This is a genomic window from Nocardia bhagyanarayanae (assembly GCF_006716565.1).
In the GTDB taxonomy this organism is placed as follows: domain Bacteria; phylum Actinomycetota; class Actinomycetes; order Mycobacteriales; family Mycobacteriaceae; genus Nocardia; species Nocardia bhagyanarayanae.
Genome location: NZ_VFPG01000001.1, coordinates 2,237,993 through 2,293,781, shown reverse-complemented (window position 1 = coordinate 2,293,781; position 55,789 = coordinate 2,237,993). Strand labels below are relative to the sequence as shown.

The window sequence follows — 55,789 nt, the reverse complement described above, 5'->3', positions numbered from 1 at the left end:
TCGGGTTGTCCAGCGCGGTGAACACCCGGCGCAGCCGGGCGAGCGCGGTGGCCAGCGTGACGATGCCGCCGAGCAGGCCCCACTTCGACATCGTCCCGAACAGCACCGCGGCGAGCACCGTCCAGGACGGCACCGACAGCGGCGAGACCATGCCGTTGCCGTGCCGCTCGCCGAGCGGAGCCGCGCCGGTGCCGTAGAACATCTTTCGCCCGAACCAGGACGGGAACGAGACGCGGTGATCGTGCGCCACATGCGCGGCGGGCTCGTAGCGCAGCCGCCAGCCCGCTCGCTCCAGCCGCCAGCACAGGTCCACGTCCTCGGCGACCCGCATGGTCTCGTCGAAGCCGCCCTCGGCGAGCAGCGCCTGCCGCCGCACCAGCAGCGCGGCGCTCGGCACGTACGAGACCAGGCCGCGGGATTGCACGGCGGCCTCCCGCCTGCCCAGGTCGAGCGAGGAGCGGGTGTGCTCGTAGCGGGCCAGCGCGTTGGACTCCGAATCCAGCGCAACGATGCGCGGCGCGACGAGCGCGACCTCGGGATCGCTGAGGTGCCCGAGCATCACCTCGAGCCAACCGCTGCGCGGCACCACGTCGGAGTCCAGGAAGGCGACGAATTCGGTTGTCGCCGCCCGCAGCCCGGCGTTGCGGGCCGCCGAGGGGCCCTGCCGTCGATCGTGGCGCAGCACGGTGACCCGGCAGCGGGTGCCCCGGGATTCGGGAATCCGCACCGGTTGGTCGGAGCCGTCGTCCACGACGATCACGTTGTGGCCGCGCAGCGCCGCCAACAGCCGGGCGAGGCCCTCGGCGTTGTTGTGCAGCGGCACGATGACGGTCACGTCGTCGGGCGAAGGCAGCAGTCGCGGCCGCGGGTTGGCGACTCCGGAATCGAGCAGCCGTCTGGCAACAACCGCCGACTTGGGGTCGGTGACCTCGAGGTACCCGTCGCCGATCATCTCGGCGGCCTCCGGGGCAAGTCGTAGCAACCTGGCGGGTGAGCCCCCGATCAGGATGCGTCCCCCGGAGTATGCGCGTACCCGTGGATCGATCCGTACCCCGAAGCCGTCGGGCAGTCGATCATGGCGCATTCCTGGCATGCTAGGCGGAGATTCGCGCGCGGGCATCATCGGTCCCGAAAAAAGGATCGAATTCCGCGCGAATAGGCCCGTGACCGTGTGCCCGCCGCGCCGCGGCGTGTTGCGGTGGAGTTGCGGACAATTCGGTCACACCACCCAGCAACGCATCGGCTATTCATCGACGGACCCCCGATCCGCTGCGCTCGCCGGCTGGCAGCGCACGGCTGGCAACCGGCGGGTGATCATGCCAGCGGACTCTCGTCGCAGGCGCGCGACGGACGCCGGACCGAGAGGGTGAGCGGAATCGGCCCTGCCTTGCGTGCCGATCCTCGGCGCGGCGCCGCCCGGCGCGAGTGGTCCACCGTGGAGCGGGGAATGGTCCGTCCGGTGTCGGCCAGCGCGGCCTCGCCGTAGCCCTGCACGCACTCCGGGTCCGGCCCGTCGGCGGGCAGTCCGGTGAAGAACTTCGCCGCCATGCAGCCGCCACGACAGGCGTCGTAGTGCGCGCACCCGGAACAGGCGCCGCCGCCGCTCGGCGCGCGCAGCTCGGAGAACAGCTCCGAGGTCTGCCACACATTACGGAAACCGCCGTCGGACACCACGTTTCCGGCCAGGAAGCGGTCGTGGATGGCGAACGGGCAGGCGTACACGTCGCCCACCGGATCGACGAGGCAGACCACGCGGCCCGCGCCGCACATGTTCAGACCGGGCAGCGCCTGCCCGAAGGCCGAGAGATGGAAGAACGAGTCGCCGGTCAGAACGCCCTCGCCGTTGCGCAACAGCCAGTCGTAGAGCACCCGCTGCTGGTCCGGGGTGGGGTGCAGCTCGTCCCACACGTCGGCGCCGCGACCGGAGGGCCGCAGGCGGGTGAGACGCAGTGTGGCGCCGTACTTCTCGGCGATGGCGCGGAACTCGTCGAGCTGGCCGATGTTGTGCCTGGTCGCCACGACGGAGAGCTTCGCGTCACGGAAACCGGCGGCCGACAGGTTCTCCAGCGCCCGGATCGCCATGTCGTAGGAGCCGGGTCCGCGCACCGCGTCGTTGACCGCCGCGTCCGCGCCGTCCAGCGAGATCTGCACGTCCACATAGTCGCTCGCGGCCAGCCGGGCCGCGACGTCCGGCGTTATGCGAACGCCGTTGGTGGAGAACTTGACTCCCACGTGGTGCGCGGTCGCGTAGTCGACCAGTTCCCAGAAGTCCGGGCGCACAGTCGGTTCGCCGCCGCCGATGTTCACGTAGAACACCTGCATGCGCTCGAACTCGTCGATCAGCGCCTTGCACTGCTCGGTGCTCAGTTCCCGCGGATCGCGCCGACCCGACGACGAAAGACAGTGCACGCAAGACAGATTGCAGGCGTAGGTGAGTTCCCAGGTAAGGCAGATCGGCGCGGCGAGGCCGCTCTCGAAACGATCGACGAGCCGCACCGCCCGATCGGCTTGCGACGCAGCGCCGCCCGACCGCGGGACCACCCCCGCATCCGGCCGGACGGCCTGCGCCAGCGCGGGCTTGGCTCCCGCGGCGCCGGCCGAATGCACCGGCGCGCCGATGATCATGTCACCTTCGGCGAGTTGCGCGAGCGCCCGCACGTACGGCGCGGCGCCTTCGTCGGCGACGCCGGCGGCGCGCAGGGCCGAACGCGCCGACGCGTGCTCCGGCAGCGACCGCACGATCTCGACGACGCGCGGACTCTTCAGGAACGAGAGCTTGCGCGTGCCGAAGTGGTAGAGCAGCGCACCGAAGGGCTCGGGCCGCAGCGCCACCCTCGGATGGAGTTGCCATCGGGCATCGAGATCGAGCATGCCGGTCGCCCCGTCAGTAGACGCCGCACATGCCGTCGATGGACACCTCTTCGATGAGGCTCTCCTCGACGAGCTCCGCTGCGTCGGTATCGCTCGGTGCGATGAACTGATGCGGCATGAGAACCTCCGAGTTGACGACGGAACGCGACCACCTGTGTAGTCCCTGTCACACCATAGCGACAAGCCCCGCAAAAGTGAAACACGTTCCAATCGATGAGACCCCGCCTTCCCCCGTCGCGCGGCCCGGCCGCACCGGCACGCCGCCCTCGCGGGTCGCGCGCGCACCTGCCGCACCCCCACCGGTCGATACGCAGGCACTCTAGACTTCGGGTGTAGCGCAGCTGAACAGAACGTGACGGGCGGCACATGCCCGCGGCAGTAGAGGTGGCATGGGAGTCGGTCGAATGCAGGCGAGCGGGGGCGGAAACACACTGTCGGAGTCCGAGATCGTGGAGGCCGCGCTGCGCGTGGTTCGCGCGGATGGCGTGGAAAAGCTGTCCATGCGGCGACTTTCCCGCGAACTTGGTGTCTCCCCCATGGCGCCGTACTACTACGTGGCCGACAAGCGCGAGCTGCTCGACCTCGTCGCCAGCGCCGCGCTCACCGGAGTGCGCAAGCCACCGCCGGAATCCGGGCCCTGGCAGGCGCGCCTGCGCGAACTCATCGATCAGATCGATGAGAAACTGCGCAAGCACCCCGGGCTCGGCGATGTGCTCATCGAGCAGATGCTGGGCAAACAGCTCGACCTGATCGCCGCAATCATGGAGATCCTGTTCGAGGCGGGGTTCTCCGACCGCAACGTGCTCGCCGCCTACGCGACGATCCACACCTACCTGTTCGGCCGCAGCCGGGTGAACCCCCGCGACCGCGCCCCGCTGTCGGAAGTCGCGCTGCCCGAGTCGGTGGAGCGGGCCACGAAGTACATATCCGACCTGCGCGGCAAGTACGCCTACGACTTCGGCATGGAGGTGCTGATCGCGGGTCTCGAGGCCCAGCTTGTCCACCAGCCGGACCGCGACGTACGATGAAACTGAAACACGTTCTAGTTTTGTCGGTGGCCGCTGGACCCGCGGTCGCCGGCGGTGCCGGATTCGAGAGGACGTCATGACAACCGTCGAAGTTCCCCACGGCTCGCGCTCGGTCGTGCTGCGGGTTGCCGCGGTCATCGCCGAGACGGCCGACACCAACTCGCTGGTCTTCGACGTCCCCGACGAGCTGCGCGAGAAGTTCGAGTACAAGCCGGGCCAGTTCCTCACGCTGCGCATCCCCAGCGACCTGACCGGCTCGGTGGCCCGCTGCTACTCGCTGGCCAGCTCGCCGCACACCGACGACCAGCCCAAGGTCACCGTGAAGCGCACCGAGGGCGGCTACGGCTCGAACTGGGTGTGCGACAACGTCAAAGCGGGCGATCAGCTCGAGGTGCTGCCGCCCTCCGGCGTCTTCACACCGAAGAACCTCGACGAGGACCTGCTGCTGTTCGGCGCGGGCAGCGGCATCACGCCGGTGATGTCCATCCTGAAGTCCGCGCTGGCCCGCGGCACCGGCAAGATCGTGCTCGTCTACGCCAACCGCGACGCGGACACCGTGATCTTCGCGCGCGAACTGCGCGAGCTCGTCGACAAGCACCCGCAGCGGCTCACCGTCATCCACTGGCTGGAGCCGCTGCTCGGCCTGCCGACCGCCGACACGCTCGCCACCCTCGTCGCGCCCTACACCGGCTACGAGGCGTTCATGTGCGGGCCGAAGCCGTTCATGGACCGGGTGCACGACGCGCTCGGCCGGCTCGGCGTTCCGCGGTCGCGCACGCACGCCGAGGTGTTCAATTCCCTTGCCGGAGACCCGTTCGCCGACCAGGCGCCGGTCGAGGTGAGCGACGAGGAGGCCGCCGACGCGGCGACCGTCGAGGTGGAACTCGACGGTGAGGTGCACGAGCTGAGCTGGCCGCGCAAGCAGACGCTGGTCGACATCATGCTCGCCAAGGGTCTCGACGTGCCCTACTCCTGCCAGGAGGGCGAATGCGGGTCCTGCGCCTGCACGGTGCTGGAGGGCAAGGTCGAGATGGCGAACGCCGAGATCCTCGATCCCGAGGACATCGAGAATGGCTACATCCTCGGCTGCCAGGCGCGGCCGGTCACGGATCGGTTGCGCATCCAGTTCTGAGGGCCGCTCAGCGCGCCGCGCGGTAGGCGGCTCGGTCGGCGGCCTCGAGGTGTTCGGTGGCGTAGCCGAGCGCGGTGCGGCCCATCCGTGGCGCGTGCTCGTCCAGGAAGCCGGTCAGCAGCGCCCGGTCGATGCGCTTGCCGACCTCGCGCAGCATCCAGCCGACCGCTTTCTGGATGAGGTCGCGGCGGTCGGTCAGCAGTTGTTCGCAGAGTTGGAAGGTCGTGCTCGGATCGCCCGCCTTGATGAAGGCGAAGGTGGTCAGCAGGGCGACGCGGCGCTGCCACAGCGAATCCGCGGCGGCCAGCTCGAAGAGCAGATCCCGCGGCCGGTCCAGCAACCACGGGCCGAGGACGTTCTCGGCGGACACGTCGACGAGGTCCCAGTTGTTCACCCGGCCGCGGCGCACGGCGTCCAGATACAGGTGCACCATCTTCTCCTGCCCCGCCACGTCGAGCGTGCGCGGCTTGGCCGCCTTGGCGAAGCGGGCGTTCAGGATGACGAGACCGGCCAGGCGCTCCTCGTGCACGGCGCTGCCGAGCAGGTCGTCGATCTCGGTGAGGTCGAGTGCGGCAAAGCGTTTGGCGACCGCGCGGGTCGTCGGGACACGCACACCGATGAACACGTCGCCCTCGCCGTACTCGCCGGGACCGGTCTTGAAGAAGCGCTGGAGATGGATCGCGTCGGCAGGGTCGGCGACCTCCGCGAGTGCTGACCGCACATCCGCGGCGGTCGGCGCTGTTTCGATCATCGACGGCTCCCATCCCTCGGCGCGGCGCGGGACGGGTCTCCCGCACCCGATCGATTCAACACCGCCGATCGGGTGGAACAGGCCAGCCGGACGCTTTACTCGGGCACAGCGCCGAGAATGCGTCCGGATTCGAACGCCGCGGCGCTGGCGGGCAGCGCGCCGGGTCGTCCGCTGTTCAGTACCCGAACGACACCGTTGCCGGTGGTCGGCCTGCCGAGCGCGTCCATCCGCCGAATGGTCTGCGCGGCAACGGCTTGCGCGCTGTCGAACAGGCGGACACCGACCGGCAGCGCCGCCACGATGGCGTCGATGACCAGCGGGTAGTGCGTGCAGCCGAGAACGACGCCCTCCACGTCGTCGGGCGTCTGCTCGGCGGCCCGGGTGATGGAATCGCGGGCCGCCACCAGATCGCCGCGATCGATGGCGTCGGCGAGGCCGTGACAGGCCACTCCCACCACCTTGGCGTCGCCGCCGAACTCCGCGATGAGGTCGGCCTGGTACTTGCTCGCGGTGGTCGCCGCGGTGGCCCACACCGCGACCGAGCGGCAGGCCGCGGCCGCCGGCTTGATGGCGGGCACGGTGCCGATCACCGGGACGCCGGGGCCGACGTCGGCGCGCACGTGTTCCAACGCGGTGACGCTGGCGGTATTGCAGGGCAGCACGATCACTTCGGCGCCCGACTCGACCGACGTGCGGGCCGCGCTCACCACGCGATCGACGGTCCACCGCTCCGGCTTGGGGCCCCACGGAGCGCCGTCCGGATCGAGTTGCAGCAGCAGGTCCACGTCCGGCCGTAGCTTGCGCAGCCAAGCGGCCGTGGGCAGCAAACCCAGCCCCGAGTCGATGAGCGCGACGATCACATCGACCACCGTATTACAGGCGCACCCCCCGGCCGAACCGTCTCAGGTGGACGCGAGCAGGTCGGCGACCGGCGCCGCCGCGGCGATCTTCGCGCGGGCCTTCATGACCTGGCCCGTCATCCCCGCCCCTACGACGCCGGTGAGGACGCCGTTCCTGGCGTAGTAGGCGAGGAACTTGCGGCCGTCGTCGGTGACGACGGTGACCTCGTCGGCGGCGCTCGGGGTGCCGAGGGCCTGGATCTTCACGTCGTACTGGTCGCTCCAGAAGTACGGCACCCGCGCCGCGGTGGGCGGCTCGGCGCCCAGCAGCGCGCAGGCCAGCAGTTTGGCTTGTTCGCCCGCATTGGTCCAGTGCTCGACCCGCTTGCGTTCGCCGGTCTCGTGCCGCCACGCGGCGACATCGCCGACGGCCCACACCCGGTCCGCGGAGGTCCGGCCGACCTCGTCGGCCAGCACGCCGCCACCCTCGGCGGGTTCGGCGAGCGCGATCCCGGAGTCGGTCAGCCATTCGGTCACCGGACGCGAGCCGACGCCGATCACGACCAAGTCCGCGAGCAGCTCGGTGCCGTCGGACAACAACGCGCCACGCACCCGGCCCGCGTCGTCGGCGAGGAAGGTGTCCAGTCCGGTGCGGCAGCGCAGGTCGACGCCCTCGGCGCGGTGCATGCGCGCGACCAGCTCGCCGACCCGCTCGCCGAGCACGGAGGCCAGCGGCGTCGGTTGCGGTTCGATCAGCGTCACCTCGACGCCGCCCGCGCGGAAGCTGGCCGCGAGCTCGCAGCCGATGAAGCCCGCGCCGACCACGAGAGCCCTTGTGGCGCCGCGCAATTCGTCGCGGAGCGCGGCCGCGTCCGCGTGCCCGCGCAGCACGTGCACGCCCGACAGCTCGGGCAGGCCGGGCAGGCGGCGCGGACGCAGGCCCGTCGCGATGACGAGCTGGTCGTAGTCGACGGCGCTGCCGTCGGCCAGGGTGACCCGCCGCGCCGCGGTGTCCACGGCGGTCGCCGTCACGTTCAGGCGCAACTCGATCCGCTTCTCCTCGAAGAATTCCGCGGGGCGCAGCGTGGTGTCGTCGGTCTCGCCACGGACGAATTGCTTGGACAGCGGTGGGCGGTCGTAGGGCAACCGCGGCTCGTCGCCGATCAGGACCAGCTCGCCGGTGTATCCGGCGCGGCGCAGTTCCTCGGCGGTGCGCAGCCCGGCGAGTCCGGCCCCCACGATCACGATCGGCGCGGTCATGCGGCAATCCCTTCATCCGTCGGCACGATCCTCACCCTAGCGTCTGCTTGGTCAAGTTCGGATGTGTCGGCGGTCACTCCCGTGGGGTCGGCTATCGCCGCGCAATCGTGTCCGTACCGATATTGATCGGGCGGTCAATCAGGACTATACCGAGGTCAGGACATATTTCCAGCCCTAGGAGGCACACCATGTTCACCGAGAGTCGCGCGCAGGACCTGCTTGCCGTCATACTCGGCGCCTTCACCGCGTTGTCCCCCATCTGGGTGGACACGAACGACAGGGCCATGTGGACGATGATCGTCCTCGGCGTGCTGATCGCCCTCACCGGCTTGGCGCAGATGGCCCGGCCCGCCATGGCGATGGCCGACTACGCGATGGCGCTGTTCGGCGCACTGCTGTTCCTCGCCCCATGGGTGATGGACTACACCGAGTACCGCGGTGCGTCCTGGACCTCGTGGATCGTCGGCGTGGTCACCGTAGTCGTCGCGGTCGCGGCGCTGCCCGCGGTCACGGCGCGCATGCACCGGACGACGAGCGGAGGAATGGCCCCGCACCTCTGATGCGTGACGTGCGAATCCTGAACCGTGCACCCGTCTTCGGCCGGACGGCAGCGAGGACGCACCACTGATGCAGATGCCCAAACCCGGTCGCCACATGGTCCGGCGACCGGACGACCCCACCCGGACCGGGCGCCGCCGCAGCGCGAAGATCGACGGCGACGCCCGCCAGCTCATCCTGGACGCCGCCGAAAGGCTCTTCGCCGCACAGGGATTCGACGCCACCGCGACGGCGGCCATCGCCGCGGGAGCGGGCGTGCCCAAAGGCCTCGTCTTCTACTACTTTCCGACCAAGGACTCGATCCTGTCCGCGCTCATGGCCGAGCGCATGCCCACGCAGCCGATCGACGACATCGGCGCCGTCGTCGCCCCCGGCGACCCGGCCGCCAGCCTGGTCAACCTCGACGCCGCGCTGAACCTGCGCGACCACCATTCCTCGGTGCTGCGGGTGATCATGTGGCGCGAGGCCGACACCCATCCCGACGTGCGCCGCCAACTCCGCCACCTGCGCGACCAGCTCCTCGACGTAACCGTCCGAGTCCTCCAGGCCAGCGCGACCGCGCCCGTCCGCCCCGGCACCTTGCGCGCCTGCGCCGCCGCCTGGGTCTCGGCCATGTTCGCCATCGCCAGCACCGACCGCCTGCACGCCCTCGACGGCATCACCCTGCCCACCACCGACGAAATCCTCAACGTCGCCCAGGTCGTCGCCGCGGGCATGACCCAACTCGGCTGACGCCGGTCGGCGCGCGGTGGCTGCCGTAGCATGGAATCGTGACCGCCGCGCGCGACTATTCCGAACTCCACGCGCTCATCGACCAGCTGAATCCCAGCCAGGCCGACGAGGTGCGCCGCCACGTGCTGCGACTGGTCCACCCCCGTTCCGAGCGGTTCTCGGTCCTACGAACATTCGACGGTCCGTCCACAGACCTTGGTGCGCGCGCCAAGGATGTACTGCGCGACGAGATCGGCGAATCAGATGCTGATCGTTGACACCGGGCCACTTGTCGCATATCTCAACCGCCACGACACCGACCACGAACGCTGCGCCGAGCTCTTCACCGGACGAACGGACGAGTTGCTGCTGACGCCGTATGTCGTCACCGAGGCCTGCTACCTGGTCTGCAAGTACGTCGGCGCGGCGGCCGAGATCAATCTCGTCGAAGCGGTTGCGGCGGGCGACCTGACGCAGGTCGACATCACCGAGGCCGACCTGCGCCGGATGGCCGAATTGATGACGCAGTACCGGGGGTTTCCGCTCGGCGTGGCGGACGCCTCGGTCATCGCCGTCGCCGAGCGCCTCGAAGCGGTCGAGGTCGCCACGTTGGACCACCGCCACTTTCACGCCGTGACACCGAGGCATACTCCGGGCTTCAAGCTCCTGCCCTGAGGTAAGCGCGGAATCGACGTTGCCCGGTTCGGCTGAATCGCGCTAATCCTCGTGTTCCGTCAGGAATTCGATCACGTCGGGGGCGAAGCGCGGGTGTTTGACGGTGCCCATGTGGGAGGCCCCGGGGTAGATGTGGAGGCGGGAGTCGGGGATGCCGTCGGCGGTGCGGCGGAAGGTGGCGGTGGAGTAGAACTCGTCGCGTTCGCCGCCGATGACGAGGGTCGGGGCGGTGATGTCGCCGAGGCGGTCGGAGACGTCGAAGGCGTCCTCGGCGCGGACGAAGGCGAGGGTGTCGGACGGGTTCGCCGGGCGCATGAACGGATCGAGCAGCCACATGGCGCCCTTGGTGAGGCGGTCGGTGAAGGTGGTGGGCGCAGGCATCATGTGGTGCAGCGCCCTGCGGCCCTCGGCGGCCGCTTCGGCATAGTTCAGCTGCGCGGTGCGCGCCGCGTCCTCCAGGCGATAGCCCGAGGCGCCGATGACGAGCCTCCGGACGACCTCGGGATGGTCGGCGGCCAGCTGGAGCGCGAGCGACCCACCGGAGGAAATACCGAGAACGTCCACGGGCGTATCGAATTCGGCGCGCAGCGCGTCGGCGTGCTGGGCGGCGATCTCGGACATCGTGGTCCCTTCGGCCATGCCGGGCGCCCGGTTCACCGCGTACACGCGAAAGTGCCTCGCCAGCGGCGCGAGGGTCTTGATCTCGGACTCGCGCATCCATCCGGTCGGGTTGGCGTGGTTGGGAGTGAACCACCGCAGGAACACCAGCGGACGGCCGGAACCCAAGGCGAGGTAGGGCATTCCGTGCTCGAGCGCACCCTCGACGATATCGAGATCGGTGTGTGCGGACCTGCTCATGCTTCCCTCCGTTGGCGGCGACGGCTCGACGTGTCGACCGTATCGGCAGCCTCCGACAGATCCGCGCAGGTGCGGCTTCGCGTCGCCGGGTTCCGAGCGGGTCAGGACGACCGCGGCATCGCGTGGCGCGCTCGCCCGAAGAGCAGATACAGCTCGCGCAGCGCCCCTTCCGGATCGCTCCACATGTGCGCACAGGACGGGCAGACCCAGTTCGGGTCGTCGTCGGTGACCACGCAGCCGCCGAGCCGGAGCAGCCCGGCGGCCGCGAGAACGCGCGCGTGCGTCGCGGGTAGGCCGTAGAGGATGGGGATCCCGTGACGTCCACACTCGGTGCATCGGCCGTTGCTCATCGGTTACCGCGTCCTCTCCTTCGCCCGTACCGGGTCGGCAGTCGATGCATCGCGCGAACCGAATACTTCGTTGCGACACGCCCTTACGACACGCAAACGGCGCCGTCCCGTACGGAACGGCGCCGTCCACAGATCACCGGCCCGCGATGATCGCGTTCGCGAGCGCGGCGGGCACCTCGGCGTAGGAATCCAGCACCATGGCGTAATTCGCCCGGCCCTGAGTCCGCGACCGCAGGTCACCGATGTAGCCGAACATCTCCGTCAGCGGAGTCAGCGCCCGCACCACCCGTGCGCCCCGGCGCTGCGCGACGCCCTGGACCCGGCCGCGTCGCGCGTTCAGATCACCGATGACCTCGCCGAGATACTCCTCCGGGGTGACGACCTCGACCGCCATGACCGGCTCGAGCAGCGCGGGCCTGGCACGCGCCAGCGCCTCCCGCACCGCCTGCGCGGCCGCGGTGCGGAACGCCATCTCGGACGAATCCTGCACGTGCGCGGCGCCGTCGAGCAGCACCACACGCACGCCGAACACCGGATACCCGGCCAGCACACCGCTGCGCAGCGCGTCCTGCGCACCGGCGTCCACCGCGGGCAGGTACTCCTTCGGCACCCGGCCGCCGGTCACCCGGCTCTCGAATTCGTAGCTCGCGCCGTCGTCGGCCGCGAAGGGTTCCACCGCGAGTACCACCTTCGCGAACTGGCCGCGTCCACCCACCTGTTTGCGATGGGTGTACTCGAACCGGTCCACCGCGACGGTGACGGTCTCGCGGTAGGCCACCCGCGGCGCGCCGATGTTCGCCGCGACCCCGAATTCGCGCCGCATGCGGTCGAGCAGGATTTCCAGGTGCAGCTCGCCCATGCCGCCGATGACGGTCTGCCCGGTCTCGGCATCGACGCGCACCGAGAACGTCGGATCCTCGTCAGCCAAGCGCTGGATCGCCTCGCTCAGCTTCTCCTGATCGGACCTCGTCCGCGGCTCGATCGAGACCTGGAGCACCGGGTCGGGGAACGTCATCGACTCCAGCACGATCTGGTCGTGCGGGTCGCACAGGGTGTCGCCGGTCGCGGTGTCCTTCAGCCCGATCACCGCGCAGATGTCACCGGCCGACGCCGCCGCGATCGGACGCTCGATGTTCGAGTGCATCTGGAACAGCTTGCCCAGCCGCTCCTTTCCTCCCTTCGTCGAATTCAGCACGGCGGCACCGGTTTCGACGCGGCCCGAGTACACCCGCAGGTAGGTGAGCTTGCCGAAGTACGGGTGCGCCGCGACCTTGAACGCCAGCGCCGCGAACGGCGCGTCCACCCGAGGCTCGCGGTGCACGAGCGCGTCCTCGTCGCCCGGCAGGTGACCGTCGACGCCGCCGCCGTCCAGGGGCGAGGGCAGGTAGTCGACGATCGCGTCGAGCATCGGCTGCACTCCCTTGTTCTCGAGCGCCGACCCGCACAGCACCGGATAAAGCGTCGAGCCGACCGTGCACCGCCGGATGGCGGCCTTGATCTGCGCGTTGGTCGGCACGCCCGCGAGATACTGTTCGAGCAGTTCCTCGTCGGCGTCGGCGAGGGTTTCGAGCAGTCGCTCGCGCTCGTGCTCGGCGCGCTCGCGCAGCTCGGCCGGGATGCCGGTGACGGTGTAGCGCGCACCGAGATCCGTATCCTCCTGCCACACGACGGCTTTCCACTCGACCAAGTCGACCACGCCCGTGAAGGCGTCCTCCGCGCCGATCGGCAGCTGCACGACGAGCGGCTTCGCGCCGAGACGCTCCGCGATGGTGCGCACGGTGAAATCGAAATCCGCACCGAGCTTGTCCATCTTGTTCACGAAGCAGATCCGCGGCACGTCGTACTTGTCGGCCTGCCGCCACACCTGCTCGGACTGCGGCTCGACACCCTCTTTGGCGTCGAAAACCGCTACGGCGCCGTCGAGTACGCGCAGCGAACGCTCCACCTCGACGGTGAAGTCGACGTGGCCGGGCGTGTCGAGGATGTTGATGCGGTGCTGTTTCCAGAAACAGGTCGTGGCCGCCGCGGCGATCGTGATGCCGTGCTCCTGCTCCTGCACCATGCGGTCCATCGCCGCGTTGCCGTCGTGCACCTCACCGATCTTGTGAGTCACGCCGGTATAGAACAGGATTCGTTCGGTAGTGGTGGTCTTGCCGGCATCGATGTGCGCCATGATGCCGATATTGCGTACCCGGCCGAGGTCGGCCTGCGTCCCGCGAGTCATGGGATCCCCCAACTGGTTCCGTCGAAAATGTCGACGCTCGCCTAGTTGGTGCGCTCCGGTGAACGGCACGAGCATCGTGTCGCGCGACGCCGACCGGCGCCGAAGACACGCCGCCGATCTACCCCCGCGCTCGCGGACCCGAAGTAACCATGCCCCATATCTACCGCCCCACCCACCCCACCGTCCACCGAATTACTCCCCAGGCAGGCGATCAGTCGATCAGCGGACCTCGATTACCTTCTCACCCGCCTCGATCATCTGCTCCCAACCGGAGCAGGATTCGCTTGTCCCGAGCCGGATTTCGTATTCGACGCCGACGGCAGGTGGTGCGGCACGGTCGCCGCGCTTGGGGCTCACAGGTCGGGCTCGCCGGGCTCGGGCGGTTCGACCGGGCCGAAATCGCCCTCTGGTTCGGCGCTGACCAACGCCAGCAGGGCCGGGTCGGCGTAGACCTCGGCGGTGTGCCGCCATTGGGCAAGAAGGGTTGCCAAGGGCGCGAGGTTTTCGAGCGCGGCCGCACCCTGCGCGACGGCGACGAGTTCGACGAGGAACTGGTCGACGTCGTCAGCTGGTAGGAACGTCACCCACGGCACCGCGTCGGGCAGGACGTCGCGCAGCGCATCGGCACCGAGACGTCTGGTCAGCCCAGCCAGCAAACGTGCGGTGAAATCGACGACCGTGCCCTCGGCATCGAGCTGTGCGACGCGCATGAGCGCCAGATCGTCGGCGTCTCGTCGCCGAAGTCGAAGCGCGCGAACCTGATCCAACAGCCCGGCGGTGACCGCGGGCTTGTGTAGCAGATCGCTGAAGGGGACCACATCGTAGGCGGCGCTCATGACATCCACATCACCTCGGATGTCATCTGGAACCGAGAATTACTCCCCCGGAAAACGCCGAACGGCGCCGCTCCTTGCGGAGCGGCGCCGTTGGGAGATCGGTGATTCAGGGAATCACTTGATGATCTTGGTGACGCGGCCGGCGCCGACGGTGCGGCCACCCTCGCGGATCGCGAAGCGCAGGCCCTCTTCCATGGCGACCGGCTGGATGAGCTTGACGCTCATCTCGGTGTTGTCGCCCGGCATGACCATCTCGGTGCCCTCGGGGAGGGTCACGACGCCGGTCACGTCGGTGGTGCGGAAGTAGAACTGCGGGCGGTAGTTGTTGAAGAACGGGGTGTGGCGGCCGCCCTCGTCCTTCGACAGGATGTACGCCTGGCCCTCGAAATCGGTGTGCGGGGTGGTGGTGCCCGGCTTCACGATGACCTGGCCGCGCTCGACATCCTCGCGCTTGATACCACGAACCAGCAGACCGACGTTGTCGCCGGCCTGGCCCTGGTCGAGCAGCTTGCGGAACATCTCGATACCGGTGACCGTGGTCTTGGTCTTCTCCGGACGGATGCCGACGATCTCGACTTCCTCGTTCACGTTGATCACGCCACGCTCGACGCGACCGGTGACGACGGTGCCACGACCGGTGATGGTGAACACGTCCTCGACCGGCATCAGGAACGGCTTGTCGGTCTCACGGACCGGGTCCGGGATCGACTCGTCGACGGCGGCCATCAGGTCCAGCACGGACTGGGTCCACTTCGGGTCGCCCTCGAGCGCCTTCAGACCGGAGACACGCACGACCGGCGCGTCCTCGTCGAACTCCTGGGCGGCCAGCAGCTCGCGGACCTCCATCTCGACGAGCTCGAGGATCTCCTCGTCGTCGACCATGTCCGACTTGTTCAGCGCGACCAGGATGTAGGGCACGCCGACCTGACGGGCGAGCAGCACGTGCTCACGGGTCTGCGGCATCGGGCCGTCGGTGGCGGCGACCACGAGGATGGCGCCGTCCATCTGGGCCGCACCGGTGATCATGTTCTTGATGTAGTCGGCGTGACCCGGGGCGTCGACGTGAGCGTAGTGGCGCTTCTCGGTCTGGTACTCGACGTGCGAGATGTTGATCGTGATGCCACGCGCCTTCTCTTCCGGCGCCTTGTCGATCTGGTCGAACGCGAAGGCCGCGTTCAGATCGGGGTACTTGTCAGCCAGCACCTTGGTGATCGCCGCGGTCAGCGTGGTCTTGCCGTGGTCGACGTGACCGATGGTGCCGATGTTGACGTGGGGCTTCGTCCGCTCGAACTTCGCCTTCGCCACTTTGGGTCCTCCTGGACTGTGTTGGTTCCTGCAGTTGCAGCAGTGCGGGGGTCATCCCCGCGAGTGCGGGAATTCGGGGTCTTGCTGACTCCCGGTGAGTTCCGGGGCAAGTGTGCCACTTGCCCCGGAGGGGACTACTCGCCGGTCGCCTTGGCGATGATCTCCTTCGACACGTTGGCCGGAACCTCCGCGTACGAATCGAACACCATGGAGTAGTTCGCCCGGCCCTGGGTCTTCGACCGCAGGTCACCGATGTAACCGAACATCTCCGAGAGCGGAACCAGCGCCTTGACGACACGGGCACCACTGCGTTCCTCCATGGCCTGGATCTGGCCACGGCGGGAGTTCAGGTCGCCGATCACGTCGCCCATGTAATCCTCGGGCGTGGTGACCTCGACAGCCATCATCGGCTCGAGGATCACCGGACCGGCCTTACGGGCCGCTTCCTTCAGGGCCTGCGCGCCAGCGATCTTGAATGCCATTTCCGACGAGTCGACGTCGTGGTAGGCACCGTCGAGCAGGGTGACCTTCAGGTTGACCAGCGGGTAGCCAGCGAGCACACCGTACTGCATGGCGTCCTGGGCACCGGCGTCGACCGACGGGATGTACTCCCTCGGCACGCGGCCACCGGTGACCTTGTTCTCGAACTCGTAGTGCGCGCCGTCCTCGCCGACGAACGGCTCGAGGGCGATGATCACCTTCGCGAACTGACCGGAACCACCGGTCTGCTTCTTGTGGGTGAATTCGAGCTTCTCGACCGTCTTGGTGATGGTCTCGCGGTAGGCCACCTGCGGCTTACCGACGTTCGCCTCGACCTTGAACTCGCGCTTCATGCGGTCCACCAGGATGTCGAGGTGGAGCTCGCCCATACCGCCGATGACGGTCTGGCCGGTCTCGGCGTCCAGCTTGACCGAGAAGGTCGGGTCCTCTTCCGAGAGACGCTGGATCGCGGTGCCCAGCTTCTCCTGGTCGGACTTGGTCTTCGGCTCGATGGAGACCTCGATGACCGGGTCCGGGAAGGTCATGGACTCCAGCACGATCTGGTTCTGCGGATCGCACAGGGTGTCACCGGTGGTGGTGTCCTTGAGGCCGATGACCGCGTAGATGTGACCAGCGGAGGCCGCGCCGACCGGGTTCTCCTTGTTGGAGTGCATCTGGAAGAGCTTGCCCAGACGCTCCTTCTTGCCCTTGGTCGAGTTGATGACCTGGGCGCCGGAGTCGACCTTGCCGGAGTACACGCGGACGTAGGTCAGCTTGCCGAAGAAGGGGTGCACCGCGATCTTGAACGCGAGGGCCGCGAACGGCTCGTCGGCGCTCGGCTTGCGGGTCAGCAGCTCCTCTTCCTTGCCGGGCACGTGGCCGGTGGTGGCCTCCACGTCCAGCGGCGAGGGCAGGTAGTCGATGACCGCGTCGAGCATGGGCTGCACGCCCTTGTTCTTGAACGCGGAACCACAGAGCACCGGGTAGAGCTCGGAGTTCACCGTCAGCTTGCGGATGGCGCCCTTGATCTCCTCGACCGTGAGCTCCTCGCCGCCGAAGAACTTCTCCAGCAGCGCCTCGTCCGACTCGGCGACGGTCTCGAGCAGCTCCTGGCGGTACTGCTCGGCCTGCTCCTTCAGCTCGGCCGGGATCTCGGTGACCTCGTACTGCTCGCCGAGCTTGGTCTCACCGCGCCACACCTTGGCGTTGTTCTCGACCAGGTCGACGATGCCCTCGAAGGTGTCCTCCGCGCCGATCGGCAGCTGGATGACCAGGGGCTTGGCGCCGAGGCGCTCCTTGATGGTGCGCACGGTGAAGTAGAAGTCCGCACCGAGCTTGTCCATCTTGTTGACGAAGCAGATCCGCGGCACGTCGTACTTGTCGGCCTGACGCCACACCTGCTCGGACTGCGGCTCGACGCCTTCCTTGCCGTCGAACACCGCGACGGCGCCGTCGAGCACGCGCAGCGAACGCTCCACCTCGACGGTGAAGTCGACGTGCCCGGGGGTGTCGATGATGTTGATCTGGTTGTCTTTCCAGAAACACGTGGTAGCCGCGGAGGTGATGGTGATACCACGCTCCTGCTCCTGCTCCATCCAGTCCATGGTGGCCGCGCCATCGTGGACCTCACCGATCTTGTAGGTGATGCCGGTGTAGAAGAGGATGCGTTCGGTAGTGGTGGTCTTACCGGCATCGATGTGCGCCATGATGCCGATGTTTCGGACCTTGTTCAGGTCGGTGAGCACGTCCTGTGCCACGGAAATCTTCCCCGCTCGTAGCTAGTTGGGATCTTCGGGTTCCAGACCCTGTCGGGTCATCACTATGTCAACGCCGGGAGGGGCACCGAAGTGCCGCCTCGCGACTGTGAGCCTTCCGGCGCCGACACGGAGCGACGGGCCGGCCGACAATCACCAGCGGTAGTGCGCGAACGCCCGGTTCGACTCGGCCATCTTGTGGGTGTCCTCGCGACGCTTCACCGAAGCGCCCAGGCCGTTGCTAGCGTCGAGCAGCTCGTTGGCCAGACGCTCGACCATGGTCTTCTCACGACGGGCGCGGGCGAAGTTGACCAGCCAGCGCAGCGCCAGGGTGTTGGCACGGCCGGGACGAACCTCGACCGGAACCTGGTAGGTGGCGCCACCGACGCGGCGGGGCTTCACCTCCAGCGACGGCTTGACGTTGTCCAGCGCGCGCTTGAGGGTGACGACCGGGTCGGTGCCGGTCTTCTCGCGCGCCTGCTCGAGCGCGCCGTACACGATGCGCTCGGCGGTGGACTTCTTGCCGTCCAGCAGGATCTTGTTGACCAGCTGGGTGACCAGCGGCGACCCGTAGACCGGGTCGTTGATCAACGGACGCTTGGGAGCGGGGCCCTTGCGCGGCATATCAGCTCTTCTCCTTCTTGGCGCCGTAGCGGCTGCGGGCCTGCTTGCGGTTCTTCACACCCTGGGTGTCCAGCGAGCCACGGATGATCTTGTAGCGGACACCGGGGAGGTCCTTCACACGACCGCCACGGACGAGCACCATCGAGTGCTCCTGGAGGTTGTGGCCCTCGCCGGGGATGTAAGCCGTGACCTCGACCGCGCTGGTCAGGCGAACACGCGCGACCTTACGCAGCGCGGAGTTCGGCTTCTTCGGGGTCGTGGTGTACACGCGGGTGCACACGCCACGACGCTGCGGGCTCCCCTTGAGGGCCGCGGTCTTGGTCTTGGCGACCTTGTCACGGCGACCCTTGCGGACCAGCTGGTTGATGGTTGGCATAGACCGGCTTTCCTTGTTGTCTAACGCGGTGTCTGGAACTTATGTCTTGTATTCATCGAGTCTTCACTCGCACGTCCAACCACGTTTCTCGCGTCCCGAGGTCGGGCGTGTCGTGCGTGAGACAGGACCCTGATTCCGGGCACGCCGGGGAGGTCGGCCGCTTTCGCTGGCCTACGTCGAACGCACGAACTTGCCCGCATGCTTCCGGGCACAGCGATCCACGATACTCGCGAGCTTCGCGAAGGGTCAAAGCGGGGTCCGGCGCGGTGTGGTCTACCTGGCCAGATTCAGCGTCAGCTCCACCAGTTGCTTGGCCGCACCGCACGGATCGGGATGCGTCGAGCCCGCTCGGTAGTTGATCCACCAGCCGACCACGCCGCTGTCGGCCGCGCTCGCGCTGACACCGCAGGAATCGGGGTCGCCGGGACGGCGGGTCTGCAGCGCGCGACTGCTCTGCACGGTGGTGTTCTCGGAGATGTAGCCGAGCTTGTCGTTGGTCGCCTTCTCGTTGTTCAGCGAGCCGATCTCGTACCAGTTGAGGGTGACCATGGCCCGGCCGCCTGGCGCGTCCTCGACGTCCCACATGCACACCGCGCCGTTGAACGAGCCCTGGACGAACCGTGCGTCGCCGACCGCCTTACCGATCTTGGTCGGCTCCACCACCTCGCATTCGCGTAGCAGCTTGTCGAAGTTCGTGTTGATCTGCTGACTGCCGCCCGCCGGAAACGCCTCGCCCTCGATGGTCCTGCCGCAGCCCGTCATCGTGAGGGCCAGCGCGGCCGCCGTCGCGGCGAGCACCACGTCGCGCGTCTTCGGATGTGCACTCATGCCCGTCCCCTCACTTCAGCCGCTGCACGGTGAGCTCGGCCAGCTTGCGCGTCTTCTCGCACGGATTACCGGCGGCCGCGAACGCCCCGTACGACATCGACCATTCGAAGAAGTCGTCGTCGAGTTGCACGGCGAGATCGCAGACGGTGCCGCTGGGATCCAGCGCCTGGAATCCCGGCCTGCCGCCCACCTCGATCTTGTCCGGCTCGCGGCCGACGCTCGCCACCCACGCCTTCTCCCGGTCGATCGGGCTGCCGCGGTAGGACGCGAAGGTGACGCTGGGCGAGGACAATCCGGCGGACTGGTAGTTGCAGCCGACCGAGTTCTTGAACACCGTCGAGAGCTGGCCGAGCCCGGCCAGCTCACGGACCTCGTCGTCGGTGACGTGCCCGCATTCGCCGACGAACGGACCGAGCGTCGCGACCTTGGGCGGCGGGCGCAGCGGGGTGTTCGAGGACCCGGAATCGTCGTCCGAGCCGCACGCCGACAGCGTCAATGTCAGGGCGAGACAAGTGATGAGCGCCGACGCGATCCGCATGATTCGAACTCTACTTGTTCGGCGGGCGCGACCTCCGGGTCAAAGATTCCCGCGGGCGGCCTGCTCGCGTTCGATCGCCTGGAACAGGGCCTTGAAGTTGCCCTTGCCGAAGCCGAGGGAGCCGTGGCGCTCGATCAGTTCGAAGAAGACGGTGGGGCGATCGGCCAAGGGCCTGGTGAAGATCTGGAGGAGGTAGCCGTCCTCGTCGCGGTCGACCAGGATGCCGCGGCGCTGCAATTCGGCGACCGGCACGCGCACCCGTCCGATGCGGGCGCGAAGTTCCGGGTCCTCGTAGTAGGTGTCGGGGGTCTCGAGGAATTCGACGCCCGCCCGGCGCAGGTTGTCGACGCAGGTCAGGATGTCGCTGGTGGCCAGTGCGATGTGCTGGACGCCCGGCCCCCGGTAGAAGTCCAGGTACTCGTCGATCTGGGAGCGCTTCTTGCCGACGGCGGGCTCGTTGAGCGGGAACTTCACCCGGTGGTTTCCGTTCGCCACGACCTTGCTCATCAGCGCCGAGTACTCGGTGGCGATGTCGTCGCCGACGAACTCGGCCATGTTCGTGAAACCCATGACGCGCCGGTAGAACTCGACCCAGCGATCCATCATGCCGAGTTCCACGTTGCCGACGACGTGGTCGATCGCCTGGAACAGCCGGGTCGGTGCGCCCGCGTGCGGCTGGTAGCCGGAGCGACGCGCCACATAGCCCGGTCGATACGGACCGTAATAGTTGGAACGGTCGACGAGGGTGTGCCTGGTGTCCCCGTAGGTGGCCAGCGCCGCGGTGCGGATGGTGCCGTTCTCGTCGGTCTCGTCGTGCGGTTCGACGAGGACGGTCGCGCCGTGCGTGCGGGCCCACTCGATGCAGCGGTCCACGTCGGGCACCTCGAGCGCGATGTCGACGATGCCGTCGCCGTGCCGCTGGTGATGGGCGATCAGCGGGCTGTCCGGATGCACCGCCCCGGTGACGACGAACCGCGCCGCGCCGCTGCGCAGCACGAACGCCTTGTGGTCGCGGTTGCCGGTCTCGGGTCCGGAGTACGCCTCCAGCCGCATCCCGAACGCCGATTGCAGGAAGTGCGCGGTCTGTGTCGCGTTGCCGACCACCCAGACCAGGGCGTCCCAGCCGATGACGGGAAAGGGGTCGACGCTGTCGTCGTGGTCGACGAGTCCGACGAGCCCGCGCAGCTCGCCGTCGGTCGGCAGGTGCTCGATGGTCATGGATCAAGGAAATCTCCGCCGCCGAGCGGTAGGCAACCGCTCGGAATTTCTGTAGACACAGTGGCGGATTCGGCTAGCAGACCCTGCGGAATGCTGGACAATTTGAATAGTACGAATCGGTGAGCCACGCTGCCCCGCCCGCGCCCCCACAGGAGGTCGCCATGTCACGCACCCCGGCGAAGCTGGACGAACTCGACCTCGCCATCCTGACCGCGATGCACGAGCACCAGAAGGCCGGAATCCTGGAGCTGTCCCGGCGCACCCGGGTGGCGCGGGCCACGGTGCAGTCGCGCATCGGGCGGATGGAGGAGGCGGGCGTGATCGCCTCCTACGACCCGCAGATCGACGTCACCGCAGCGGGTTTCGACGTGCAGGCCTTCGTCACGCTGGAGATCGCCCAGGGCGCGCTCGACACGGTCGCCGCCGAACTCGACGCCATCCCCGGCGTGCTGGAGGCGTACGCGACGACCGGATCGGGTGATGTGCTGTGCCGCATCGGCGCCGACTCGCACGCCGGGCTGCAATCGGTGCTGCTCAGCATCGACCGGACCAGTTCGGTGGACCGATCGCACAGCGTCATCGTGCTGTCGACGGTGGTGCCGCGCCGGACGCTGCCGCTGCTGCGCACGCTGACGCCGACCGGAAGCAGCAAGGCCCCCGCCTACCGCGACTCCCACGAGCGCTGACTTACGGCCGCAGATCCGCGCCGACCTCGAGAATCTCCACGCTCGGCCGTTTGTCGTCCTCCAGGAAGGCAAGCAGCGCAAGCGCTTCCGCCTCGACCTCGGTTCGCTCGGCGGCCGACCACGCGCGGCTCGGGCTGACCCGCAACCGCGCGACCCCGGACTGCGGGAAGATCTTGTACACACCCGCGACGAAACCGTCGATCAGCACCGGAGACACCGCGGCCGCATAGGCGCGCAGGGTCGGTGGCGCGCCGTTCGGCACGATCCGGCTCCGATCCTGGTGCGAGAGAACGGCATTGTCGTACCAGCCGAGCAGCCGGACCGGCGCGGGCAGATCCGGGTCGGCCAGTTCGCAGTCGGCGAGGTCGTAGAGGGTGCGGCCGCGCTTGTCGGTGTAGGTGCGCAGCCGGTCGCCGAGCGCATCGACGGCCTTCTTCAACCCGGTCAGCTTGGACCAAGCCTGCATGTCCATGGTCGTCGCGGGACCGAACGCGCGCAGATACCGGACCAGCAGTTCCGCGAGCGGGTAGCCGGGATCGAGCGGCGCGCCCAGCCACGGCTCCACCCGCGACCACACCGGACGGCTGCTGTCCTTCCACTTGCCGCGCGGCGGCGTCTGCAAGACCGGCAGCTGATACAGCCAGGTCTGCACCACCGCGCCGGGATCGCGGTCCGGATAGAACTCGGCGGCGCGGGCCCGCAGCTCGGCGGCGGGCATCGGCTCGTCGCCGAGCGCCTCCTCGCCGCGGGCTCGCACCTCGTCCGGATCCAAGCCGACCATCGCGCCGTAGTTGAAACCCTTGCGGAACGGGACCTTCTCCAACTCCGGCTGGATGTGCGGCGCGATGCGCAGCGCGTCGGGCGGCGTCACCAGGTGAATGGTGCCGCGCATCAAAGTGATTCGGACCAGCGAACGGTCCTCCAGCCCCGCCGAGACCACCTCGGGATCGAAATCCGCGAGGCGGCTCCACAATCCGACGAACGGCGGCGGCACATCCTGGGCCTGCAAACCGACCAGGTGATCGCACATCTGCGCCACCGTCAGCGACGATCGCTCCAGCAGGTGCTGGCGCTGCAACAAGGTCCGGTTCAATACCCGGTGGGAAAGCGTCATGGCGCGAAGCGGCGATCAGCGCAGAGTGACGACGACCTTGCCGGTGGCGGTGCGGTTGTCCAGCGAGGCTACGGCTTCGGCGGCGCGTTCCAGCGGGTAGAGCACCGGCTGCGGCGGCGCGATCTTGCCGGAGGCCAGCAGCGGCTCCACCTCGGCCCACTGTTCGGCCAGGTAGCCCGGGTGCGTCATGACCCATTCGCCCCACGCCGCGCCGGTCACCTCGACGTTCTTGAGCAGCAGGCGGTTCACCTTCACCGTCGGGATCTCACCCGCGGTGAAGCCGACGACCAGCAGCCGACCGGCCGAGGCCAGCGAACGGATGCTGTCGGTGAAGCGGTCGCCGCCCACCGGGTCGAGCACGATGTCGACGCCGCGACCGCCGGTCAGCTCCTTCACCGCGGCGAGCCAGCCGTCGGTGAGTACCACGTCGGTGGCGCCGTTGGCCTTGGCCACCTCGGCCTTCTCCGGCGTGCTCACCACCGCGATCACCCGGCCCGCGCCGAGCGCCGCGGCCATGCGCAGCGTCGAGGTGCCGATGCCGCCCGCCGCGCCGTGCACGAGCACGGTCTCGCCTTCGGCCAGCCTGCCGCGGTTGCGCAGGCAGAAGTGCACCGTCAGATCGTTGAACAGGATGCCCGCGCCCGCTTCCAGGGAGATGTTGTCCGGCAGCTTGAACACCATCTGCGCGGGCGCCACCGCGACCTCGGCCATGGCGTTGCCGAGCAGCGTCAGCGCGACCACCCGGTCACCGGCCCGCACGTGCGCGTCGGCGGGCGCTTCCCGCACCACGCCCGCGACCTCGCCGCCGACGACGAACGGCAGTTCCGGCTTCATCTGGTACAGCCCGCGCGTCATCAGCACATCGGGAAACGCGACGCCCGCGGCGTGCACGTCGATCACCACACCGCCCGGATACGAAGCGGGCTCGGGAATCTCGACGACCTCGACCGCTTCCGGTCCTTCCAGCTTGCTGACCTGGGCTGCGCGCATGTGCCGACCTCTCTGTCCGATTCGACGACATCGGTCGTCGTCGATGACACCGTGACCAACATAACGCTATGCTGGCCGCGACTTTCAGGTCGGGGAGAAGGGGGTTTCTCATGGTAGACGGAGCACAGCCCGCGGCACAGCTACAGGTGAATCCGCAAGCGCTACAGACGTTCGCGAACAATCTGGGCGCCGAAGCCGGGCTGATTCGCGGGCTCAACATAGGCAACGGGTTCAACCCCGCCGTCTCGGCCCTGCAAGGCACGCCCTTCGGCAACTCCGCGGGTCGCGCGACCGACCTGACCAACCAGTGCCTGCACCGCATCGCCGACCGGCTGGACAAGGTCGCCCAGAGCACCCGCACCGCGGCGGGCGCCTACGAGGTCGCCGAGGACGACTTCGCGGCCCGCCTCCGCACCATCGCACTCGAGCTGCCATGACGCTCACCATCGCGAACGTCTCCGCCTGGCAGCCCGACCAGGTCGGCACCGCGGGAGCGAACGCCCGCAAGCTCTCCGAGCAACTCGACGCGGCGGTGCGCAAGGGCTCCGACGACACCGCCAGGCTCGGCACCGACAAGGTGTGGTCCGGCGCGGCAGCCGACGCCGCCAACCAGCGGATGGACACCGAGAAGAGCCGCTCCGGCGCGGTGAGCGCCGCCCTGCTCGAACTCGCCACCGCCTTCGAGGCCGAGGTCGGCAACCTGAACGAAGCCAAGTCCAACGTGCTGCGGCTGCGCGATCAGGCGGCGAGCGCGGGCCCGGTCCCCGGCGCGGGCATGGGCCTGATCACCGGCTTCACGGTGAACGACAACGGAACCGTCGACGCCACCGCGCGCACCGACGAACTGCTCCGCGACCTCACCGGCCAGGCGGCCGACGACCTGCGCCTTCGCATCCGCGCCGACGCCGCGAACTGGGAAACCCAGATCACCACCGCGCTGCAGACCGCCGAGAACGTGGCCACCGAGGCGCAGCGCAAGGTCGACACCGCGATCACCAAACTCCAGTCGGCCTACGACGGCCTCGCCGACACCAACCTCGTCCCGCCACCGTCGACCACCACCGCCCCGGCCGCCACCGCCCCGCCCTCGACGCAAAGCCCGAGCAAGCCGAACTACGTGATGTCCGGCGGCAACAACAGCTACTCCGGCTCGTCGTCCGATTCGTCGTATTCGGGCAGTCCGTCGTCCTCGAGCGCACCGACCGGGCCGATGCCGACCGGCGACAAGGCGAAGTGGATCCAGGAAGCGATCCAGGCGCTGCGCGCCAAGGGGTACGACATCAGCGACAGCGACGCCGCGATCATCTCGATGATCATCGACAAGGAATCGGGCGGAAACCCGCACGCGATCAACCTCTGGGACAGCAACGCCGCGGCGGGCATCCCGTCGAAGGGCCTGATGCAGACCATCGACCCGACGTTCAACTCCTACAAGCTGCCCGGCCACGACGACATCTGGAACCCGGTCGACAACATCATCGCCGGAACGCGCTACGCCATCGAGCGCTACGGATCGCTCAGCAACGTTCCAGGTATCGCCGCGATGAGCCGGGGAGAGGGGTACGTCGGCTACTGATCACCGGCTGGTTCGCGGCTCGGACGATTCGCCGCGCCACCCGGCCGGAAGACGATTCCGGGTGCGGTGCACCGGTTCGCATACCAATGAGTACAGGCGGCTCGACGCGAGGGTGTGACGTACGCCCCGTAAAGTCGTCTCACAACAGCACCGCAAGAAGACGCGGCACAACGTGCAGCGCGAGGAGCACCAGTGTCACTCGATCAGCCACTCGCCCCGCTGAGCCAGGAGGGCATGGGCTATGCCTCGGCGTGGCCGGTACGGGCTGGCGATGTGGATCCGTACGACCGATTGAGGTTCGACGCCGTCGCCAGATACCTGCAGGATATCGCCTGGGAAGAGCTGCATCACACCTTCCTGCATCGGTCTGATCCGAGTTGGATCGTGCGCCGCACGGTCATCGACGTCATCCGCCCGATCGTCTGGCCGGACCAGGTGCATCTGCTGCGCTGGTGTTCGAGCATGTCGACCAGGTGGACGAACATGCGGGTGCGGATCACCAGCGACAACGGCGGGCTGATCGAGACAGAGGGCTTCTGGATCAACATCAACGAGTCGACCAACCGGCCGACCCGGATCAGCGACGAGGGCCTGTCCTACCTGGCGAGGACCGCGAGCGAGCACCGGCTGCGGTGGCGGCCGTATCTGACCGACTCGACTCCCCCGGAATCGGACACCGACCTACCGTTCCCGGTGCGGGCCACCGACATCGACCAGTACAACCACGTGAACAACGCCTGCTATTGGCAGGCCGTCGAGCAGTTCCTGGTGGACTATCCGAAGCTGGTCGCGGGTCCGCACCGCGCGGTGATCGAGTACGTCGCCCCGGTGCTCGCGCGCCAGCACATCAGCGTGCGCAGCCGCTACGAACCGGGCGACCGCAACGGAAGGCCGGTGCTGCGGCTGTGGTTCGTGGTCGGCGGGACGACCACGACCGTCGTGCGCATCATGCCGCTACCCGGCTGAGCGCGGATTCGAGAAACGCGGAAAAGCCGGTCGGGTCCACCAGAACCCGACCGGCGCTTCCGACCTGCCCGATGGGCGCAGTCGGACGAAGTCCGTCCTCGGCCCCGCGCATGGCCCGGAGCGGAGGCCGGGCACGCCTAACCGCGAGCGGCCTTGAGCAGGTCCTCGCGAGTGGTGAACTTGACCCGCGGACGGCCCGCGGCCTTGCCCGCCGCCTTCTCCGCCTGATCGATGGACTTCCAGCCCGCGCGGTCGACGAGGTCGGCTTGGCGCTGCGCGATCAGCGCCTTCAGCGCGCCTCGATCGCCCTGCGGTACAGCGAGTTTGCCCGCGATGAAGTCGGCGACGAGCTGCTCGACGGTCTCCTCGGAGTCGACGCGGTTCGAGCCGATGACCCCGCGCGGGCCGCGCTTGATCCAGCCGCTGACGTACACGCCGGGCAGCGGGACGCCGTCCTCGCCGAGCACCCGGCCGTGCTCGTTGGGCACCACGGCGCGGCGCTCGTCGAACGGCAGACCCGCGACCGGCTCACCGCGGTAGCCGATGGAGCGCAGCACCAGCGAGGCGTCCAGTCGATCGGTCTGGTCGGTCGCGCGGGCGACCAGCTGGCCGCCCTCCTCGACCAGTTCGTTGCGCACGAACTCGATGCCGTCGACGCGCTCGGCGCCGGTGACCGCGGTCGGTGAGGCCAAGTAGCGGAAGACGATCCGCTTGTTGGCGGGGTCGCGGCGGCCCGCGGCGTACTCCTTGGCCAGGGTGTACTTCAGCTGCAACGAGGGCTCGGCGTCCGGGTCGTCCAGCAGCGCGCTGCTGCTCGGGTCGAGCTCGAGTTCGGCCTCGTCGACGATCACGTCGACGCCCTTCAGGTGGGCGAGCGCGAGGAACTCCGGGGAGGTGTAGGCCGCTTGCAGCGGGCCGCGCCTGCCGAGCACGACGACCTCACGGATGTTGCTGCGGCGCAAGGCATCCAGCGCGTGGTCGGCGATGTCGGTCTTGGCGAGTTCGTCGGGGTCGACGGTGAGCACCCGCGCCACGTCCAGCGCGACGTTGCCGTTGCCGACGATCACGGCGCGCTCGCCGGACAGGTCGAACTGCCGGTCGGCGTAGTCGGGGTGGCCGTTGTACCAGGCGACGAACTCGGTGGCCGAGTGGCTGCCGGGCAGGTCCTCGCCGGGAATGTTCATGTGGCGATCGCTGGCCGCGCCGACCGCGTAGATCACCGCGTGGTGGTGCCCGAGCAGCTCCTCGTGCGAGATGTGCGTGCCCACCTCCACATTCAGGTAGTACTGCAGGGTCTCGCGGCGGAACGCGGACTCGAACATGCCCGAGACCGTCTTGGTTCCCGGGTGGTCGGGGGCGACGCCCGCGCGCACCAGACCCCACGGCGTCGGCAGCCGATCGAACATCTCGACCTCGGCATCGCAGCGGCGCAACAGTTCGTCGGCCGCGTAGCAGGCCGCCGGCCCGGCGCCGACGATGGCGACGCGTAGCGTGCCGAGTTCCTTGGGCGGCCGCTGCGGCGGCACGATCGGGTCGAAGTTGGATTCGAGCGGGTGCCGCTCGAAGTAGGCCGCGTTGATGTCGCGGAACCGCGCGAGCGAGGCAGGCAGATCGTCCTCGGCGTAGATGGCCTCGACCGGGCACGCGTCCACACAGGCGCCGCAGTCGATGCAGGTGTCCGGGTCGATGTAGAGCATTTCGGTCGTCGCGAACTCCGGCTGGTCCGGCGTGGGACGAATGCAGTCGACCGGGCACTCGGAGACGCAGCTGGCGTCGTTGCAACAACGCTGCGTGATTACGTAGGCCATATTGTGCAGATCCTCGAAAATGTACGTGGGCTGGTGCCACCCTGGGTTGCGGTGGGCCGCGGTGTCACAGCGAGCGGATAGCGATATGTGACGCCGCTTTCAGTGTGCCTCGAGAGTGGCGTACGCCTCTCTTCGGACTGCCTACGTGCCTATCACACCCCGGTCACAGGCGGAGGCTTACGGTATTGCCATGGTTCGGACTCTGATCCTGATGCGGCACGGCAAGTCCAGTTACCCGGACGGCGTCGGCGATCACGAGCGTCCGCTCGCGCCGCGCGGACAGCGGGAGGCCGGGCTGGCGGGCGACTGGCTGCGCGAGACCCAGCCGCCGATCGACGCGGTGCGCTGCTCGACCGCCGTCCGGACCCGCGAAACACTGGCCGCCACCGGCATCACCGCCCCGGTCGTCTACGAGCGCGGCATCTACGAGGCGTCGCCGCGGACCCTCATCGAACTGATCCAGCTCAGCGACGACGACGTCGAGACCCTGCTGCTGATCGGCCACGCGCCCGGAATGCCATGGACGGCATGGGAACTCGCGGCCAACCGCAATTCGAATCAAGCCGTCGAGCTGAGCAGGAAGTTCCCGACCTCGGCGCTGGCCGTGCTCGAATTCGACCGCCCGTGGGCCGACATCGACCCGGGCACCGGCGAACTCGTGCGCTTCCACATCCCCCGCTGAGCTATCCCGGCGCTGGGCTCCCGCCGGTCACTTCAGCAGTTTGCCGCCCACCACGACGCCGACGCCGAGCAGGATCAGTAGCAGGAACGCGACGAATCCGTTTGTCAGCCACCAGACGACGCCTAGCGCGACGACGAACGGCGCCACCGCGATCGCGGTGATCACGGGACTCTCCTTGACCGTGGCCCAGGCCGAGCGGGCCCGGATCCGGTCGATTTCCTTTCCAGGCATGCCACCAGGGTAAGCCCGTTTCGGCCCGCCGACTCGGTACCGCCGATATCGGCCGAGATGTCGGTGGGCGGTGGGATGCTGACTCGATGGATTGGAAAATCGAACTCGTCGCGATTCCCGTCACCGACGTCGACCGAGCCAAGGATTTCTACACCCGCATCGGCTTCAACGCCGACCACGACCACTCGCCGAGCGAGGACATCCGCTTCGTGCAGCTGACCCCGCCGGGTTCTGGCTGTTCGATCTGCATCGGTCGCGGCATCACCGAGGCCGCTCCCGGCAGCGTCGAGGGCATGCAGATGGTGGTCGCCAGCGCCGAGAAGGCCTATCAGCAGCTGGTCGAGGCGGGTGTGGACGCCACCCCGGTTCAGGACCTCGGCTGGGGCCTGTTCACCTTCTTCAGCGATCCCGACGGCAACAAGTGGGCCGTCCAGGAACTGCCGAAGTACAACTGATCCCCTTCTCACACGTCGTGCCGAACGCCGCGGGCTGTCGGCAGAATCGGTGTTGCTTGGAGTGCACTCCAGGTGATTAGCGTCGTTCGGGTTCGACGAAAGGGGCGAGAGCAGTGAGCGTAGCGGCACGTAGCGTCGGTGACAGCGAGCGGGAACGGCCGAAGTACTCGATCGGCGAGGCCGCCGAGCGATCGGGCCTGAGCCGCGACACGTTGCGTTGGTACGAGCGGATCGGGTTGATGGACTACATCGGCCGCGACCACACGGGCAAGCGCCGGTTCAGCGATCGGGACCTGGAGTGGCTCGACCTGATCGGCAAGCTCCGCACGACCGGCATGTCGGTCGCCGACATGCTCCGCTACGCGGAGCTGGTGCGTGCCGGGGACTCCACCTTCCCCGAGCGGCTCGCGATGTTCCGTGAGACGCGCGCCGAAGTACTCGCCAAGATCGCCGAACTGCAACAGACCGTGGCCGTGCTGGACTACAAGATCGCCATCTACGAGGGCAGATCCGCCGTCCGGCCGGCCGCGCGTACGACGGACCACAGCGAAGGGATCAAGGCATGACCACCACCGACACGCTCCCCACCACCGCGCTCGGCGCGGGCGGCATCGAGGTGGGGACGCAGGGCCTGGGTTGCATGGGGATGAGCGAGTTCTACGGCGAGTCCGACCTCACCGAGTCGCGCGCCACCCTGGACCGGGCGCTGGAACTCGGTGTCACCCTGTTCGACACGGCCGACATCTACGGCTCCGGGCACAACGAGGAATTCCTCGGCGATTTCGTGCGGGCCAATCGCGATCGGGTGGTGCTCGCCACCAAGTTCGGCATCGTCCGCAAGGCCGACGACCCCACCTACCGCGGCATCGACAACTCCCCCGAGTACATCCGCGCCGCCGTCGACGCGAGCCTGCGCAGGCTCGGCATCGAGGTCATCGACCTCTACTACATGCACCGCCGCGATGTGCGGGTGCCGATCGAGGACACGGTGGGCGTCCTCGCCGAGCTCGTCGCGGCAGGCAAGGTGCGCGCGCTCGGCCTCTCCGAGGTGACCGGCGCGGAGCTGCGCGCGGCGCACGCCGTGCACCCGATCGCCGCGGTGCAGTCGGAGTGGTCGCTGTTCTCCAGGGACGTGGAGAACACCGCGGTGCCCGCTGCCGCCGAACTCGGCGTCGCCTTCGTCCCGTATTCGCCGCTCGGCCGCGGCTTCCTCACCGGGTCGTTCAAGGCGGCGGGCGAATTGGCCGACGCGAACGACTTCCGCAGGGCGATGCCGCGCTTCACCGGCGACAACGCGGCCCGCAACGCCGAACTGCTCACGCCGGTGCGCGCCATCGCCGAGGCGCGCGGCGTGACGCCCGCGCAAGTCGCGCTGGCCTGGGTGCACAGCAGGGCGGCCGCGCACGGCCTGCCGGTGATCCCGATTCCCGGCACCCGCAGCCGCAAGCGCCTGGCCGACAACGTGGCCGCCGCCGCGCTCACCTTGTCCGCCGACGAGCTCGCGACGCTCGAACCGATCGCGGCGCAGGTAGCCGGAAACCGGTACGCGGACATGTCTTTCACTTCCGCCGGACGGGAGTAGGACACTTCGCGCGATCGTCGCCCGGCCCGGCAAACGGCCGGGCGGCGGTCGCCGTTCGCAGTGAACGGTGACATGTCAACCAATTGCGACTACGATTCGACACTATGAACCTCGACAACCGGGTGTGGGTCGACAAACAAACACCCGTCGCTTACCGCGCCCTGCTCGCCACGGCGAAAGAGGTCAGGGCCGCGGCCGCGGCGGCCGGGCTCGACCGCAGACTCGTCGAGCTGGTCAACGTGCGCGTTTCCCAGCTCAACGGCTGCACGCACTGCCTGGACGTCCACCACCGGGCGGCGCTGCGGGCGGGCGCCACCGAGCAGGAGATCGCGGTCCTGTCCGGCTGGCGGCGCGGCGGACCGTACTCGGCGCTCGACCGCGCGGCGCTCGCGCTCGCCGAGGTCACGGCGCTTCTGCCGGATGAAGCGACACTCGAGCGTGAGTACGCTTTGGCACGAGAGCATTTGTCGGATGACCAGATGTCGGTAATCGTCTGGGTGGCCACCACGATCGGCGCGTTCAACCGCGTATCGATCATGAGCAAGCACCCGGTCCGGGCGCAGAAGGAGGAGGCAGCCATGACAGATCTCGCGGAGATCAAGGTCGCGCGCAATGCCGAGCAGAACCGCTACGAGATCTTCTACGGCGGCGGGCTCGCGGGCTTCACCGAATACGTCGAGCGCGGCAACGACAGCGATTTCGTGCACACCGAGATCGACAAGGCCTTCGAGGGCAAGGGTCTCGGCAGCAAGCTCGCCAAGGAAGCGCTCGACGACGTGGTCGCGCGCGGCCGGACCATCACCGCGCACTGCCCGTTCATCAAGGCGTACGTCGGGAAGCACCCGGAGTACGAGCAGCACATGACCGCCAAGAGCGGCCAGCGGTGAGCGATCTCGATCCGCATCCGGCGGAGTCGGTGTGCGAACCGGCGCCGGGCCCCGGCCCGGTCGCCGAGCTCTACCCGGCGCGCGAGGTGCCGTTGGGCGGCGTGCGCGGCGTTTTCGTGGAACGGGTGCTCCCGCAACGGGATCTGCCCACGGTCGGCGCGTGGTGTTTCCTCGACCATTTCGGCTCGCCGACCGTCACCAAGACCGGCGCGCCGCCGAACATCGAACCGCACCCGCACATCGGCCTGCAGACGGTGACCTGGCCGTTCGAGGGACGCATCCGGCATCGGGACTCGGTCGGGTCCGATGTCGAGATCAATCCGGGCCAGCTGAACCTGATGACCTCCGGCCGCGGCATCGCGCATTCCGAGTACGGCGACCCCGAAGCCCCCGCCGGCCACGGCCTGCAGCTGTGGATCGCGCTGCCCGGCCATCGCACCGGCATCGACCCGCACTTCGAACAGCACCGGGACCTGCCGGTCTACGAGGCCGATGGCATGCGCGCCATCGTGCTCATCGGCTCGTTCGCGGGACTGACATCGCCCGCCATGGCCTACACCCCGATCGTCGGCGCCGACGTGCGGATCGATCCCGGCGCCGAGATCACCATTCCGCTGGACCCGGCCTTCGAGCACGCGCTGCTGGTGATCGAGGGCGAGGTGACCGCCGCCGACACCGAGGTCAAGCCGGGTCCGCTGCTCTACCTCGGTTCCGACCGCACCAAGCTGCGGCTGGTCAGCGGCACCGGTGCGCACCTCGCGCTGATCGGCGGCGAGCCGTTCGGCGAGGAACTGGTGATGTGGTGGAACTTCGTGGGGCGCAGCCACGAAGAGATCGTGGCCGCTCGCGAGGACTGGGAGAACCGCCGCGTCGACCGATTCGCCGACATCGCCGGTCACCCGCCCGAGCAGCGCATCCCCGCGCCGCCGATGCCCGCGTTGCACCTGAAGCCGCGCAAGCGGCGCATCGGCGTGGATCGTTCCTGAGGCACAGTCGATCCCGGCGCTTTCCACGCGGCCCCCGCTCCATCGCGGGGGCCGCGTGCGTCTCGGCTCAGGCGGACTTGGCGAGCAGTTCGTCCAGCACCCGGTAGCTGGCGTTGAGCCCCTCGGACATGCCCGACTGCAGCATGCCGTCGCGCTCTTCCGGCGTGTGGAACTGGCTGACGGTGACGACCTTGGTGCGTCCGTCGCCGAGATCGACGAAGGTGGTGGCGTCGATGGCGACGTGCGCGGGCATGCCGTCCCACTCGAAGGACTGCACGATCCGCTCCTTCGGGGTGATCTCTCGGAACCGCCCCTCGAAGCCGTGCGAACCGTCCTCGGAGTTCTCCACGAAGCGGTAGTGGCCGCCCTTGCGGAATTCCCAGCGCTCCACGTCCATTCGATTGCCACGCGCCCACCACTGGACCAGCTGCTCGATCCGGCTGTAGGCGTCCCACACCCGGTCCAGCGGGGCGTCGAAGATCCGCTCGACGTGGATCTCCCGGTCGACGGGAGTGGTGATGTCGGCGTCGCGGGTTGTCGTGCTCATTGGTCTGGCTCCGTTCGTTCGAGGAATTCACCGAGACGGTCCATCCGGGCTTCCACCATCCGCCGATAACCCTGCAGCCACGCCACTTCGCGGTCGAAGACGTTCTCACCGAGTCGGCAATACCTGACCCGGCCCCGCTTCTCCGTGACGATCATTCCCGCGTCCTCCAGCAGGCTGATGTGCTTCTTGATGCCGGTCAAGGTCATCTCGAAACGCTCGGCCAGTTCGCTGACGGTCGCGGGTCCGCGGCCGAGGCGCTCGAGGATCCCACGTCGGGTGGGGTCCGCCAGCGCCCCGAACGAGGCGTCGAGGAAGTCATACTGAACCATCAGGTTCAGTATTGTGCGTCCGCTTTCCCGAGTCAATACCCGTGCGCGAATTCGATCGGCGGCTGCCACCCTTCGGATCGCGCTCGCCGCCGACGGCCACGCGCACTCGGCGTCGGCGCGTTCGCAGCCCGCGCGGGCCGCGCCGCCTTGAATGCGCACTCGGAGTGGACAAGTGTCGCCAGGCTGGGTAAAACTGGAACACGTTTCAATACGGCGGCTCGGTGGGAGTTCGGATGGACAGCGCGACCATGGGTGATCTGGTGATGGCCGGGTTCCAGAAGCTGGGGTTCATCCAGTACGCGGGCATCGAGGGCGTGGAGTTCGACGCGGGCCGCAATGTCGTCGCCATCGCCCCGCGCGCCGAACACCTCAACCACAACGGCGATCTGCACGCCGCCGTGCTGTTCGGCCTGGCCGAGACGGCCGCGATGGGGGCAGCCGTCTCCGGCATCGTCGACCTGATGGGCGAGACGTTCATCGTCGCCCGCGACGGCCGCATCGAGTATTTGGCGCGGGCCAAGGGTTCCGCGGGCCCCTTCCACGCCACCTCGAAGTTCGACGCGGGGACCCTCGAGCGCCTTCGCTCGGACATCGCGGGGCGCGTCGCGGTGGAGCTCGAGGTTCCGGTCGAGATCGCCGACGGCTCCGGAAAGCCGGTTGCCGCAGCGGCTTTCACCGCTGTCATCAGGCCGAAGCGAAACTAGGCGTACTTCCGCGTTCGCTCCGGCCATGCGCGCTTTGCGTACCTCCGGCCATACGCGGGTTACCGGCGGGCTGCGTCCGGCTGCCAAGTAGGCGTGAAGGTATCAGCGTTAGCTGTCCAGCAGCGCCATCTGCGCCACCGCGTACCGCTCCCCGACGACCCCCTCGGCCGGGACCGCCGCTTCGATGCTCGCCAGTTCGTCGACGTCGAGCCGCGGGCTGGAGCGGCACAGCGACTGCTGGTCTACTCGCCGCGGCCGGGGACCGACGCCGCCGAGAAGATGGAACTGCTGCGGGTCGTCGGGACGCAGGAGCTCACCCCTGCGCCCTCGAACGAGGCGTCACTCAGGGCTGGCCGGTGAGGTACGCCTGGGCCGCGTCGATGGCGGGCTGACCGCCCGCGTGGTAGAGCCCGGCGAACGCGCCGATCACGCCGCCGACGACGGTGGTGATCGGGACCGTGATGAAGTCGAGAACGAACAGGCCCAGTGGGAATCCGACCAGGAAGCCGATGCCCGCGCCGATGGCGGCGCCCGCGAGGATCTGCGGCATCGCCTTCTCCGCCTCGGCGAAGAAGCGCTCCTGCGAACCGATCTCGCGCACCGGGGTTTCCGACATCGCGGCGGGCGCGAGGGTCAGCCGGGTGCCCGCCTCGTCCACGGTCGGCGTGAGATCGACGCGGTGGCCCTCGATGTGCAGGGTCATCGGCAGGGCGGCGACGATCTGGCCCGCCCGATCGGCGATGGTGACGATACGGTCGTCGTCCACGAGACCGAAGGTGCCCTCTTCCAGCGTGGTCACGGTGGAGCGGCGGTCCTCGGCGACGGCGACGCGGTAGTCGATCTCGTGGAAGGCGCCGCTGAGGTTCAGCGCCGCCGCGGCCGGTGCGGTCTGCGCGGGCGGTTCCGTGGGCTCGGCGTGCACGACGCCCGACGAGAGACCGGTGGCCGCCAGTGCCAGCAACGCCGTCGCGGTGATTCTGCTGATCCTCATCCTGTGCTTCCTGTCGCGCCGTCCGGTTCACTTTGTCCGGTTTGTCCGCCGACAACTTACCGGCCGACGGGCGGCTTCAGAAGAGCGTCAAGACAATTGGGTGTGATCTAACAAACCCGGCTCAGTCGCGCAGTTCGGCGCTGAGGCGCTGGAGGTAGCCGGCGAAGCGGCGGCGGTCGTCGGCGGGCCAGTCGGCGGTGAGCTCGGCGAAGACGGTCCGCTGCCATTCGCGGGCGTCGGCGAGCAGGCGTTCGCCGCGTGCGGTGAGACGCAGCGCGGTGCGGCGGCGGTCGACCTCGGATTCCGATCGGGCGATGAACCCCGCCGCGGTCGCGTCGCGCACCATGCGACTGGCGCCGGACTGATCGAGGCCGAGTTGGTGCGCGACAGCGGTGACGGTGGGTTCGCCGTCCTGCTCGGTCGCCGTGGCCACGGCCTCAACGACCTGGATGTGCTGCACATTCCGCAGTTCCTCGGGAAGGCGGGCCGAGCTGCGGTTGATCCACCGCCGGGACCAGAACCGGACCACCTGGAACAGTGCGGGTCCGCCATCGATGGCGGTGTCCGGGGTGGAGGTCCTGTTCATGAGGTTCAGGGTAGTCGCACGCCGGTCATTGCATGCGAATCACATGTAATATGTATGCGTATCGCATTCGATTGTGGAGGTTGCGATGTCCATAGTCCTGAATCACACGATCGTCCGCGCCGCCGACAAGAACGCCGCGGCGACGTTCTTCGCCGAACTCATGGGATTGACGGTGGGTGCACCGACAGGACCTTTCCTGCCCGTGCGGGTGAATGCCGACCTCACGTTAGATTTCGACGACCGCGGGCCGGTGACGCCGGAGCACTACGGGTTCCTGGTCGATGACGACCGGTTCGACGCGGTGCTCGCGCGGCTCGAGCGGTGGGCCGACGTGCGATACGGATCCGGGCCCGAGCAAGGGTGGGATCGCGAGATCAATCGGCTGGCGGGTGGACGCGGGGTGTACGTGCTCGCGCCGGATGGGCACAGCTACGAGTTGTTCACCGCCGCGCCGTAGGCGCAGGGGTTCCGCCGTCGAGCAGCGGTTCGTACCACCGGGCCGCACGCTGGCCAGTGAGGCACGGATCGGCCACGAATATCTGCCCACGCCGAAGCCAGCGGATGCTCAACCTACGTCCGCACACAGCCCACCGCAGCGACGTTCGGCATCCGGGCCATCGAAACGGGCGCAGGGACCGGACTTTCGAGCACAGCACTGGCTACAGGGTGGTGGGCAGCCTGCCGAAGGCCCGCACGGTTGCCGATCAATGCGCTCCGACGGGGGCAACGCACTGGCGGTGCACCAATTCGCCCTGGCCTAGTCGGACCACTACGCCCGCAGCGGCGAGCACCGCACGGCGGCTCGCCTAGGTGAGAGCTCATCCGGCGGCGCGCAGGCGGATCTCGTTCACCAGGCTGAGCAGGGTGTCCAGTGTCGCGGGTGGGCCGGTCAGCCTGGCGAAGGCGAGGGTGTCGACGGGGCCGCCGGTGTCGGCCGCGAAGGCGTAGGTCATGGCGACGCGCACCCGGGGCTCGCCGTCGATGTCGGCCGGGGATTCGGTGAACGCGGTCGCGGAATCCGTTGCACGCCAGTGCGGTTCCGGTCCGATGAGTTCGGTTCGGAAACCGGCCTGCTCCACGTCGCGACAGGGCGCGAGGCAGGAGTGCACGCCGATCCAGCCGCCCGCCCGGCTCCCGCCGCGCTCGTCGGCGCAGGTCCACACCACATCGGCACGTAATCGCTTACTGCCGCCGATACAGCCCCAGGTCTCCGGAACGTCGAAATCGAACGGCATCCCGCGCAGTCCGCGCATCGGCGCCAACCGCGCACGCGGGCCGTACGTCGGCCCGGCCACCGGACCGGGCGCACCGTCACGCACCAAAAGCACCGTCGACCGCCGCGGCACCTCCCTCGGCAACGCGGTGGGCATCCCCTGCGGCGGCGGCCCGATCACCGACGTCGCGGGCCCGGAACCGGGCTGCTCCACCCGCCGCTCCGCCTCCCACAACGCCGCCACCCCCACGCACAACGCCACCGACACAACCGAACTCACCAGCGCCCCCGCCGCCCGCCCACGCACAATCCCCCGCCGCAACGAACGCCACCCCAACGCACTGCCGCCCACGAACGCGCCCCCTTACGCACACTCAGCCGTCCGGGCCGCCCCGACACCGAACCAGCGCCAAGCCGTGCCACATCTTAACTGCGCCACCACCTTTCAGTAGCGACAACGAAAATCGCGGACTGACACCCTCCTTGCGGAAACGCCTCGAACCTAGGTATAAGCGTAGTTATAAGAAGTATAGTTATATGGGTGACGGCCACACGGAAACCCCAGCGAGTATTCGATCGCGACCGGGAATGGGATGGGCTGCTGCGTTTCGCCACCTCGCCCAGCCCCGACGTGCGACTAGGCATCGTCAGCGGCCGTCGCCGACAGGGCAAGACCTTCTTGCTCGACGCGCTGTCCGAGGTCGTAGGCGGTTTCTTCTTCACGGCAACCGAGGCGACCGAGGTCGAGGCCCTCGAGCGCTTCGGTCGCGCCGTTGCGCGATACGCGGGTGGCGGGCGCTACATCTTCCGCGATTGGGAAGAGGCGCTCGAGCGGTTGTTCGCCGTCGTCGCCGCCGATCTGATCATCTTGGACGAGTTTCCGTATCTGACCAAGGCCACGCCCGCACTGCCTTCGCTGCTCCAGCGGGCGTTGGACCCGCGCGGACCGGCTCGCACGGCGGGCTCACGCATCCTGCTGTGCGGGTCGGCCATGTCGGTGATGGGCGGGCTGCTGTCCGGGAGTGCACCGCTGCGCGGGCGAGCGAGTCTGGAACTGGTCGTCAAGCCCCTCGGCTATCGCCAGGCGGGCGAATTTTGGGGAATCGATGACCCACGCTTGGCCGTGCTCGTCCATTCGATCGTCGGCGGCACCCCCGCCTATCGCCGCGAGTTCGTGGCAGGCGACGCCCCCGAATCGCTCGCGGACTTCGATTCGTGGGTCTTGCGAACGGTGTTGAACCCGCAGGTTCCGCTGTTCCGCGAGGCTCGCTATCTGCTCGCCGAGGAAACCGAGATCCGCGACGTGGCCCTGTATCACGCGGTGTTGGCCGCCATCGCCAACGGGAACACCACGCGCGGCGGCATCGCGAGCGCGATCGGCCGTAGCTCTACCGATATGGCGCATCCCCTTGCGGTATTGGAGGATTCTCAGCTGATCGTTCGGGAGGCCGACCCTTTTCAGAAGGGTAAGCCCGTCTTCCGGATCGCCGAACCGCTGATCGTCTTCTACGAAGCGATCATGCGACGTCACTGGACGCCCCTCGAACGAGGCAATCAGGCTGCGGCGTGGCAGAGTTCGCAGGCCACCTTCTTTTCCCAGGTGGTCGGGCCGCATTTCGAGACGATCTGCCGGGAGTGGGCCATGTCGGTGGGACCCGAGGTCTTCGGTGAACTGCCGGGACAAGTGGCAGGCGCGGTGGTCAAGGACCCGGATCGGCGAAGCCAGATTCAGATCGACGTGGCAGTCCTCGCGCCCGAAGAACCAGGACGCCGCCGCCGAATCCTGTCGCTCGGCGAAGTGAAATGGGACCGCACGATGACGGCCGGACACCTGGACCGCCTCACCCGTGCACGAGACCTTCTGTCCGGCAAGGGATACGACGTGTCCGATACCATCCTCGCCTGCTACAGCGGTGCGGGATTCGACCAGAACCTGCGCTCCTCTCCAGAAAAGCCGCTACTGGTCGATCTCGAAACACTCTATGCCCGCGAATGATTCGCTGTAGGAGATGGCTTCAGGTGGCGCAGAATCGCGCGCATGCCCTCGGCGGTCACGTCGACATCACTGTCCAGGTCGGGCCGCACAGCATCAAAGTGGCTTGACCACAGCGCATTCGACAGCGCCATACGGGATGAACTCCTGAACACCCAGCCCAGCTCCAGCTCTGTTCGAAAGGCCGGAAGCTTCTGACACATCCGAAAAGCGAACGGCCCCCGCTCCGGGAAGGAGCGGGGGCCGAATGCCTATCGGTGCCTACCGATTACCGGTAGTCGCTGAATCCGTAGTCGTCCAGCGGAACCGCGGCACCGGTGGTGGTGCCGAAGCTGTCCGGGCTGTAGTAGGTGTCGTCGTAGGACGGCACCGCGTACGCCGCGGCACGAGCCTCTTCGGTCGGCTGCACCTGGATGTTGCGGTAGCGGTTGATGCCGGTACCGGCCGGGATCAGCTTGCCGATGATCACGTTCTCCTTGAGGCCGATGAGCTTGTCGGAGCGGCAGTTGATCGCCGCGTCCGTCAGGACTCGGGTGGTCTCCTGGAAGGACGCCGCCGACAGCCACGAGTCGGTGGCCAACGACGCCTTGGTGATACCCATCAGCACCGGGCGACCCGAGGCGGGCTCGCCGCCCTCGGAGACCACGCGACGGTTGGAGGACTCGAACTCGGAACGCTCGGTGAGCGAACCGGGCAGGAACTCCGTGGCGCCGGAATCGATGATCGTCACGCGACGCAGCATCTGGCGCACGATGACCTCGATGTGCTTGTCGTGGATCGACACACCCTGCGAGCGGTAGACCTCCTGGACCTCGTGGACCAGGTGGATCTGCACCTGACGGGGGCCCATCACGCGCAGCACCTCGTGCGGATCCGCCGCGCCTTCCAGCAGCTGCTGGCCGACCTCGACGTGGTCACCGTCGGAGAGCAGGCGCTCGGTGCCGTCGTCGTGCTTGAACACGCGCAGACGCTGACGCTTCGAGAGCTTGTCGTAGACAACCTCTTCACCACCGTCGTCCGGGATGATGGTGATCTTGTAGAAGCGGTCGTCGTCCTCGAGCCGCACGCGACCCGAGACCTCGGCGATCGGCGCCTTGCCCTTCGGCACGCGAGCCTCGAAGAGCTCCTGAACACGCGGCAGACCACCGGTGATGTCGTCACCGGCGACACCACCCTGGTGGAAGGTACGCATGGTCAGCTGGGTACCGGGCTCACCGATGGACTGCGCGGCGACGATGCCGACGGCCTCGCCGATGTCGACCAGCTTGCCGGTCGCCATGGAGCGGCCGTAGCAGGTCGCGCACACGCCGGTGCCCGTGGTGCAGGTCAGCACGGAGCGGACCTTCACCTCGGTGATGCCGGCCTCGAGCAGCGCCTCGATGGCCGGGTCGCCGAGGTCGGCGCCCTTGTTCACCACGACGTTGCCGGACGCGTCCAGCGCGTCGGCGGCGAGCGTGCGAGCGTACGCGGAGGTCTCCACGTGCGCGTCGCGGATGATGGTGCCGTCGAGCTGCTTCTCGGCGATCGGCACGACGATGCCGCGCTCGGTGCCACAGTCGTGCTCGCGCACGATGACGTCCTGCGAGACGTCCACCAGACGACGGGTCAGGTAACCCGAGTCGGCGGTACGAAGCGCGGTGTCGGCCAGACCCTTACGAGCGCCGTGGGTGTTGATGAAGTACTCCAGAACCGTCAGGCCCTCACGGAAGGAGGACTTGATCGGCCGCGGGATGAACTCACCCTTCGGGTTCGTCACCAGGCCCTTCATACCGGCGAGGGTACGGGTCTGGGTGAAGTTACCCGTGGCGCCCGAGTCGACGATCGTGATGATCGGGTTGTCGGCCGGGTAGTGCGCGCGCAGCGCCTTACCGACCTCTTCGGTCGCCTCCTGCCAGATCTTGACCAGGGCGTTGTTGCGCTCCTGGTGATCGAGCGCACCACGCTGGTACTTCTTCTCGATCTGATCCGACTGCGCCTCGTAGCGCTCCATGATCTCGGCCTTCTCCGGCGGAACGAGAACGTCCGACATGGAGACGGTGACACCCGAACGCGTGGCCCAGTAGAAGCCGGCGTCCTTGAGCTTGTCGACGGTCTGCGCGACCACGATCATCGGGTAGCGCTCGGCGAGATCGTTGATGATCGTCGCCTGACGCTTCTTCGGCATCTGCTCGTTGATGAACGGGTAGTCCGCGGGCAGCAGCTCGTTGAACAGCACCCGGCCCAGCGTGGTCTCGGTGGTCCACGCGTCGCCGCGCTGCCAGCCCTCCGGGAACAGCTCCGCCTCGACGTCCTTCGGCGGACGCTGGGTGGTGAGCCGCACCTTGATCTTGGAGCGCACGGTCAGCTCGCCGCGGTCGACCGCCATCTGCGCCTCGGCGGGCGAGGAGTACACGCCGAACTCCGGCTGACCATCCGACGCGGGCTTGTACTCGCCCTTGGCGCCGTCGACCTGACGGGTCAGGTAGTACAGGCCGGTCACCATGTCGAGACGCGGCATGGCGAGCGGACGACCCGACGCGGGCGACAGGATGTTGTTCGAGGACAGCATCAGGATGCGAGCCTCGGCCTGCGCCTCCGCCGACAGCGGCAGGTGCACGGCCATCTGGTCACCGTCGAAGTCGGCGTTGAACGCCTCACAGACCAGCGGGTGCAGCTGGATGGCCTTGCCTTCCACCAGCTGCGGCTCGAAGGCCTGGATGCCGAGGCGGTGCAGGGTGGGCGCACGGTTCAGCAGCACGGGGTGTTCGGCGATGACCTCTTCGAGGACGTCCCACACCTGCGGCCGCTGCCGCTCCACCATCCGCTTGGCGGACTTGATGTTCTGCGCGTGGTTCAGGTCGACCAGGCGCTTCATCACGAACGGCTTGAACAGTTCGAGCGCCATCAGCTTCGGCAGACCGCACTGGTGCAGCTTCAGCTGCGGACCGACGACGATGACCGAACGGCCCGAGTAGTCGACGCGCTTACCGAGCAGGTTCTGACGGAAGCGGCCCTGCTTGCCCTTGAGCAGATCGGACAGCGACTTGAGCGGACGGTTGCCCGGTCCGGTGACCGGGCGGCCGCGGCGGCCGTTGTCGAACAGGGCGTCGACGGACTCCTGCAGCATCCGCTTCTCGTTGTTGACGATGATCTCGGGCGCGCCGAGGTCGATCAGTCGCTTGAGGCGGTTGTTGCGGTTGATCACGCGACGGTACAGGTCGTTCAGGTCCGAGGTCGCGAAGCGGCCACCGTCGAGCTGAACCATCGGCCGCAGCTCCGGCGGGATCACCGGAACGGCGTCGAGCACCATGCCCATCGGCGAGTTGCCGTTGGCCTGGAAGGCCGCGACGACCTTGAGCCGCTTGAGCGCGCGCAGCTTCTTCTGGCCCTTACCGGTGCGAATGGTCTCGCGCAGGTTCTCGGCCTCGGCCTCGATGTCGAAGTTCTCCATCAGCTTCTGGATGGACTCCGCACCCATGGCGCCGGTGAAGTACTCGCCGTAGCGGTCGGTCAGCTCGCGGTAGAGCACCTCGTCCACGATGAGCTGCTTGGGGGCCAGCTTGGTGAAGGTGTTCCAGATCTCCTCGAGCCGGTCCAGCTCGCGCTGGGCACGGTCACGGAGCTGGCGCATCTCGCGCTCGCCGCCGTCCTTGACCTTGCGGCGCACGTCGGACTTGGCGCCCTCCGCCTCCAGCTCGGCCAGGTCGGCTTCCAGCTTCTGCGCGCGGGCCTCGAGGTCGGCGTCGCGCTGATCGGCGACGGCCTTCTTCTCGACCTCCATCTCGGCTTCGAGCGTGGAGAGCTCGTTGTGACGCAGCTCCTCGTCGACGCCGACGATGACGTACGCGGCGAAGTAGATGATCTTTTCCAGATCCTTCGGCGCCAGGTCCAGCAGGTAGCCGAGGCGCGACGGCACGCCCTTGAAGTACCAGATGTGGGTGACCGGCGCGGCCAGCTCGATGTGGCCCATCCGCTCACGGCGCACCTTGGCGCGGGTGACCTCGACGCCACAGCGCTCACAGATGATGCCCTTGAAGCGGACACGCTTGTACTTACCGCAGTAGCACTCCCAGTCCCGGGTGGGACCGAAGATCTTCTCGCAGAAGAGGCCGTCCTTCTCCGGCTTCAGCGTGCGGTAGTTGATGGTCTCCGGCTTCTTCACCTCGCCGTAGGACCACTGGCGGATGTCTTCGGCGGTGGCAAGGCCGATCCGGAGTTCATCGAAGAAGTTGACGTCTAGCACGTAACTTCCTTTCCCCTGTGCGGGTCGAATTCGAGCAAAAGTTCACTAGTTGGTTGTTCGCGATGGGCGCGGACGTCGTCGGTGACCGAGTTCGTCCGCGCCCGACCGCCTAGTTCGCCAAATCGTCGACGGTGGCCGCTTCGTTCCTGGACAGGTTGATGCCCAGGTTCGCCGCGGCGCGCTCCAGGTCCTCGTCCTCGCCTTCGCGCAGCTCGATCGCGGCGCCGTCCGAAGACAGCACCTCGACGTTGAGGCACAGCGACTGGAGTTCCTTGAGGAGCACCTTGAACGACTCCGGAATGCCCGGCTCCGGAATGTTCTCGCCCTTCACGATCGCCTCGTAGACCTTCACGCGGCCAACGACGTCGTCGGACTTGATGGTGAGCAGTTCCTGCAGGGTGTAGGCCGCGCCGTAGGCCTGCATGGCCCAGCACTCCATCTCACCGAAGCGCTGACCACCGAACTGCGCCTTACCACCGAGCGGCTGCTGGGTGATCATCGAGTACGGGCCGGTCGACCGCGCGTGGATCTTGTCGTCGACCAGGTGGTGCAGCTTCAGGATGTACATGTAACCGACCGCCACCGGGTACGGGAACGGCTCACCGGAGCGGCCGTCGAACAGGGTGGCCTTGCCGTTGTCGTCGACCATGCGCTCACCGTCGCGGTTCGGCAGGGTCGAGGACAGCAGACCGGTCAGCTCCTCCTCGCGGGCGCCGTCGAACACCGGGGTGGCGATGTTCGAGTTGGCGGGCGCGCCGAACATCTCCTCCGGCAGGCTCTTGGCCCAGTCGGGGTTGCCCTCGACCTGCCAGCCCGCCTTGCCGATCCAGCCCAGATGGGTTTCCAGGATCTGGCCGATGTTCATACGACGCGGCACACCATGGGTGTTGAGGATGATGTCGACCGGAGTGCCGTCCGGCAGGAACGGCATGTCCTCGGTCGGCAGAATCTTGCCGATCACACCCTTGTTACCGTGGCGACCGGCGAGCTTGTCACCGTCCTGGATCTTGCGCTTCTGCGCCACATACACCCGCACCAGCTCGTTCACACCCGGCGGCAGGTCGTCCTCGTCATCACGGGAGAACACCCGGATACCGATGACCTTGCCCGACTCACCGTGGGGCACCTTCAGCGACGTATCACGCACCTCACGCGCCTTCTCACCGAAGATCGCACGCAGCAACCGCTCCTCCGGAGTCAGCTCGGTCTCACCCTTCGGGGTCACCTTGCCGACCAGGATGTCACCATCACGAACCTCGGCACCGATACGCACGATGCCGCGCTCGTCCAGATCGGCGAGCACCTCATCGGACACATTCGGGATGTCGCGGGTGATCTCCTCGGCCCCCAGCTTGGTATCCCGGGCGTCGATCTCGTGCTCCTCGATATGAATCGAGGTGAGAACATCCTCTTCCACCAGGCGCTGCGACAAGATGATCGCGTCCTCGTAGTTGTGACCCTCCCACGGCATGATCGCCACGAGCAGGTTCTTACCGAGGGCCATCTCACCGTTCTCGGTGCACGGACCGTCGGCCAGGACCTGGCCCTTCTCCACCCGCTGGCCCTCGTCCACGATGGGCCGCTGGTTGGAGCAGGTGCCCTGGTTCGAGCGAGCGAACTTCCGCATCCGGTAGGACTTGCGGGTGCCGTCGTCGGCCATGACCGTGACGTAGTCCGCGGAGACTTCCTCGACCACACCGGACTTCTCGTTCACGACGACATCGCCGGCATCGGTCGCGGCGCGCAGCTCCATACCGGTGCCCACGATCGGAGCCTCGGAACGGATCAGCGGCACGGCCTGACGCTGCATGTTCGCACCCATGAGGGCGCGGTTGGCGTCGTCGTGCTCGAGGAACGGGATCATGGCGGTCGCGACCGACACCATCTGGCGCGGCGAGACGTCCATGTAGGTCACCTCGGTCGGGGCGACGAACTCCATCTCCTCGTTGCCGCGGCGCGCGAGCACCCGCTCCTCGAGGAAGTTGCCCTCGGCGTCGACCGGCGAGTTCGCCTGGGCGCGGACCTCGCGGTCCTCCTCGTCGGCGGTGAGGTACTTGACCTCGTCGGTGACCTTGCCGTTGACGACCTTGCGGTACGGCGTCTCGATGAAGCCGAACGGGTTGACCCGCGCGTACACCGACAGCGAGCCGATCAGGCCGATGTTCGGGCCTTCCGGGGTCTCGATCGGGCACATGCGGCCGTAGTGCGACGGGTGGACGTCTCGGACTTCCAGGCCGGCGCGCTCACGGGACAGACCACCCGGGCCGAGCGCCGAGAGACGACGCTTGTGGGTCAGACCCGACAGCGGGTTGTTCTGGTCCATGAACTGCGACAGCTGGGAGGTTCCGAAGAACTCCTTGATCGCGGCGACGACCGGACGGATGTTGATCAGGGTCTGCGGCGTGATGGCCTCGACGTCCTGAGTGGTCATCCGCTCGCGGACGACGCGCTCCATGCGGGAGAGGCCGACCCGGATCTGGTTCTGGATCAGCTCGCCGACGGTGCGCAGGCGACGGTTACCGAAGTGGTCGATGTCGTCGACCTCGACCGGCACCTCTTCGCCGCCGGGCGCGGTCATGACCTTGTCGCCCGCGTGCAGGCGAACCAGGTACTCGATGGTGGTGACGATGTCTTCCCGCGTCAGCACCGAACCGATGACCGGCTCGTTGAGGTGGATGCCCAGCTTCTTGTTGATCTTGTAGCGACCGACGCGAGCCAGGTCGTAGCGCTTCTCCTTGAAGAACAGGTTCTCCAGCAGGGTCTGCGCGGACTCCTTGGTCGGCGGCTCGCCCGGACGCAGCTTGCGGTAGATGTCCAGCAGCGCCTCGTCCTGACCGGCGGTGTTGTCCTTCTCGAGGGTGGACATCATGATCTCGGAGAAGCCGAAGCGCTCGACGATCTCCTCGGTGGTCCAGCCCAGCGCCTTGAGCAGCACGGTGACCGGCTGACGGCGCTTGCGGTCGATGCGCACGCCGACGGTGTCGCGCTTGTCGACGTCGAACTCCAGCCACGCGCCGCGCGACGGGATGACCCGCACGCTGTGCAGGTCCTTCTCGGTGCCCTTGTCGATCGTGTGATCGAAGTAGACGCCCGGGGAGCGGACCAGCTGCGAGACGACGACACGCTCGGTGCCGTTGATGATGAACGTGCCCTTGTCGGTCATCATCGGGAAATCACCCATGAAGACCGTCTGGCTCTTGATCTCGCCGGTGTTGTTGTTGATGAACTCCGCGGTGACGAACAACGGCGCCGCGTAGGTCATGTCCTTTTCTTTGCACTCGTCGATCGAGGCCTTGACCTCTTCGAAGCGCGGATCCGAGAAGGACAGGGACATGGAGCCGGAGAAGTCCTCGATCGGCGACAGCTCCTCGAGCACCTCCTCGAGTCCACCGACAAGGCCGACGTCGCCGCGAGCGGCCGCGCGCTCGCGCCATTCCGACGAACCGACCAACCAGGAGAACGATTCCGTTTGTAGATCGAGAAGACCCGGCACTTCCAAGGGTTCACGGATCTTCGCGAAGGAGACCCGCTTGGGGGCTCCAGGGATACCGGCAACTGCCTTGGTCTGGGTGGAGACTGCCAAGATGCGTCCTTCCAGCACCTCACGCGCGTCGCGTGGTGGTCCGCGACCGTCGCTTGCTTCTGCTACGAATTCCGCTGGTCACAACCCGAACGAAACCCGAACAGGCAACAACGGAAGTAACACCGGAAGGCGAAACTTACGTGTGCGAATCGAGGTATGGACAGGAGGCAGCCAGCGCAAAGTCCAAACCTACACCCCTAAACACGGGGGTGTCAAAGTACCACCCGTGTGATCCTCCACGCCGCTGGCGCGCCGTGGCCTTGGCCACCCCTGGCCATTGGTCGCACGCACGCCGCGTCGTGGGCAAGCGGCCTGTCCGCCGACCCCGCGCGGGCGATGCCCGGCACCCGGATCGCTGGCTGCGTCGAGGGCCACGGGGCGGCTGAAACCACTTGTGACAGCTGCCGCTGTTGTGAATAGCGTGACGGGTCGGGCGAAACTCGTCAAGTGCCCGGCCCGACCTGCCCCCGCCGGAATACGGTCGCTCGGACCAAGATCACTGGTCGACGATGCCGCTGGCCAGCCAGCGACCGTCCACCTTCTGCATCCGCAACACCACGGGACCCGCCACGCTCTGCTGGGCGACGCCGTCCTTGGTGGCGCTCACCACGAGATTCACCAGCAGTTCGGCGCGATCCTCGGTGAGCATCGTCACGCCTATCGGATCGGCCTTCGCATCGGCGCTGGTCCGGGCCTGGCGGATGGCGTCGACCGTGGTGGCGGCGAACTGGTCGAGATCGGCGAGCATCTCGCCGGTGACGACTCGGCGCACCGCGGCCTCGTAGCCGTCGATGTGTTCGATGTCGTAGCCGTAGATCGTGCGCAGCGCGTGGTCGGCGGCGGCGCGCACCTCCTCGGTCGCGCTGGTGTCGAGCAGGGCCCGGTTCTCGTCGGGTACGCCGGGACGTTGCGCCGCGACGACCGCGAATCCGGCCAGCAGCACGGCCGCGACGAGCGCTGCGGCGACGGGAGCCAGTGCACCCACCGGCCGAAGGCGAGGCGGTGTGAACCGGCGCGACCGACGCTCGGCGGCGACGGCCTGCTTTTCCCTGGTCGGGACGTCGCGCGGCGCGGTCGGACGCGCCGAGGTGACCTTGGGCCTGCGCGTCGGACGCGCGGCGGGCTGAGCGGTGCGCCGTTTCGGCGTGACGCGGTTGACCGGGCGGCGGGTGTTCATCGCGGTCCCTCCTGCGCGGGCGCGCCCTCGGTCGGTGCGGGCGCGGCGGGCGGGTGCGCCCCCGGCTGTCCGAGCCCGGCCGGACCGGGCCCCTCCAACAGCACCGGCTGGGTGAGCGAAGCGACCTGCTCGGCCTTCCAGACCTCGCCGTCCTTGGTCATGTCCAGGCTCCACGTGTAGCGGTAGTCGGAGACCGACTTGTCCGGCTTCGACTCCGTCACCTGGAGCACCACCAGCGCCGAGGCCTTGTCCCGTTCGCTGTTCAGCGAGGTGAGCGCGGCGCCGAGCACCTTGGACTTCATGGCGACGCCCGCCTGCGCGGCCATCTGCTCGGACTGCGGCCGATTCTTCTCGGCCGACTCCAGGATCGGTCCCGTCATCGAGGACCTGGCCAGCGCGAGCGAGCCTGGCACGTCGTCGAGGTTCATCGAGGTCATGTTGAGCGCGGCCTGTCGCGCGGCGTCCAGCGCGGAATCGCGCGCGTCGGCGCGCGGGCCGTCGGTGAAGAATGCCGCGCGCACCCAGCCTCCGCCGAACCACAGCGCCGCGACGAGCGCGACGGCGAGCGCGCCGAGCGCCAGGGCGGTCACTGCGACCGGTGGACGGCCCGAACCGGACAGATCAGAAGTCACAACTCAGCACCATAACGTCATCCTTCCTGGTCACCGCTTCGGCGTGACTCCCATCAGGGTGGCGAGCTGCACGGCGATCGGGTTCAGGTTCAACTTCTCCGGATCGACCTTGGGGTTGTCGTCCCACGGCTGCACGATGCTCGGGTCGGCCAGCTCGGCCCGCTCGCCGCCCCGGACCGCGGTCGGATTGCCGAACGGCACAAGACATTTCGCGTCCGTGTTGAACGGGAACTCGTCGCGGGTGTCGTCGAAGTCCGGGTTCTGCGCCTTCATCTGCTCGAGAATGCGCTGGGTGCCCTCGTAGCCGACGGTGCAGGCGGGCGGGTTGTTGGTCTCCAGCACCAGGCCGAAGTGGCTGGTCCCGTCGCCGGGCGCGGTCGCCGACGCGCCGAGGGACAGCTGCGGCAGCATCTGCAGCAGCGGACGCAGCGCGTAGAACTTGGGCGAGATGCCCTGCATCAGCACGCGCAGGTTGGCCAGGTCCTCGGTGAGCGCACCGCCGCTCTCGTCGAGCAGGGCGCCGAACTGTTCGCCCGCGTCCGCGCCGGTACCGATCAGCCTGCGAATCGCGGGGTCGCTGGATCGCAACTGCGCGGTCAGCCGATCGAGGCCGTCGCTGAAGCGCCGGATGGCGTCGGCCTGCTCGGCCTGGGTGCCGAACACCACCCTGCCGTCGCGGATCAGCTGGATCGTCTGCGGCAGCGTCTCGTGGAACGTGGTGGTGAACTCGTTGAGCGACTGCAGGAGGACGTGAAGGTCGTCGCCCTTGCCGTCGAAGGCCTTGCCCAGCTCGGTGACGGTGGTGTTCAACGCCTCCAGATCCACCGTCCTCGTGAAGTGGTCGACGCTGGAGACCAGCTGTTCCACCGGGACCGGCGTCTGCGCGCCGCTGATCACCGAGCCTTCCTTCAGGTACGGGCCGCTGTCGCTGTCCGGTCGCAGGTCGACGTACTGCTCGCCGATGGCCGAGCGGTTCGCCACCACGGCCTCGGCCGAGTCCGGGATTCGCGGCGAGTCCGAGTCGATGACCAGCGTCATGCTGACGCCCTCGTCGGTCAGCGCCAAGTCGCCGACCCGGCCGACCGGGACGCCGCGATAGGTCACCTCGGCGCCCTTGTAGATGCCGCCGGTGTGCTCGGCGTCGACGCGCACCTCGTAGTGCCCGAAGCCGAGCATGTGATCGAGCCGGATGTACTTGGCGCCCACGAAGACCACGCCGACCACGGCGAGCACCAGGAAGACGACCAGCTGGTTGCGAACGAGACGGGTCATCGCGGCGCACCCCCTGCCTCGGCGCCGCCGGGCGGTGTGACGCCGAGCTGTTCCAGCAGCGGGCCGAGCGGGTTCGGCATGGGCGGCGCGCCCGGCGGGGGCAGCACCGCCATGGTCGGCGGCAGCGGTATCAGCGACACCGTCGGCCAGCCGGGGCGCGGACCGTTGCCGCCGTAGTACGGGTTGGACGGGTCCACGTTCACCGGCGGGCCGTAGGGCGGCGGGATGTACACCGGATCCGGTTTGCCGACGCCGAGATTGCTCAGCGTGACACCGATCTGCTGGTCCACCGAGAGCCAGGTGTTGACCTGGCCGCCGAAGGTGCCTTCCAGCGAGGAATCGGGGAACGGGTAGGTCGGAATCAGCGGGAACGCGGTCACCAGGTCCGGCGCGGCGCGGCCGAGTTCCTGCAACGTGGGCCGCAGCGAGTTCAGGTCGCGGATCAGGTCGTCTTTGGCGGTATCGATGACGTCGAAGCCCGCCTGCCCCAGCCGGTCCAGCTGGGTGAGCAACGAAATCAGTTCGGGCCGTTGCTCTTCCAGGATCCGGATGCCCTCCGGCAGCTCGTCGAGAATCTTGCCGATCGCGTCGGTCCGGGTGCTGACCCGGCTGCTGAGCGTGTCGAGACCGTCGATGGCCCGCGTGATGTCGTCCACCTGCTCGTTCAGCCCGCCGATCAGCGTGTTGGCCTGCTCGAGCAGCGAACGCACCTTGTCCTCGCGGCCGCCGAAGGTCTTGTTCAGCTCGCTGACGATCGGTTGCAGCTGCGCGACGCCGCCGCCGTTGAGCAGCAGCGACATGGCGCCGAGCACCTGCTCGATCTCGGTGGCGTGGCGGGTGTGCTCGACCGGGATCACCGCGCCGTCGGTCAGCCGCGCCGGATCCGGGTCCGCGGCGGGCGGCGAGAGCTCGATGAACTTCTCGCCGAGCAGATTCGACTGCCGGACCTCGGCCCTGGCATTGGCGGGCAGGTCGACCGAGGAGTCGATCAACGCGCGGACGCTGGCGGTCCAGCCGTCCCCCGCGAGCACGATGTCCTCGACCCGGCCCACCGGCACGCCCTCGACCTTCACCGCGGACTGCGGCACCAGGTCGAGCACGTCGTCGAAATGGATGTCGATGTGGATGGGATGCGGGCCGACGTCCGCGCCGCCGGGCAGCGGAACGCTGTAGATGCCGTCGGCGGCGCACGAGCTGATCAGCGCGGCCGAGATCGCGAGCGCTCCCGCGCTCAGCCCGCGGGCGATGGTCGTCCTCATCGCTCACCTCCCTGCTCGGACGGCGGCAACTGGTTCGACGGCGTGCCCGGCACCGTGCCCGGCACCGGATCGCGCTGCTGGTTCTCCCCGGAGAGGATGCCGAACGGCAGGATCAGCGTCGGCGTCTTGACGCCCGCGGTGATCTGGTCGGTGATCTCCTTGCAGTGGTCCAGCAGCGGACGCATCTGACGCCCGAGCGCCTCGAAGCGCGGATCGCCCGGCATCAGCTTCGACAGGTCGAGCATCTTGCAGACCGTGCCGAACGGGTCCTGCAGATCGGTGAAGTTGGCGCGCATGTCGAGAGTGCCGGACTCGGCGTTGTGGATGTTGATCAGATTGCTCAGCGCGAGCGGAATCACCGGAAGCGCGGCGGCCAGATCGTCGCGCTGGTCGGCCAGCGTCTTGGTGAGCGTGGTCAGCGCGGCGGCGTTCTCCGCGACCAGCGCGCGATTGTCATCGATGAACCTGGCGACGTCGCCGAGCGCGATCGAGAGCAGTTGCAGCGCGTCGCCGAGGTTCTGCCGCTCGTCGGCCAGGAATCCGGCGAGATCGGCCAGCTGCGCGTTGAATTCGCGGACTTGCTGATCATTGCGCGCCAGCATGCTCACGAAGTCCTGCAGGTGCTCGACGGTCTCGAAGATGTCGCCGCGCGCCTCGGACAGGTACCTGACCGCACCGGAGAGCTGGCTGATGCTGTTGGCCAGCGCCTCGCCGTTGCCCGCCAGGTTGGCTGCCGAGGTGCGCACCAGCTCGTTCACCGCGCCCTCGCGGTTGGCGCCGTCGGGGCCGAGCGCTTCGCTGAGTTCGGTGATGCTCCGGTAGAGCTCGTCGACCTCGACCGGGGTGACCGTGCGTTCGCGCGGAATGGTCGCGGTGCGACTCATTTTCGGCCCGCCGCGATAGACCGGCGTCAGCTGGATGTAGCGGTCCGCGACGACCGACGGGGTTATCTGCGCGGCCTGCGCGTCGGCGGGCACGTCGTAACCGCGGTCGACGCTCAGCACGACCTTCACCTGGTCGCCCAACGGCTCCACCGACTCGACCCGGCCCACCGGCACGCCGAGGATGCGCACGTCGGAACCCTCGTAGATGCCGACCGAGCTGTCGAAGTAGGCGGTGATCCTGGTCGTGGTCAGCCGGTCGAAGCCCCACCACAGCACCCACCCGGCCGCCAGCGCAAGGACGACGCCGAGCGCGATGCCGATCTTGGTGCCCCGCCCCGACTCCCGGAACGCGGTGAGCGGATCGCTGCGCCAGCTCGCGGCCACGTCAGTTACCTCCCATCTGGCGTACCGGATCTCGGTAGCCGGGGATCTCCGGCAGTGCGGGCGGCAACAGGTTGACGATCACCGCGTCGAACCACCGGCCGGTGCCGAGCACGTTGGCGTACAGGCCGTAGAAGGGCGCCGCCAGCTCCAGCGTCTTGGAGATGTTCTGCTGGTTGTCGTTGAGCATCTCGATCGCGGCGGCGAGGTTGGTCAGCGCCGGACCGATCTGCTCGGAGTTGTCCGCGACCAGCGCGCTCAGCTCGGCCGACACCGACTTGGCGCCGACGAGCAGCTGGTGGATGGCCTGCCGGCGGATGTTCAGCTCGGCGAGCAGCTGACCGCCGGAGGCGAGCAGCCGCTCGAACTCGGCGTTGCGGTCGGCGAGCACCTCGGTGGTCCGGCGCGTCGCCTTGAACAGCCGCTTCAGTTCCTCGTCACGCTTGGCCAGCGTCTCCGAGAGCCGCGCGACGCCGTCGATGGAGCCGCGGATCTCCGGCGGCGTGGTCTCGAACGCCTCGGAGAGCACCCGCATGCTGGTGGCCAGCTGTTCGGTGTCGATCTCCTCGATGTTGGCCGCCGCTTCCGAGAACGCCTCGACCACGTCGTAGGGAGACACGGTGCGCGACAACGGGATCGGCTTGGCCGGGTCCGCAGGGCGGGAGCCGCGCGGATCGAGTGCGAGGTACTTCTGGCCGAGCAGCGTCTTGATCTGGATGGAAGCGGTGGTCTCGCTGCCGATCCAGGCGTCCTTGGTGCGGAACTCGACGACCACCCGGTCGCCCGCCAGGCGAACGTCGGAGACCGAGCCGACCTTCACGCCCGCGATGCGGACCTCGTTGCCCTTCTTCAGTCCGGCGGCCTCGGAGAACTCGGCGGTGTACCTGGTGCCCGCGCCGATGATCGGCAGCCGGTCCAGCGCGAACGCCGACATCGTCACCAGCACGACCATGGCCAGGCCGAGCACGCCGAGGAAGACCGGACTGCGTTTGCCGAGGAGGATGCGATCGTCCATCAGCGGGCCTTCCCGTGGCAGCGCGGCGCGGCGTTCGTGTACAGCGGCTGGTTGATCGTCGGCAGGCTCGCGGGCAGGTTCAGCTGCGGCGCGTCCACCGCGCCCGGGCCGACCACGATGTCGATGCCGCACAGATAGAACTGGAACCAGGAACCGTAACTGCCGACCCGGCCGAGCTTCTCCATCTTCACCGGCAGCGTGGCCAGCGCCTGGTTCACCTCGTCGGAGCGTTCGTTCAGCGTCCCGGTGAGCTGGTTCAGCCCCGCGATCGTGCCCTGCAGCGAGGGCCTGGTGGGGACGAGCAGCTCCGAGGTGGCCGTGGTCAGATCGCCCAGCGAGCTGATCGAGCGGCCGATGGTGTCGCGTTCGGCGGCCAGGCCGGAGACCAGCGCCTCGGTGTTGACGATGAGCTGGTCGAACTGGTCGTCGCGTTCGTTTACCGTCTCGAGCACGGCGGTCAGGTTCTCCACCAGCTCGCCGATGACCGCGTCCTTGTCGGCGATCCTGTTGGTCAGGTCGGCGGTGCTGGCCACCAGGTCGTGGATGGTGCCCTGCTCGCCCTGGAAGACCTGGATGATCTCGTAGGAGAGCTTGTTCACGTCCTCGGCGGTCAGCGTGCGGAACAGCGGGCGGAAACCGTTGAACAGCGTGGTCAGGTTCAGCGCGGGCCTGGTCTGCTCCAGCGGAATGGTGCCGCCCCCGTTGAGCTTGCGGCCCTGCTCGCCGGCGCCCTGCTCCAGTGCGATGTAGCGCTGGCCGACCAGGTTGCGGTACCGGATGGTCGCGGTGGTGGAGGCGGGCAGCCAATCGCGGTCGGTGAGTTCGAATTTCACCTCGGCCAGCCGCTTGTCCACGATCGCGACGTCGGTGACCTTGCCGACCCGCACGCCCGCGATGCGCACCTCGTCGCCCGGGTTGAGCGCGGTGACGTCGGTGAACCTGGCCTTGAACAGCGTGCCGCCGCCGGTGTAGTTGGCGATCGACAGACCGAGCAGCGTGGTGACGAACAGCGTCACCGCGACGAAGATGATCAGCTTGGTCAGCGGTCCGCCGAGCCCGCGAAGCTTCTCGTTCATCGCACGCTCACCTCGCTGCCGCGGAACGCGGGCGCCGCGATCCTGGTCACCCAGCTCGGCACCGCTTCCGGCGAGACCCCCTGCGCCGCACCGTAGATCGCGCCGAGCGACTGCTGCTCACCCGGCGAGCCCGCCAGCGTCGGCACCTGCGCGGCCGGGTAGACGCCGAACTGCGGCACCGGCAGCCTGCCGCTGTCCTGGTCGCCCGGGTTGCGGCTCGGCACCGCGTAGGAGCCGTCGTTGTTCGGTCCACCGGTGTACTGGCCAGGGTCCACGTTCACCGGATATTCGGGAAGGCACCAGGGGCCGCGGGTGTCCAGCCAGCGCGGCTCGTCCTGGTTGGGCAGGTACTTGCCGCGGGTGTTGGTCAGCTCGATCGTCACCCGGGAGCCCGGCCGGTCGGTGCCCATGCCGAAGAGTTCGTCGATGCGCGGCTTCATCTTCGCGAAGTTGGCCAGCGCGCAGGGGTAGCTCGGCGAGTAGATGGCGAGCAGTTCGAGCGCGGGCCGGGAATCGGCGGAGACATCGATGATGTTGTCGCGGTTGGCCAGGAAGAAGTCGGCGGCGCTCGACGAGGTCGGCGTGAGCGTGGCGTAGAGGGTGTCGATGTCCGAACGCCGCTGCACGATGGTGGCGTTGGTGGTGCGCAGGTTGTCCAGCGCGTCGACGATCTGCGGCGCGGCGTCGGAGTACACCGCGGCGGTCTCGGCGAAGTTGCGCAGACCCTCCTGCAGTTCCGGCAGTAC

56 protein-coding genes and 2 pseudogenes (2 of these 58 cut by a window edge) are annotated in these 55,789 nt (G+C 68.0%); 21 read left to right on the top strand and 37 right to left on the bottom strand.

The features are described 5' to 3' along the window. The 4 genes and pseudogenes from mftF to mftA all read right to left on the bottom strand — a co-directional run. A protein-coding gene (gene mftF / locus FB390_RS09805) for a mycofactocin biosynthesis glycosyltransferase MftF (RefSeq protein ID WP_141808677.1) crosses the window boundary here: on the bottom strand, positions 1-1,084 show its 5' portion. 320 nt of this gene lie to the left of the window's left edge; the window shows 1,084 of its 1,404 coding nt (coding positions 1-1,084); its start codon is at positions 1,082-1,084; the stop codon falls past the left edge of the window. 230 nt (positions 1,085-1,314) lie between these two features. Next, the gene (gene mftC / locus FB390_RS09800; RefSeq protein WP_246124268.1) at positions 1,315-2,625 is read right to left on the bottom strand and encodes a mycofactocin radical SAM maturase; all 1,311 of its coding nucleotides are present in this window, start codon (positions 2,623-2,625) and stop codon (positions 1,315-1,317) included. A gap of 54 nt (positions 2,626-2,679) precedes the next feature. Beyond that, a pseudogene (mftB, locus tag FB390_RS34165) lies at positions 2,680-2,871 on the bottom strand (mycofactocin biosynthesis chaperone MftB); the annotation flags it as partial. Positions 2,872-2,884: 13 nt separating this feature from the next. After that, positions 2,885-2,989: a mycofactocin precursor MftA gene (mftA, locus tag FB390_RS09795; protein WP_141808675.1), complete on the bottom strand. Its 105-nt coding sequence runs from the start codon at positions 2,987-2,989 to the stop codon at positions 2,885-2,887. 271 nt (positions 2,990-3,260) lie between these two features. Between mftA and mftR2 the strand changes: the two genes are divergently transcribed. After that, positions 3,261-3,899, top strand: coding sequence for a mycofactocin system transcriptional regulator MftR2 (gene mftR2, locus FB390_RS09790; protein WP_246123939.1), 639 nt, complete (start codon positions 3,261-3,263; stop codon positions 3,897-3,899). A 76-nt stretch (positions 3,900-3,975) separates the two neighbouring features. Next, on the top strand, positions 3,976-5,031 hold the full coding sequence (locus FB390_RS09785) for a ferredoxin--NADP reductase (protein ID WP_141808674.1): 1,056 nt from the start codon (positions 3,976-3,978) through the stop codon (positions 5,029-5,031). Between the two features lie 7 nt (positions 5,032-5,038). On the opposite strand, the gene FB390_RS09780 is transcribed toward FB390_RS09785, so the two are convergent. The 3 genes from FB390_RS09780 to FB390_RS09770 form a co-directional block, all read right to left on the bottom strand. Next, complete coding sequence (locus tag FB390_RS09780) at positions 5,039-5,782, bottom strand: DNA alkylation repair protein (protein WP_141808673.1); 744 nt, start codon at positions 5,780-5,782, stop codon at positions 5,039-5,041. A 95-nt stretch (positions 5,783-5,877) separates the two neighbouring features. Then, on the bottom strand, positions 5,878-6,642 hold the full coding sequence (locus tag FB390_RS09775; protein ID WP_141808672.1) for a glutamate racemase: 765 nt from the start codon (positions 6,640-6,642) through the stop codon (positions 5,878-5,880). A gap of 42 nt (positions 6,643-6,684) precedes the next feature. Continuing rightward, on the bottom strand, positions 6,685-7,881 hold the full coding sequence (locus tag FB390_RS09770) for an NAD(P)/FAD-dependent oxidoreductase (protein ID WP_141808671.1): 1,197 nt from the start codon (positions 7,879-7,881) through the stop codon (positions 6,685-6,687). A 188-nt stretch (positions 7,882-8,069) separates the two neighbouring features. On the opposite strand from FB390_RS09770, the gene FB390_RS09765 reads away from it, so the two are divergent. The 4 genes from FB390_RS09765 (at position 8,070) to FB390_RS09750 (ending at position 9,825) form a co-directional block, all read left to right on the top strand. Further along, positions 8,070-8,441 (top strand): SPW repeat domain-containing protein, encoded by a 372-nt coding sequence (locus FB390_RS09765; protein ID WP_141808670.1) that lies wholly within the window; start codon positions 8,070-8,072, stop codon positions 8,439-8,441. Between the two features lie 73 nt (positions 8,442-8,514). Then, positions 8,515-9,171: a TetR/AcrR family transcriptional regulator gene (locus tag FB390_RS09760; protein WP_246124267.1), complete on the top strand. Its 657-nt coding sequence runs from the start codon at positions 8,515-8,517 to the stop codon at positions 9,169-9,171. 38 nt (positions 9,172-9,209) lie between these two features. Beyond that, on the top strand, positions 9,210-9,428 hold the full coding sequence (locus FB390_RS09755; protein WP_141808669.1) for a hypothetical protein: 219 nt from the start codon (positions 9,210-9,212) through the stop codon (positions 9,426-9,428). Continuing rightward, the gene (locus FB390_RS09750; RefSeq protein WP_141808668.1) at positions 9,415-9,825 is read left to right on the top strand and encodes a type II toxin-antitoxin system VapC family toxin; all 411 of its coding nucleotides are present in this window, start codon (positions 9,415-9,417) and stop codon (positions 9,823-9,825) included. Before FB390_RS09755 ends, FB390_RS09750 begins: the two co-directional genes overlap by 14 nt. Before the next feature lie 42 nt (positions 9,826-9,867). Here the strand turns inward: FB390_RS09750 and FB390_RS09745 are convergent, their stop codons facing one another. The 11 genes from FB390_RS09745 to hppD all read right to left on the bottom strand — a co-directional run bounded on the left by FB390_RS09745 (position 9,868) and on the right by hppD (position 21,216). Beyond that, positions 9,868-10,683, bottom strand: coding sequence for an alpha/beta fold hydrolase (locus FB390_RS09745; RefSeq protein WP_141808667.1), 816 nt, complete (start codon positions 10,681-10,683; stop codon positions 9,868-9,870). 101 nt (positions 10,684-10,784) lie between these two features. Continuing rightward, positions 10,785-11,033 carry a hypothetical protein gene (locus FB390_RS09740; protein WP_185756985.1) on the bottom strand — a complete coding sequence of 83 codons (249 nt, stop codon included), beginning with the start codon at positions 11,031-11,033 and terminating at the stop codon, positions 10,785-10,787. A gap of 133 nt (positions 11,034-11,166) precedes the next feature. Beyond that, entirely contained in the window at positions 11,167-13,257 is a 2,091-nt protein-coding gene (gene fusA / locus FB390_RS09735; RefSeq protein WP_141808666.1) for an elongation factor G, read from the bottom strand. Positions 13,258-13,610: 353 nt separating this feature from the next. Further along, positions 13,611-14,093 (bottom strand): hypothetical protein, encoded by a 483-nt coding sequence (locus FB390_RS09730; protein ID WP_141808665.1) that lies wholly within the window; start codon positions 14,091-14,093, stop codon positions 13,611-13,613. Between the two features lie 114 nt (positions 14,094-14,207). Next, entirely contained in the window at positions 14,208-15,398 is a 1,191-nt protein-coding gene (tuf, locus tag FB390_RS09725) for an elongation factor Tu (RefSeq protein WP_068052449.1), read from the bottom strand. A 134-nt stretch (positions 15,399-15,532) separates the two neighbouring features. Further along, on the bottom strand, positions 15,533-17,635 hold the full coding sequence (gene fusA / locus FB390_RS09720; protein ID WP_141808664.1) for an elongation factor G: 2,103 nt from the start codon (positions 17,633-17,635) through the stop codon (positions 15,533-15,535). A gap of 150 nt (positions 17,636-17,785) precedes the next feature. Further along, positions 17,786-18,256, bottom strand: a complete 471-nt coding sequence (gene rpsG / locus FB390_RS09715) for a 30S ribosomal protein S7 (protein ID WP_011211611.1) — start codon at positions 18,254-18,256, stop codon at positions 17,786-17,788. 1 nt (position 18,257) lies between these two features. Further along, positions 18,258-18,632 (bottom strand): 30S ribosomal protein S12, encoded by a 375-nt coding sequence (gene rpsL / locus FB390_RS09710; protein ID WP_014353064.1) that lies wholly within the window; start codon positions 18,630-18,632, stop codon positions 18,258-18,260. Between the two features lie 273 nt (positions 18,633-18,905). Next, positions 18,906-19,460 (bottom strand): DUF3558 domain-containing protein, encoded by a 555-nt coding sequence (locus FB390_RS09705; protein WP_141808663.1) that lies wholly within the window; start codon positions 19,458-19,460, stop codon positions 18,906-18,908. Positions 19,461-19,470: 10 nt separating this feature from the next. Beyond that, positions 19,471-19,998 (bottom strand): DUF3558 domain-containing protein, encoded by a 528-nt coding sequence (locus FB390_RS09700; protein WP_141808662.1) that lies wholly within the window; start codon positions 19,996-19,998, stop codon positions 19,471-19,473. A gap of 39 nt (positions 19,999-20,037) precedes the next feature. Further along, on the bottom strand, positions 20,038-21,216 hold the full coding sequence (gene hppD, locus FB390_RS09695; RefSeq protein WP_141808661.1) for a 4-hydroxyphenylpyruvate dioxygenase: 1,179 nt from the start codon (positions 21,214-21,216) through the stop codon (positions 20,038-20,040). Between the two features lie 161 nt (positions 21,217-21,377). Between hppD and FB390_RS09690 the strand changes: the two genes are divergently transcribed. Beyond that, entirely contained in the window at positions 21,378-21,902 is a 525-nt protein-coding gene (locus FB390_RS09690; RefSeq protein WP_141808660.1) for an Lrp/AsnC family transcriptional regulator, read from the top strand. A 1-nt stretch (position 21,903) separates the two neighbouring features. Here FB390_RS09690 and FB390_RS09685 read toward each other — a convergent pair whose 3' ends face one another. Both FB390_RS09685 and FB390_RS09680 read right to left on the bottom strand, forming a co-directional pair. Next, positions 21,904-23,016, bottom strand: a complete 1,113-nt coding sequence (locus tag FB390_RS09685) for a winged helix DNA-binding domain-containing protein (protein ID WP_141808659.1) — start codon at positions 23,014-23,016, stop codon at positions 21,904-21,906. Between the two features lie 15 nt (positions 23,017-23,031). Continuing rightward, positions 23,032-24,006 (bottom strand): NADPH:quinone oxidoreductase family protein, encoded by a 975-nt coding sequence (locus FB390_RS09680; RefSeq protein WP_141808658.1) that lies wholly within the window; start codon positions 24,004-24,006, stop codon positions 23,032-23,034. A 110-nt stretch (positions 24,007-24,116) separates the two neighbouring features. Between FB390_RS09680 and FB390_RS09675 the strand changes: the two genes are divergently transcribed. The 3 genes from FB390_RS09675 to FB390_RS09665 all read left to right on the top strand — a co-directional run bounded on the left by FB390_RS09675 (position 24,117) and on the right by FB390_RS09665 (position 26,548). Further along, positions 24,117-24,443, top strand: a complete 327-nt coding sequence (locus FB390_RS09675) for a type VII secretion target (protein ID WP_141808657.1) — start codon at positions 24,117-24,119, stop codon at positions 24,441-24,443. Further along, positions 24,440-25,582: a transglycosylase SLT domain-containing protein gene (locus tag FB390_RS09670; protein ID WP_141808656.1), complete on the top strand. Its 1,143-nt coding sequence runs from the start codon at positions 24,440-24,442 to the stop codon at positions 25,580-25,582. The genes FB390_RS09675 and FB390_RS09670 overlap by 4 nt, the downstream gene beginning before the upstream one ends. A gap of 192 nt (positions 25,583-25,774) precedes the next feature. Beyond that, the gene (locus FB390_RS09665) at positions 25,775-26,548 is read left to right on the top strand and encodes an acyl-[acyl-carrier-protein] thioesterase (RefSeq protein WP_185756984.1); all 774 of its coding nucleotides are present in this window, start codon (positions 25,775-25,777) and stop codon (positions 26,546-26,548) included. A 137-nt stretch (positions 26,549-26,685) separates the two neighbouring features. Here FB390_RS09665 and FB390_RS09660 read toward each other — a convergent pair whose 3' ends face one another. Further along, positions 26,686-28,356 (bottom strand): FAD-dependent oxidoreductase, encoded by a 1,671-nt coding sequence (locus FB390_RS09660; protein WP_141808655.1) that lies wholly within the window; start codon positions 28,354-28,356, stop codon positions 26,686-26,688. Positions 28,357-28,546: 190 nt separating this feature from the next. Here FB390_RS09660 and FB390_RS09655 point away from each other — a divergent pair, with 190 nt between their 5' ends. Next, complete coding sequence (locus tag FB390_RS09655) at positions 28,547-29,038, top strand: SixA phosphatase family protein (protein ID WP_141808654.1); 492 nt, start codon at positions 28,547-28,549, stop codon at positions 29,036-29,038. A 27-nt stretch (positions 29,039-29,065) separates the two neighbouring features. Here the strand turns inward: FB390_RS09655 and FB390_RS09650 are convergent, their stop codons facing one another. Then, the gene (locus FB390_RS09650; RefSeq protein ID WP_067784009.1) at positions 29,066-29,269 is read right to left on the bottom strand and encodes a hypothetical protein; all 204 of its coding nucleotides are present in this window, start codon (positions 29,267-29,269) and stop codon (positions 29,066-29,068) included. Positions 29,270-29,355: 86 nt separating this feature from the next. On the opposite strand from FB390_RS09650, the gene FB390_RS09645 reads away from it, so the two are divergent. From FB390_RS09645 to FB390_RS09625, 6 genes and pseudogenes are all read left to right on the top strand, one after another. Next, the gene (locus tag FB390_RS09645; RefSeq protein WP_141808653.1) at positions 29,356-29,724 is read left to right on the top strand and encodes a VOC family protein; all 369 of its coding nucleotides are present in this window, start codon (positions 29,356-29,358) and stop codon (positions 29,722-29,724) included. Positions 29,725-29,837: 113 nt separating this feature from the next. Continuing rightward, positions 29,838-30,290 (top strand): MerR family transcriptional regulator, encoded by a 453-nt coding sequence (locus FB390_RS09640; RefSeq protein ID WP_141808652.1) that lies wholly within the window; start codon positions 29,838-29,840, stop codon positions 30,288-30,290. Beyond that, entirely contained in the window at positions 30,287-31,306 is a 1,020-nt protein-coding gene (locus FB390_RS09635) for an aldo/keto reductase (RefSeq protein WP_141808651.1), read from the top strand. Before FB390_RS09640 ends, FB390_RS09635 begins: the two co-directional genes overlap by 4 nt. Positions 31,307-31,410: 104 nt before the next feature. Further along, positions 31,411-31,863: pseudogene (locus FB390_RS34720) on the top strand (carboxymuconolactone decarboxylase family protein); the annotation flags it as partial. Next, positions 31,843-32,193, top strand: a complete 351-nt coding sequence (locus FB390_RS34715) for a GNAT family N-acetyltransferase (protein ID WP_342780441.1) — start codon at positions 31,843-31,845, stop codon at positions 32,191-32,193. The pseudogene FB390_RS34720 and the gene FB390_RS34715, both read left to right, overlap by 21 nt. Beyond that, a complete protein-coding gene (locus FB390_RS09625; protein ID WP_141808649.1) occupies positions 32,190-33,179 on the top strand; it encodes a pirin family protein in 990 nt (329 codons plus the stop codon). Before FB390_RS34715 ends, FB390_RS09625 begins: the two co-directional genes overlap by 4 nt. 67 nt (positions 33,180-33,246) lie before the next feature. Here the strand turns inward: FB390_RS09625 and FB390_RS09620 are convergent, their stop codons facing one another. Both FB390_RS09620 and FB390_RS09615 read right to left on the bottom strand, forming a co-directional pair. Next, entirely contained in the window at positions 33,247-33,726 is a 480-nt protein-coding gene (locus tag FB390_RS09620) for an SRPBCC family protein (protein ID WP_141808648.1), read from the bottom strand. Then, on the bottom strand, positions 33,723-34,055 hold the full coding sequence (locus FB390_RS09615; RefSeq protein WP_141808647.1) for an ArsR/SmtB family transcription factor: 333 nt from the start codon (positions 34,053-34,055) through the stop codon (positions 33,723-33,725). Before FB390_RS09615 ends, FB390_RS09620 begins: the two co-directional genes overlap by 4 nt. Before the next feature lie 233 nt (positions 34,056-34,288). On the opposite strand from FB390_RS09615, the gene FB390_RS09610 reads away from it, so the two are divergent. Together FB390_RS09610 and FB390_RS09605 are read left to right on the top strand one after the other, a co-directional pair. Beyond that, on the top strand, positions 34,289-34,759 hold the full coding sequence (locus FB390_RS09610; protein ID WP_141808646.1) for a PaaI family thioesterase: 471 nt from the start codon (positions 34,289-34,291) through the stop codon (positions 34,757-34,759). A gap of 93 nt (positions 34,760-34,852) precedes the next feature. Continuing rightward, entirely contained in the window at positions 34,853-35,119 is a 267-nt protein-coding gene (locus FB390_RS09605) for a hypothetical protein (RefSeq protein WP_141808645.1), read from the top strand. Here FB390_RS09605 and FB390_RS09600 read toward each other — a convergent pair. Together FB390_RS09600 and FB390_RS09595 are read right to left on the bottom strand one after the other, a co-directional pair. Then, positions 35,103-35,750: a DUF8020 domain-containing protein gene (locus FB390_RS09600; protein ID WP_141808644.1), complete on the bottom strand. Its 648-nt coding sequence runs from the start codon at positions 35,748-35,750 to the stop codon at positions 35,103-35,105. The two genes, FB390_RS09605 and FB390_RS09600, sit on opposite strands and share 17 nt — an antisense overlap. A gap of 121 nt (positions 35,751-35,871) precedes the next feature. Next, positions 35,872-36,336, bottom strand: coding sequence for a MarR family winged helix-turn-helix transcriptional regulator (locus FB390_RS09595; protein ID WP_185756983.1), 465 nt, complete (start codon positions 36,334-36,336; stop codon positions 35,872-35,874). A gap of 85 nt (positions 36,337-36,421) precedes the next feature. Between FB390_RS09595 and FB390_RS09590 the strand changes: the two genes are divergently transcribed. Further along, positions 36,422-36,793: a VOC family protein gene (locus tag FB390_RS09590; protein WP_141808643.1), complete on the top strand. Its 372-nt coding sequence runs from the start codon at positions 36,422-36,424 to the stop codon at positions 36,791-36,793. Positions 36,794-37,154: 361 nt separating this feature from the next. Here the strand turns inward: FB390_RS09590 and FB390_RS09585 are convergent, their stop codons facing one another. After that, positions 37,155-37,829 (bottom strand): hypothetical protein, encoded by a 675-nt coding sequence (locus FB390_RS09585; protein ID WP_141808642.1) that lies wholly within the window; start codon positions 37,827-37,829, stop codon positions 37,155-37,157. Between the two features lie 555 nt (positions 37,830-38,384). On the opposite strand from FB390_RS09585, the gene FB390_RS09580 reads away from it, so the two are divergent. Further along, entirely contained in the window at positions 38,385-39,545 is a 1,161-nt protein-coding gene (locus FB390_RS09580) for an AAA family ATPase (RefSeq protein ID WP_221639237.1), read from the top strand. A 265-nt stretch (positions 39,546-39,810) separates the two neighbouring features. On the opposite strand, the gene FB390_RS09575 is transcribed toward FB390_RS09580, so the two are convergent. The 10 genes from FB390_RS09575 to FB390_RS09530 all read right to left on the bottom strand — a co-directional run. After that, a complete protein-coding gene (locus FB390_RS09575; protein ID WP_141808640.1) occupies positions 39,811-43,764 on the bottom strand; it encodes a DNA-directed RNA polymerase subunit beta' in 3,954 nt (1,317 codons plus the stop codon). 109 nt (positions 43,765-43,873) lie between these two features. Next, positions 43,874-47,365 (bottom strand): DNA-directed RNA polymerase subunit beta, encoded by a 3,492-nt coding sequence (gene rpoB / locus FB390_RS09570; protein ID WP_141808639.1) that lies wholly within the window; start codon positions 47,363-47,365, stop codon positions 43,874-43,876. A 478-nt stretch (positions 47,366-47,843) separates the two neighbouring features. Then, the gene (locus FB390_RS09565) at positions 47,844-48,524 is read right to left on the bottom strand and encodes a hypothetical protein (RefSeq protein WP_141808638.1); all 681 of its coding nucleotides are present in this window, start codon (positions 48,522-48,524) and stop codon (positions 47,844-47,846) included. Further along, positions 48,521-49,156 carry a hypothetical protein gene (locus tag FB390_RS09560; RefSeq protein WP_246123938.1) on the bottom strand — a complete coding sequence of 212 codons (636 nt, stop codon included), beginning with the start codon at positions 49,154-49,156 and terminating at the stop codon, positions 48,521-48,523. The genes FB390_RS09565 and FB390_RS09560 overlap by 4 nt, the downstream gene beginning before the upstream one ends. A gap of 30 nt (positions 49,157-49,186) precedes the next feature. Then, positions 49,187-50,428, bottom strand: coding sequence for an MCE family protein (locus FB390_RS09555; protein ID WP_141808637.1), 1,242 nt, complete (start codon positions 50,426-50,428; stop codon positions 49,187-49,189). After that, positions 50,425-51,687: an MCE family protein gene (locus FB390_RS09550; protein ID WP_141808636.1), complete on the bottom strand. Its 1,263-nt coding sequence runs from the start codon at positions 51,685-51,687 to the stop codon at positions 50,425-50,427. The genes FB390_RS09555 and FB390_RS09550 overlap by 4 nt, the downstream gene beginning before the upstream one ends. Beyond that, positions 51,684-52,955 carry an MCE family protein gene (locus FB390_RS09545; protein ID WP_425465853.1) on the bottom strand — a complete coding sequence of 424 codons (1,272 nt, stop codon included), beginning with the start codon at positions 52,953-52,955 and terminating at the stop codon, positions 51,684-51,686. The genes FB390_RS09550 and FB390_RS09545 overlap by 4 nt, the downstream gene beginning before the upstream one ends. A gap of 1 nt (position 52,956) precedes the next feature. Further along, positions 52,957-53,967 carry an MCE family protein gene (locus FB390_RS09540; RefSeq protein WP_141808635.1) on the bottom strand — a complete coding sequence of 337 codons (1,011 nt, stop codon included), beginning with the start codon at positions 53,965-53,967 and terminating at the stop codon, positions 52,957-52,959. Further along, complete coding sequence (locus FB390_RS09535) at positions 53,967-55,043, bottom strand: MCE family protein (protein ID WP_141808634.1); 1,077 nt, start codon at positions 55,041-55,043, stop codon at positions 53,967-53,969. The genes FB390_RS09540 and FB390_RS09535 overlap by 1 nt, the downstream gene beginning before the upstream one ends. After that, positions 55,040-55,789, bottom strand: partial view of an MCE family protein gene (locus FB390_RS09530; protein WP_141808633.1) — the 3' portion only. It continues 597 nt past the right edge of the window; the window shows 750 of its 1,347 coding nt (coding positions 598-1,347); the start codon falls outside the window, past its right edge; its stop codon occupies positions 55,040-55,042. Before FB390_RS09530 ends, FB390_RS09535 begins: the two co-directional genes overlap by 4 nt.

What these genes read in the sequence shown, in the direction of transcription:
- FB390_RS09685 (WP_141808659.1), bottom strand. Translation starts at nt 23,016, where the DNA reads ATGACGCTTTCCCACCGGGTATTGAACCGGACCTTGTTGCAGCGCCAG.
- FB390_RS09615 (WP_141808647.1), bottom strand. Translation starts at nt 34,055, where the DNA reads ATGGTTCAGTATGACTTCCTCGACGCCTCGTTCGGGGCGCTGGCGGAC.
- FB390_RS09655 (WP_141808654.1), top strand. Translation starts at nt 28,547, where the DNA reads ATGGTTCGGACTCTGATCCTGATGCGGCACGGCAAGTCCAGTTACCCG.
- FB390_RS09650 (WP_067784009.1), bottom strand. Translation starts at nt 29,269, where the DNA reads ATGCCTGGAAAGGAAATCGACCGGATCCGGGCCCGCTCGGCCTGGGCC.
- FB390_RS09565 (WP_141808638.1), bottom strand. Translation starts at nt 48,524, where the DNA reads ATGAACACCCGCCGCCCGGTCAACCGCGTCACGCCGAAACGGCGCACC.
- FB390_RS09645 (WP_141808653.1), top strand. Translation starts at nt 29,356, where the DNA reads ATGGATTGGAAAATCGAACTCGTCGCGATTCCCGTCACCGACGTCGAC.
- FB390_RS09765 (WP_141808670.1), top strand. Translation starts at nt 8,070, where the DNA reads ATGTTCACCGAGAGTCGCGCGCAGGACCTGCTTGCCGTCATACTCGGC.
- FB390_RS09780 (WP_141808673.1), bottom strand. Translation starts at nt 5,782, where the DNA reads ATGATCGAAACAGCGCCGACCGCCGCGGATGTGCGGTCAGCACTCGCG.
- FB390_RS09750 (WP_141808668.1), top strand. Translation starts at nt 9,415, where the DNA reads ATGCTGATCGTTGACACCGGGCCACTTGTCGCATATCTCAACCGCCAC.
- FB390_RS09690 (WP_141808660.1), top strand. Translation starts at nt 21,378, where the DNA reads ATGTCACGCACCCCGGCGAAGCTGGACGAACTCGACCTCGCCATCCTG.
- fusA (WP_141808666.1), bottom strand. Translation starts at nt 13,257, where the DNA reads ATGACTCGCGGGACGCAGGCCGACCTCGGCCGGGTACGCAATATCGGC.
- FB390_RS09670 (WP_141808656.1), top strand. Translation starts at nt 24,440, where the DNA reads ATGACGCTCACCATCGCGAACGTCTCCGCCTGGCAGCCCGACCAGGTC.
- mftA (WP_141808675.1), bottom strand. Translation starts at nt 2,989, where the DNA reads ATGCCGCATCAGTTCATCGCACCGAGCGATACCGACGCAGCGGAGCTC.
- FB390_RS09535 (WP_141808634.1), bottom strand. Translation starts at nt 55,043, where the DNA reads ATGAACGAGAAGCTTCGCGGGCTCGGCGGACCGCTGACCAAGCTGATC.
- FB390_RS09675 (WP_141808657.1), top strand. Translation starts at nt 24,117, where the DNA reads ATGGTAGACGGAGCACAGCCCGCGGCACAGCTACAGGTGAATCCGCAA.
- FB390_RS09540 (WP_141808635.1), bottom strand. Translation starts at nt 53,967, where the DNA reads ATGGACGATCGCATCCTCCTCGGCAAACGCAGTCCGGTCTTCCTCGGC.
- rpsL (WP_014353064.1), bottom strand. Translation starts at nt 18,632, where the DNA reads ATGCCAACCATCAACCAGCTGGTCCGCAAGGGTCGCCGTGACAAGGTC.
- FB390_RS09770 (WP_141808671.1), bottom strand. Translation starts at nt 7,881, where the DNA reads ATGACCGCGCCGATCGTGATCGTGGGGGCCGGACTCGCCGGGCTGCGC.
- FB390_RS09700 (WP_141808662.1), bottom strand. Translation starts at nt 19,998, where the DNA reads ATGCGGATCGCGTCGGCGCTCATCACTTGTCTCGCCCTGACATTGACG.
- hppD (WP_141808661.1), bottom strand. Translation starts at nt 21,216, where the DNA reads ATGACCATCGAGCACCTGCCGACCGACGGCGAGCTGCGCGGGCTCGTC.
- FB390_RS09595 (WP_185756983.1), bottom strand. Translation starts at nt 36,336, where the DNA reads ATGAACAGGACCTCCACCCCGGACACCGCCATCGATGGCGGACCCGCA.
- FB390_RS09705 (WP_141808663.1), bottom strand. Translation starts at nt 19,460, where the DNA reads ATGAGTGCACATCCGAAGACGCGCGACGTGGTGCTCGCCGCGACGGCG.
- FB390_RS09760 (WP_246124267.1), top strand. Translation starts at nt 8,515, where the DNA reads ATGCCCAAACCCGGTCGCCACATGGTCCGGCGACCGGACGACCCCACC.
- FB390_RS09590 (WP_141808643.1), top strand. Translation starts at nt 36,422, where the DNA reads ATGTCCATAGTCCTGAATCACACGATCGTCCGCGCCGCCGACAAGAAC.
- FB390_RS34715 (WP_342780441.1), top strand. Translation starts at nt 31,843, where the DNA reads ATGAGCAAGCACCCGGTCCGGGCGCAGAAGGAGGAGGCAGCCATGACA.
- FB390_RS09600 (WP_141808644.1), bottom strand. Translation starts at nt 35,750, where the DNA reads ATGAGGATCAGCAGAATCACCGCGACGGCGTTGCTGGCACTGGCGGCC.
- FB390_RS09660 (WP_141808655.1), bottom strand. Translation starts at nt 28,356, where the DNA reads ATGGCCTACGTAATCACGCAGCGTTGTTGCAACGACGCCAGCTGCGTC.
- mftR2 (WP_246123939.1), top strand. Translation starts at nt 3,261, where the DNA reads ATGGGAGTCGGTCGAATGCAGGCGAGCGGGGGCGGAAACACACTGTCG.
- FB390_RS09745 (WP_141808667.1), bottom strand. Translation starts at nt 10,683, where the DNA reads ATGAGCAGGTCCGCACACACCGATCTCGATATCGTCGAGGGTGCGCTC.
- FB390_RS09680 (WP_141808658.1), bottom strand. Translation starts at nt 24,006, where the DNA reads ATGCGCGCAGCCCAGGTCAGCAAGCTGGAAGGACCGGAAGCGGTCGAG.
- FB390_RS09635 (WP_141808651.1), top strand. Translation starts at nt 30,287, where the DNA reads ATGACCACCACCGACACGCTCCCCACCACCGCGCTCGGCGCGGGCGGC.
- mftC (WP_246124268.1), bottom strand. Translation starts at nt 2,625, where the DNA reads ATGATCATCGGCGCGCCGGTGCATTCGGCCGGCGCCGCGGGAGCCAAG.
- FB390_RS09620 (WP_141808648.1), bottom strand. Translation starts at nt 33,726, where the DNA reads ATGAGCACGACAACCCGCGACGCCGACATCACCACTCCCGTCGACCGG.
- FB390_RS09730 (WP_141808665.1), bottom strand. Translation starts at nt 14,093, where the DNA reads ATGAGCGCCGCCTACGATGTGGTCCCCTTCAGCGATCTGCTACACAAG.
- FB390_RS09555 (WP_141808637.1), bottom strand. Translation starts at nt 50,428, where the DNA reads ATGACCCGTCTCGTTCGCAACCAGCTGGTCGTCTTCCTGGTGCTCGCC.
- rpsG (WP_011211611.1), bottom strand. Translation starts at nt 18,256, where the DNA reads ATGCCGCGCAAGGGCCCCGCTCCCAAGCGTCCGTTGATCAACGACCCG.
- FB390_RS09740 (WP_185756985.1), bottom strand. Translation starts at nt 11,033, where the DNA reads ATGAGCAACGGCCGATGCACCGAGTGTGGACGTCACGGGATCCCCATC.
- FB390_RS09610 (WP_141808646.1), top strand. Translation starts at nt 34,289, where the DNA reads ATGGACAGCGCGACCATGGGTGATCTGGTGATGGCCGGGTTCCAGAAG.
- FB390_RS09550 (WP_141808636.1), bottom strand. Translation starts at nt 51,687, where the DNA reads ATGAGGACGACCATCGCCCGCGGGCTGAGCGCGGGAGCGCTCGCGATC.
- FB390_RS09785 (WP_141808674.1), top strand. Translation starts at nt 3,976, where the DNA reads ATGACAACCGTCGAAGTTCCCCACGGCTCGCGCTCGGTCGTGCTGCGG.